This is a genomic window from Streptomyces sp. NPDC059454 (genome assembly GCF_042749965.1).
GTDB lineage: Bacteria > Actinomycetota > Actinomycetes > Streptomycetales > Streptomycetaceae > Streptomyces.
Genome location: NZ_JBHYVC010000021.1, coordinates 56,894 through 112,778 on the forward strand (window position 1 = coordinate 56,894; position 55,885 = coordinate 112,778).

Genomic DNA, 55,885 nt, shown 5'->3' on the forward strand with positions numbered 1-55,885 from the left:
GCGCCCCCGTCGCGGTGCGGTGCGGTGCGTGGTGCTGTTCGGCAGTCGCCTGGCGGATGATGCCTGCCGCCAGTTATGTGCTTGTCGTATGTCGCACGCTCTTGCCGGTGAGCGCGAACGGTCCAAGCACATCACATTACGCACGTACTTCGTCACCGTTCGTTTTGAATTGACCGAAAGCGGAAGGGTGGGCTCCGGAGCTTTGGGCGGGGCGGGAGGCGGATCGTCGGCCCGGTCGTCGGCTCAGCCGAGCCGTACGGGCTTCTCGGGGCGTATGCCCTGCCGGGTCAGCCACAGCCGGAGGGCCGCCGGGTCGCCGTCCTCGATGAGGGCCAGGATCTGGGGGGACAGGTCCGTGGCCCGTACACCGCCGAGGAGGAGCGTGGGCCCGTCGAGCCAGTCGAGTCCGGGGGTGGCGCCCGCGGTGTCCATCGCCGCGCAGCAGACCATCGCCGTGAGGTGATCGGCGAGCAGCTCCCGGCCGGTGCGCGGGGGCTGGAGGGGGAAGAGGGGAAGCGCCTGGTCGTCCCGGAGGGGGAGGGGGTCCGGGGCGCCGTCCGCGCCGACGCCGGAGACGGAGGGTGCCACCGCCGCCTCCTCCCGGGCCAGCTCAGCGCTCAGCCGGGCGGCGAGAGCGGCACTGCGGGGGGTGGCGGCGGCCAGGTCCTCGTCGTCGGGGGCCGGAGTGGAGGACCGGCCGAAGCCCGTGGGCGGGGCGGGTTCAGCGGGCCGGACGGGTTCCGCAGGCGGGGCGGACTCAGCAGGCCGGACGGGCTCCGTGGACCGGGCGGACTCAGCGGACCCGACGGACTCCGCGAACGGGACGGACTCAGCGGACCCGACAGACTCCGCGAACCGGGCGGACTCAGCGGACCCGACAGACTCCGTGGACCGGGCAGCCGGCGTGGGCGCGTGGGTTTCCGCGTGGGTGGGCGGAGTGGTCAGGTGGGCCAGGACCCGGGAGAGGGTGGGGGCGTCGGGGGTGGGGGGTCCGCCGGAGGCGGGAGGGACGTGGAGGGCGTCCAGGACGCGGTGGAGGCGGGCGGCGTCGGTGCGCCACTTGCGGTCGACGACCTCCTCCGGATAGTCGCCCCAGTGGACCGGGGACCAGTCCGGACCGGTTTCCGCGGGCCCTCCGTGGAAGAGGCGGGCGGCGAGGAGCGAGGTGGCCTCGTCCACCGTGCCGGGCTCCTCCAGCAGGTCACAGGCGGGACGCTCACCCAGACGGGAGGCGAAGCCCTCCGCCAGCCGGTCCCGGCGGGACAACTCGGTCAGCGCCGCCACCACTCCCGCGTTGAGCCGCGAGGGCCAGCGGCCCATCCGCCAGGCCGGCAGCGCGACCCGGGTGAGCAGCCGGTCCCAGCCCGCGTACGCCAGACCCACCTGCTCCTGGGCGACGATCCGCAGCCCGTAATCCACGGCCTGCGCACGCTCGGCCGCCGCCGCGGCGACCCCGCGCTCCATCTCGGCGGCATGCCCCCGGCAGCCGCGCAGCAGCAGCCGGGCGACCCAGCCGACGCCCGCGAGCGCCCCGCGGACCACCGGACCCCGGCGGGGCGCCGAGGTCACGGCCACCGCGGCGTCCAGCCCCCGCACGAAGCGCCGGGCGGCGGCTATGTCCGGGTGCGCCGACGGTCCCGTACCGGCGACGACCGGGGCGAGGACCGCGCGCAGCTCGCCCACGCGCATCCACCACAGGAACGGGGAGCCGATCACCAGCACGGGCGCGGCAGCGGCCCCGGCCCGGGCGGGCCGCCCCGCACCGGCTATGTCGCCGTGCTCCTCGGCGGGCGGGGGTCCGTGGGCCGGGTGGGTGCGGTCCTCCAGCCAGCTGTCGCAGTCCGGGGTGAGCGCTATCGCGGAGGGGGCGGGAACGGCGAGCCGGTCGGCGAGGTCGCGCACCATCCGGTACAGGTCAGGGGCCGCGCCCTCCGCGACCGGGACCGTGGGGCTCATGGCGGGCCGGGCCCGCGCGACGACCAGGGCGACACCGGCGGCGACGAGCAGGACCAGCACCGCGACCGGTGTGAGGAACCGGCGGGCGAGGTCCCAGCCGCCGCCCGGCAGATGACCGGTGGACCCGCCGACGAGCAGGATCACGGCACCGGCGGCCGGCAGCAGCGCGACGGCCAGCGCCCGGCTCCGGACGCGCAGCACGGCCAGCGCGTGCGACCGCGCGGTCTGCGCGCCCGCCTCCGCTCCCGTTCCGCTTCCGCTCATGGTCCGACCTCACCCCCTCCCGGCGGTCCTGATGCTGCCTCGGCGTTGCTCACTCCCCCACTGTGGCACCCGTCACCGACATCGCAATGCCGATGGGCCAAGTGCCGGAACGCTTGCGCGGCACCATAGTTGGAGCCCCGGCTGTCGTCAGCCGGATGGCACATCGCTCACTCGATGGAATGGCTTTGGGGAAAGGTGGATGACGGACGGCAAGGGTCAGGCCCCGAATCCTGAGACGGATCCGGGGCCTGCGGGGTTCATCCGCGCCGGGAAGGGGACCGGCCCGCCCGGCTTACGCGTCCTACGCCTCCCGCGCCTCCCGCGCCGCCTTCGCCGCGATGTCCGTGCGGTGCTGGGAGCCGTCGAGGCCGATGCGGGACACCGCGCGGTAGGCGCGGTCGCGGGCCTCGGTGAGGTCCTCGCCGGTCGCCGTGACGGACAGCACGCGCCCGCCCGCGCTGACGACCGCGTCGCCGTCCCGCTTCGTCCCCGCGTGCAGCACGTACGCGTGCGGGGCGTCCTGGGCGGCGACCTCGTCCAGGCCGGTGATCGGGTCGCCGGTGCGCGGGGCGCCGGGGTAGTTGTGCGAGGCGACGACCACGGTGACCGCGGCCTCGTCGCTCCAGCGCGTCGGCTCCAGGTGGGCGAGGTTGCCGGTGGCGGCGGCCATCAGCACGCCGCCCAGCGGGGTCTTCAGCCGGGCCAGGACCACCTGGGTCTCGGGGTCGCCGAACCGGGCGTTGAACTCGATCACGCGGACACCGCGCGAGGTGATCGCCAGACCGGCGTAGAGCAGCCCGGAGAACGGGGTGCCACGGCGCCGCATCTCGTCCACGGTCGGCTGGAGAACCGTCTCCATGACCTCGTCGACCAGCTTGGGGTCGGCCCACGGCAGCGGGGAGTACGCCCCCATGCCGCCGGTGTTCGGACCCTCGTCGCCGTCCAGCGCGCGCTTGAAGTCCTGGGCGGGCTGGAGCGGTACGACCGTCTCGCCGTCGGTGATCGCGAAGAGGGAGACCTCGGGACCGTCGAGGAACTCCTCGATGACCACGCGCTCACATCCGCCGGCGTGCGCGCGGGCCGCCTCGATGTCGTCCGTGACGACGACACCCTTGCCGGCCGCGAGCCCGTCGTCCTTGACGACGTACGGGGCGCCGAACGCGTTGAGGGCCGCGTCGACCTCCTCGGGCGTCGTGCAGACGTAACTGCGGGCGGTGGGCACTCCGGCCCCCGCCATGACGTCCTTCGCGAAGGCCTTGGAGCCTTCGAGTCGCGCGGCCTCCTTGGACGGGCCGAAGACCGGGATGCCCGCGTCGCGCACGGCGTCGGCGACGCCGGCGACGAGGGGCGCCTCAGGGCCGACCACCACGAGGTCCGCGCCGAGCCGGGTGGCCAGCGCGGACACGGCCGCGCCGTCGAGGGCGTCGACCTGGTGCAGCTCGGCGACCTCCGCGATGCCGGCGTTGCCGGGGGCGCAGTGCAGCGCGGTGACGTCGGGGTCGAGGGACAGGGAGCGGCACAGGGCGTGTTCGCGGGCGCCGCTGCCGATGACGAGGACCTTCACGGGGGTCAGCCTAACGGGAGGCGGCGGGTTCGCTTTGTGCGGGCTTCCGAAGGAGGAGGAGAAGACCATTCGTACGTTCCTCCGAGTCCTAGTCGTTCGTGAGCTCCTCGACGACCGTCGCGCCCAGCTCGCGGACGAGCAGTTCCTTCCCGGAGAGGGCGGACTCGTCCAGGTCGGGGTCGTCGTCCTCGGGGACGTCGTCCTCGGGCGAGACGGGGGGCGGCGGCTCCGGGGCGGACGGGCGGGGGGCCGGGGCGGGGGCCGGCGCTGCCGGGGTACTGCCCGCCGACGGCGCGGGTGGGGCGCTGGCCTGGGGAGCGGGCGGGCGTTGACCGCTTCCGGCACCGGTGCCGCCACCGCCGTACCCGCCGCCGGACGGTGCGGCCGGGGCCGGGGCCGCCATGCCTCCGCCACCGGACGCGTCGACGACCGCCTCGATCTTCCACTGCACGTTGAACTGGTCGGTCAGCGCCTGACGCAGCACGTCCTCGCTGCCGCTGCTGAGGAAGTTGTCGCGCGCGCCGGCGTTCACGAAGCCGACCTGGAGCGTCGTGCCGTCGAAGCCGGTCACCTGGGCGTTCTGACTGAGCAGGATCCAGGTGAAGCGACGACGGTTCTTGACCGTTTCCAGGATGTTCGGCCAGAGCATGCGGGGGTCGAGACCGCCGCCGCCACCCGAGGGCGCGGGAGCCGACGGTGTGGACGCGGGTGCGGGTGCGGGCACAGGCGCCGGCGCGGGTGCACCGGGTGCGGCCGAAGGCTGTCCCCCGCCCGCGGCCGCAGCCGTGGGCCAGCCGCCGGGCCGGCGGCCACCGCTGCCGGCGGAGGCGGCGGTGGGCCAGGCACCGGGGGCCGCAGGGGCCGCGGCCGGGGCGGCAGCCGAAGGCTGAGCCTGCGGGGCAGGAGGAGCAGGTGCGGGAGCGGGAGCAGGTGCGGGAGCAGGAGCGGACGGTGCCGGAGCAGGAGCCGGACCGGGCCCCCGTACCGCCGCCCGGGCGGCGGCGGGACCCCCGCCCGGCGCGACCGGCGCCTGAGCCGCCTGGCCCGCCGGCGCGCCCCCATGGGCCTCCGGCCCGGGGACGTACGCCACGGCGGGCACACCGGCACCGGAGCCGCCCGCGGAGAAGTTCACACCGCGCTCGATCCGGTCCAGCCGGGCCATGACCGAGCGCTCGTCGCCGTAGGCGGCGGGCAGCAGCACGCGCGCGCAGATCAGCTCGAGCTGGAGGCGCGGCGAGTTGGCGCCGCGCATCTCGGTGAGCCCCTCGTTGACGAGGTCGGCGGCGCGGCTCAGCTCGGCGGCCCCGAAGGTGCCCGCCTGTGCCTGCATCCGCTCGATCACGTCGGCGGGGGCGTCGATGAGGCCCTTCTCGGCGGCATCGGGAACGGCGGCGAGGATGACGAGGTCCCGCAGCCGCTCCAGCAGATCGGCGACGAATCGCCGCGGATCGTTGCCCCCCTCGATCACCCGGTCGACGACCTCGAAGGCGGCGGCCCCGTCACCGGTCGCGAAGGCCTCGACGACGGAGTCGAGCAGCGAGCCGTCCGTGTATCCCAGCAGGGAGGTGGCCATGGCGTACGTCACACCACTCTCCCCCGCGCTGGCGAGCAGCTGGTCCATGACGGACATCGAGTCACGCACGGACCCCGCGCCCGCCCGCACCACGAGCGGCAGCACACCCTCCTCGACGGGGATGTCCTCCTTGCCGCACACCTCACCGAGATAGTCACGCAGGGTGCCGGGCGGCACGAGCCGGAACGGGTAGTGATGCGTACGCGACCGGATGGTCCCGATGACCTTCTCGGGCTCGGTGGTGGCGAAGATGAACTTCAGATGCTCCGGCGGTTCCTCGACGACCTTGAGCAGAGCGTTGAAGCCCTGCGGGGAGACCATGTGGGCCTCGTCGATGATGTAGATCTTGTACCGGCTGCTCGCGGGCCCGAAGAACGCCTTCTCGCGCAGGTCACGGGCGTCGTCCACACCACCGTGGGAAGCGGCGTCGATCTCGATGACGTCGATCGAACCGGGTCCGTTGCGCGCGAGGTCCTGGCAGGACTGGCACTCCCCGCACGGCGTCGGAGTCGGGCCCTTCTCGCAGTTCAGGCACCGCGCCAGGATCCGCGCGCTGGTCGTCTTGCCGCAGCCGCGCGGACCGCTGAACAGGTACGCGTGATTGACCCGGTTGTTCCGCAGCGCCTGCTGCAACGGGTCAGTGACATGCTCCTGCCCGATGACCTCGGCGAAGGACTCCGGGCGGTAACGGCGGTAGAGCGCGAGAGACGACACGCATACGAGGTTATAGGCGCCCACCGACAACCGGCCCCGGCGCCGGAAACACAAGCGCCCCCCACGCACCCGCCAGAGCCGACCTACCCTTGCTGCCTTCCGGCCCTGGGGGAGTTCAGTCAGATAGCGCCGCGTGAGGGGCTGCGCCCACAGTACCCGATGCCGACCGGTGGGAACGAGTTCGCGAGCACTCCTCTCGGTCATGTAATGTTCCCAGCGGAGGATTCGCCTAGAGGCCTAGGGCGCACGCTTGGAAAGCGTGTTGGGTTCACACCCTCACGAGTTCGAATCTCGTATCCTCCGCCAGTGCCTCACCGGGCACGATGTCGAAGGGCCCCACCGCTTGCGGTGGGGCCCTTCGACGTGCCGGCTCAGGCTCGACAACCGGTCCCCGACCGCGGCGAGGCTCAGCACCGGCCGGGTCCGCCGGGCCCTCGTGTACACGGGCCGGCTGCCCCGCTCACGGACCGCTCCCTCCCGCAGGAAACGCGTTCAGCGCCGACTTCGCGGAGGCGAAAGCCGCCTCGTGCCGGAGTGCGCCGAGTGCGGCGTTCCGGGCCGTCCGGCCGCCTTCGTCGGCGGCCTGTGCCGGGGCTGCCGTACCGACCCGCCGCCCTCGCCCGCGAAGCCGTACTCGGCGCCCGCGGCCACCGACGACCGGCCGCGTACCGTCAGACCACAGTCCTGCGGCCGAAGACCGCTCACCGGCGATGACTTTGCTCCGGAGCAGGAGTCTCCTTCGGGAACACCCCTCGCCGGACGTCCCCTGTCCGGGTGGGGGCAACGCAGACCACGGTCCTTGACAGGAGTCCAGCCCGAATGACTGATCCGGCACCGACAGCAGACCACCATCGCAAGACCGGGGCGTGGCCCTTGATCCACGCCGAGCGAGCGGCGCTGGCGGCCGATCTCGCGGACCTGACGGACGAGCAGTGGGCGACGCCGTCGCTCTGCGCCGGCCTGACGGTGCGTCAGGTCCTGGCGCACCTGACGGCGGGCGCGAGCCTCAACGCCGTGAGCTGGCTGGCGGGTGTGATCCGCTGCCGGTTCGACTTCGACAAGCAGGTGGCCGTGCGGCTGGCCGAGCAGCTCGGTGCGACCCCGGACGAGACCCTCGAACGTTTCCGGCGCGTCGTCCCGAGCACGACCAAGCCTCCCTTGCCCGCCATCGCCCTGCTGGGCGAGACGATCGTGCACGGAGAAGACATCCGGCGCCCGCTGGGCATCCACCGCGACCATCCGATCGACGTCGTCACCCGGACGGCCGAGTACTACCAGGGCTCGGACCTCGTGGTCGTCGCCAAGGGGCGCATCGGCGGCCTGAGACTCGTGGCGGATGACGGCCCGTTCACGACCGGCACCGGGCCCCTCGTGTCCGGCCGCACCATGGCCCTGATCATGGCCATGACCGGGCGCACGGCGTACTGCGACGATCTCGAAGGCGACGGTGTGGACATCCTCCGCGGTCGCTGCGGGACGGGGTGACACGATGCCGTGCCATCCCGCCCCCACACATCAGGCGCGGGCGAGTTCCGCCGCTCCGAAGGAGACGTCGAAGCGGTCGCACCAGATGCTGACGCTGGTGTAGCGGGACGGGTCGACGTCCTCGGGCACGGCGTAGTTCTGGCTGCCCTTGTTGCCCTTGAGCTTGCCGAGGCTGACGTACCGGCCGTCGTCGAAGACGTGCCAGCCGGCGCGTCCTTCCTTCACCGGCGCGTCGGTCAGCCACACGTGCAGGTCGGGGCCGTTGCTGGTGTCGAGCCCCTCCAGGCGCACCACATGGCTGCCGTCGGCCAGTCGCACGAACTTCACCGAGCCGGACGTCGCGTGCTCGTGGCTGATCAACTCGCCGCTCGCCAGGGTCTTCGGGCCGGCCGGAGGCGGGCCGGCCGCCGCCCCGGACGGTTCCCCGGCAGGCGGTGCCGAGGCGGCCGCAGTGACCTCGGGCAGCGCCTCCCGCACCGTCTCGTCCTGCCACAGCTTCCACGGCTGGAACCAGTACAGCCCGAAGCCGGCCCCGGCGACCGCCACCACCAGCACTCCGGCCATCCACGGTCTGAGCAGCGCGCTCCGCACCCGCCCCATGTCGCCCACCTTCCTGGGAGTCACCTGTCCCGGTTCATTCAACGGGGCGGACCGGCCGTCCGGGGCCGCGTGGCGGATGACGAAATCCTTACGTGTCGCGCCGTCGACGGCCTGTCCTGCGTTCAGCGGGTGATCTCCACCTGGCGCGTCTCGCTCACCTGGTCCACCTCCGAGACCCGGATCGTCAGTTTCATCGTCCAGGTGCCTTCGAGGGGGAGGTTGAGGTCGTTGGTGGCCCAGTAGCCGCCCCGGTCGGTCGGCTTCGCGTCGATGGGGCCGATGTCCTTCGCCGCGAGGGTGAAGGAGATGCGCAGCTCCGGTACGAAGGTCAGACCGCCGTCGGCACCGAAGACCACCGCCTGGAGGCCGTTCTCGCCCACCCGGCCCGGGTCCATGGTGAGTTGGACCGTGCCCCGGCCGCCGGGGGTGCCCACGTCGTAGGGGATCGTGAACGCCTCCGCGCCGGGGAGACCGGCCACCTGCGGCTCGGACGCCTTGGCCGCCTCCGCCTCCGCGCGGGCGGGGAGGGTGCCGGTCAGCACCGTGGTGACCAGCAGGACGGCCACGGCCACGACGACTTCGGCCAGTACGGAGCGGCGCAGGGCGCGGCGGTGACGGTCGTCCGGTTCGTTCGTCCCGTCCGCCGGTGGGGCTGCCGGCCTCGACTCCGGAAGGGCTCCGGGCGCGCCCACCAGTTCCGGTACGCGTTCCTCGACCGCCGCCGGTGCCTGCGCCGGTCGCGCCAGGAGGGCCGTCCAGCGGCGGGACAGTGACGCCGCCAACAGCAGGAAGACCGTCGCGGCGAGCTTGACCGCCAGGGTCCGGCCGTATGACGTCTCCGTGAGGGCGGACCAGGAGCCGAGGCCTCGCCAGGACTGGTAGACGCCGGTGACGACGAGGACGGTCACCGAGACGAAGGCCAGGCGGGAGAAGGCCGTGACGGTGGTGACCGACGGTGGGGTCTTCGCGCGGTGGAGGGTGAGGAGCAGGGCCGTCAGACCGCCGAGCCAGCACGCCGTCGCCAGCAGGTGGAGCACGGACGACGTCATGGCGAGGGGGACCTGGACACCGGCGGAGGCGTGTTCGGCCGCCGCCCAGGTCAGGGCCAGGGCGAGGGAGAGTGCCGCGCCGGCCGCCAGGCGGGTCCGGGGGGAGCGGCGCCGGGCGAGCGGCAGGAGGAGCGCCGCCGCCGACAGCAGGGCGAGGCGGGTCAGCAGGGCGAGACCCGGGCGGCCGGTGAGGGTGTCGGTGAACGCCGCGAGGTCGAGGGCGGTCGCGGGCGAGGCGCCGTTCTCGTACGGGGCGCGCAGGACGAGCAGGACGGCCGTGGCCGCCAGCAGGGTCCACCAGCCGGTGAGCAGCGGCAGCCGCAGCGGGCCGGTGTCCGGCGGCCGGCACAGCGCCGCGAACGCCGCCGTGCCGATGAGCAGCGCGGCGGCGATGTAGGCGAGGTAGCGGCCGGTGTCGTGGAGGCTCTTGGTGACCGGGTGCTCGGCGGACGCCGCGGGTGCCGCCGGTGCGGTGGGCGAGGGCTTGCCGACGGAGAAGGTGAAGGCGCCGGAGACCGGGTGGCTGTCGGCGGAGACGACCCGCCAGGCCACCGTGTACGTGCCGTCGGCGAGGCCGCCGGGCAGGTCCGCGCGGGCGGTGTCGGAGGCGTCGTCCGCGTGCTGCGGCTCGCCCAGGGGGACCCGGCGGTTGTCGGGGCCGTAGACGCGGAAGGAGTCCTCGAGCAGGCCGACGGACTCCGTGAAGGTCAGGGTGAGGTGGCGGGGCGCGGACTTGACGACGCTTCCGTCCCCGGGGTCGCTGCCGCGGAGGGCGGCGTGGGCGCTCGCCGGGGCCGCGCTGCCGAGGAGGAGCAGGACCAGCACGGTGCCCAGCAGCACCAGCCCTCGAAGCCGCCGGGGTCCGCGGCCGCCCGGGGTTCCGTCTCGTCCGCCATCGCCCGCCGCCCCGCTCCGCCGTCGCTCCACGTCGTACCCGCCTCCCGGCAATCCGGCTACGGGTTACGTACGGACGGAAGGCACGGTGTGCTCACCGGTTCACCAGGTGGGCCGGGCCGAGACCCCTCCGTCCACCACCAGGTCGTGGCCCGTCACCCAGGACGCGAGCCGGGAGGCCAGGAACACGCAGGCGTCACCGACGTCCTCCGGGCGGCCGAGCCGGCCCGCGGCGGACGCCCGCCGCCAGCGGCGTACGCCCTCCGGCCAGGCGTCGGCCAGGCCCTCCCGTTCGATCAGGCCGGGCGAGACCGTGTTGACGCGCACGCCCCACGGGCCGTACTCCTGGGCCGCCGAGCGGGCGTGCGCCACCACCGCCGCCTTGGCGGCGCTGTAGTGGGCGTGGCCGGGCGCCGGGCTGCGGGCCTCGACGGAGGCGATGTGGGTGACGGTGCCGCCGCCGTCGCGCATCAGCTCCGCCGCCGCCTGGGTGCAGGCGAAGACGCTGGTCAGGTTGGTGTCGACGACCGCGCGCCACTCCGTCGCCGTCATCCCGGTGAGTTCCCGGACCGGCTGGACACCGGCGTTGTTGACGAGCGCGGTCAGCCGGCCGCCTCCCCACTCGGCCGCCTCGGCCACCACGCGGTGGCAGGCGTCCTCGTCGGTGAGGTCGGCCCGCAGGACGACGGCCGCGCCGCCCGCCTCCCGGATGCGGCCGGCGGTCTCCCGCGCGGACGCCACCGCCGTACGGCAGTGCAGCGCGACGGCCGCGCCCTCCTCGGCGAACCGCCGCGCGATGCCCCGGCCGATGCCGCCGCCCGCGCCCGTGACCAGGGCGACCTGGCCGTGCAGCAGACCCCGCTCGCTCATGGACGGCAGAGTTCCACGATGAGCGCCGCCCGGTCGGGGTAACGCGCCGTCAGTTCCGCCGCGTCGCCGTGCTCGTAGCCCTCGTAGGTGAAGCCTGGTGCCATCGTGCAGCCGAACAGCGTCCAGGCGCCGCCGGCCGCCACCCGCGCGCCCATCCAGGTGCCGGCCGGGACGGTGAGCTGGACGTGCTGGCCGCCGAGGACGTCCGGGCCGAGCACGGGGGTGCGGGTGGTGCCGTCGGGGGCGAGGAGGAGCAGCTGGAGCGGGTCGCCGAGGTGGAAGTGCCAGATCTCGTCGGCGGGGAGGCGGTGCAGGGCGGAGAAGTCGCCGGGGGCGTCGGTGAGCAGGACGACGACGGCGGTGCCCTCGGGGCGGCCGTCGGGGCGTGCGGGACCGGCCCAGGTCTGCCGGAACCGGCCGCCCTCGCGGGGGATCGGCTCCAGGCCGTAGTGGGCGACGAGGTCGTCGGGGGTCACCTGCCGAAGGCTACCTCGCGGGTGAGGAAGGCGAGTTGCGCCTTCTTCTCGGGCAGGTACACGTCCGGGAGGTCGATCTCCGGCAGGACGACCCGGGGGCCGGCGGTGAAGCCCTGCTTGAGGAAGCGGGCGACCGCCTTCTCGTTGGCCACGTCCGGGTCGACCACCAGGCGCTTCCGGTCGAGGCCGAGCAGGACGTACGCGGCGAGGACACCCACCAGGGCGGCGGTCCAGCCGGGACGCGGACTCCCGGTGCCGGCGGCGGGGGCGAGCAGCAGGTGGACGCCGATGTCGCCGGGTTCGACGGGGTAGCAGTCGCCGACGCGGTCGGCCTCCGGTTCGTACGTCTGGAGCAGCGCGGCGGGGTCGCCGTCCTTGAGGACGAGGTACGCGTGGTGGGTGTCGAGGGTGTCCATGTGGGCGTAGATCCCGGCGACCTGCTGTGCGGTGAGGCCGTTCATGCCCCAGAAGACGGCGCGTTCCTCGCTCACCCAGCGGTGCAGGAGGGGCGCGTCGGCGGCCGGGTCCAGCGGCAGGACGCGTACGGTGCCGAAGCCGTCGACCGTCTGCTCGTGGACGGCCGGGCGGGGGGCGTACGGGTCAGACATCGGTCTCCTTCTTCAGCTGTGCCCAGTCGGTGAGGACCGGGGCCAGGTCTCCGGCGAGCCACAGGGGCTGCTGGTCGCGGTGGTGGGGTGAGCCGGGTACGCCGGACGCGCCCAGCGGCACCACCCAGCGGCTGTTCTCCCGGTCGGCCAGGTCCCAGACGTAGCGGGCGGCCGGGCCGCGCGCGGCGAGGTCGGTGAGGCCGGGCACGGGGGAGGTGCACAGCACGCAGTCGTGGTCGCCGGAGAGGCCGGGTTCGTCGTACGGCGTCGTCGGCGGCAGCGCCCGCCAGGGGGCCAGGCGGTGGGTGTCGCCCCAGGTGCCGGCGGGCGGCCGGGCGGCCACCTCCTCCAGGGCCGCGCGGACCACCGCGGGACGGTCGATGCCGAACAGTTCCTCGGCGGAGAGGAGGTGTTCGAGGGCGTGGCCGACGCGCGGGACGAGGGCGAGCCAGGGGCGGAAGACCTCCGGGTACGGGGGTGGCGTGGCCGCGGCGGCGAAGACGGGGTGCGCGGCGAGCCTCCGTACGACCGCCCCGCGCACCGCCGCGAAGAGCGCCGCGTCGGCACTGTCCGCGTCCATCCGGCGGTCCCATCGCAGGAGGCGGTCGCGCAGGGCGGCGGCGGGAGCGGTGAGGGGCGGGACGTGGGGGGAGGCGGGGACGCCCGAGCCGGCGGTGGGGCCGCTCGCAGCGGGGCCGTCGAGGGCGGCGAGGAGGTCCAGCAGGGGGGTGGCGGAGCCGAGGTGGGTGTCCATGTGGATGGCGGACATGTCGGCGGCGGACCAGCGGGTCCGCCGGCCCAGCAGCGCGGTGATGCGGTCGGCGCGGTGCGGCGGGGCGAACTCGACGCCCAGCCCGGTCGCCGGGCCGCGCTGGTTCGCCATCACGGCGACCCCGTCGGTCAGTCCGGCGCGCGGCGGCTCGTGCCAGCCCCGCCACTCGTGGCCGGGCTCCCACGCCGGCACCAGGCGGGTCCCGTTGGCCTCGGAGCGGACCGGGACCCGGCCGGCCACCCGGTGCAGGGTGCCGCCCTCGGTGTCGGCGGCCATGACCACGTTGACCGGCTCGGCCCACCGGTCGACGGCGCGGTCCACGTCGGCGGCCCGGCGGGACCGCAGCAGCGGCAGCAGGGCGCCGAAGCCGAGGTCGCCGGTGACGCGGGGCGGGTAGCGCAGGGCGACGGCGAGCGGGGGTTCGCCGGGCTCGGGCACGCCGTCGTCGAGGCCTTCCGGGCCGCCGATGACGACGGGGCCCCGGTCGGTCTCGACGACCTCGACCTCGACCGGCTCCTCGCCCGCCACCTCGACGGTCTCGGTGTGCCGGACGGCACGGTGCCACGTCCCGTCCGGGCCGAGCGCCTCCACGCCGGCGCCGGTGCGGCGCAGCCGCTCGCGGTAGAGGTCCTGGTAGTCGGCCATGGCGTTGGTGATGGCCCAGGCGACCGTGCCGGTGTGGCCGAAGTGGGCGATGCCGGGGACGCCGGGCACGGCGAGGCCGACGACGTCGAACTCCGGGCAGGACAGGCGGATCTGCTGGTAGACGCCGGGGTCCTCGATGAAGCGGTGCGGGTCCCCGGCGATGACCGCGTGCCCGGTGACCGTGCGCTGCCCGGCGACCAGCCAGCCGTTGCTGCCGGCGGTGCCGGGACCGTCGGAGGCGAACAGGCCGACGGCGTCCGCGCCGAGGTGGGCGGTGATGTGCGCGCGCCAGAGCTTGGCGGGGAAGCCGGCGAACAGGATGTGGGTGGAGAGCCAGACCGCGAGCGGGGTCCAGGGCTCCCAGCGACCGGGGCGAAGTCCCGCGCGGGCGAACTCGGGGGCGAACTCGGATGCCGGGCCCTCACTGTCGGCCTCCCCGGCCGGGGAGGCCGCCGGGTCGGCCGCGCTCACGGCGGGACTGCCGGCCGGCGCGTCGGCCCGGGGTCCGAAGTCGGCGGCCGGCCTCCGCGGACCCGCTTCCCCGGCGGCTCCGGACGCCGGGCCCCCGCTGCCGGCCGGCAGGCCGGAACCCGGGCCCCCGGCGGATGCCAGGCCCTCGTTCACGCCGGACACGTACGCCCGTACCCACTCCGCCGTTTCCGGGTCCGTCCGTCGCAGTTCGGTCCAGCAGTGGCGGGCCGTGTCGGCCAGGCGGGCGCGGCGGGCGAAACGGTCCCAGGGGAGCGCCTCGGGGCCGAGGAACGAGGCCGAGGTGCCCTGTGCGCGGTGCCGTTCGACCTCGAGCTGCCAGGCCCGGTCGAGGGCGGTGACCCGGCCCTGGGCGTACGCGAGCCCGTTCACGCTCTCCGCGCGCAGATGGGGGACGCCCCAGGGGTCCCGGAAGATCTCGCCGCCCACTGCGCCCTCATTTCCCATTAGGTTAGGCTCTCCTAAGTAAACCGTGGCGGAATCGTACGCGAAGGGTGAAGACGCGATGGGGCAGGGGCGGGGTTGGGAGGGCGCGGTCCTCAAGCTGATGCGCGCGAAGGACTTCGTGTTCACCGTGACCGGCACGGAGGACGTCACCGCCGACTACCGGCGGGTGCGCTTCACCGACGGCGGGATGCTGGTGGCGACCGGTGTCCACCCGACGATGTGGGTGCGGCTGTGGTTCGACAACGCGGGCAAGCCGCACCAGCGGGCGTACACCCTGGTCGACCCCGACCCGGTGGCCGGCACCTTCAGCCTGGAGTTCGCCCTGCACGAGGGGTGCGCCAGCGACTGGGCCAGGGCGGCGGAGCCCGGCGACACCATCGAGGCGACCGTGCAGGGCACGGGCTTCGAGGAGCCGGACCCCGGCCCTTCCCACATCGTCGCGATCGGCGACCCGGCCTCGCTGCCGGCCGTCAACTCGCTGCTCGGCGCGCTGTGCGCGACTCCGGCGACCGTCTGGTTCGAGGGCGCCCTGGACGGGCTGCCCTTCCGGGCCGACCCCGACCGGATCGAGGTGCGCGAGGTGCCCCGGTCGGGGGCCGGGGCGGCGCTGCTCGAACGGGTCCGGGCCGACCTGCCCGGGCTGCTGCGGTCCACCCCCGACCCGTACGTGTGGATCGCCTGCGACACCGCGACCACCCGCGCGCTGTCGGCGTTCGTGCGCAAGGAACTGGGCGTGCCGAAGCAGCGGGTGCACGCGCTGGGGTACTGGCGCGCGAGCTGAGCCGGGACGCGGACGTCACTCCCGCTCCTCCACCTCTCCCGGACCCCGAAGCCGACGCGCTGCCGGGCGAACGGATCGGCGTACGGCCCACGGGCCGGTGAGAGGCCGAGGCGAAGGCCGCGAAGGACTCCGGGAAGCGGGAAGCCGGAGGGGGACGGGGGCCACCTCGGGGAGGACCGAGGAACGGCCGGGCGCCCCGGAAGCGGTGGCCGACGGTCCGGCCCCCCCGATCGGTCATATCAGACCACCATCCCGTTTCGCCCCGTATTCGGGTGCCTTTTCCGGCGTCGCACTGCGTCGCCATGGCTGCGCCCGGAACGCGTTGACCGGTAGGCTTTCCGTGTGATCTTCAAGCGCATCGGAAACGGCCGGCCGTACCCCGACCACGGCCGGGAAAGCACCCGGCAGTGGGCGGACGTCGCGCCGCGCCCGGTCCGCCTCGATCAGCTCGTGACGACCAAGCAGCAGCTCGACCTCGAGACCCTCCTCGCCGAGGACTCGACCTTCTACGGCGACCTCTTCGCGCACGTCGTGAAGTGGCGGGGCGATCTGTACCTGGAGGACGGGCTGCACCGCGCGGTGCGGGCCGCGCTCCAGCAGCGCCAGGTGCTGCACGCCCGCGTCCTCGAACTGGACTGACGCCCGGCCGGCGTCTCCCCGGGGACACGGTTTGACCCTTTCGGGTTGGACCGCACACGGTCGGATGATCATCTGGTATGCATTGTCGCCCGAGCGCACTACGCTGCGCTCATGAGCATGCTCACTCCACCCGGCATGGGCGGCCAGTACCGGATCACGGGTGACAAGTACCCGCGGATGCGCCGGCCCCGGCGGCGCGGCAGGCTCGTCGTCCTGAGCGTCGCCTCCGCGGCCGTGCTCGGCGTGGGCGGCTGGGGCACGCTCCAGCTCATCGACGTGTTCACCGGTGGCGGCGACTCCGCTTCCGTGAACGGCACCAAGGCGGCCTGCGCCGACACGGCGAGCCGCACGACCGCGCCGAAGGCGCTGCCCGAGCCCGGGACCATCACGGTCAACGTCCTCAACGCCACGACCCGCGGCGGACTCGCCCAGAAGACCGCCGACGAACTGAAGAAGCGCGGCTTCAGGATCGGCGAGGTCGGCAACGCGACCAAGGAGTACGACAAGAAGGTCAAGGGCACCGGCGTGTTCCTCGGGCCCGCCGCCGCCGACGACACCTCGCTGCCGGTGCTCGGCACCCAGCTCGCCGACGCCGAACGCCGTACCGACCCCGCCCGCAAGGGCACCGAGGTCGACCTGATCATCGGCGACGGCTTCGAGGCCCTGACGAAGAAGGCGGACGCCGACCGGGCCCTGACCGCACTGGCCGAGCCCAAGGCGACGCCCGCCTCGAAGAAGAACTGCTGAGACGAAGAAGAACCGCTGAGACGCGGGGCCGCGGGTCCTACTCCGCCGCCCCGTACATCCGGTCCCCCGCATCGCCGAGGCCGGGCACGATGTAACCGTGCTCGTTGAGCCGCTCGTCGACCGACGCCGTGACGACCGTCACCGGAGTGCCGGCCAGCTCGCGCTCCATGACCTCGACGCCCTCGGGCGCGGCCAGCAGCACCACGGCGGTCACGTCGTCCGCGCCGCGCCTGATCAGCTCCTGGATCGCCGCGACCAGCGTGCCGCCGGTGGCGAGCATCGGGTCCAGGACGTAGACCTGGCGCCCGGAGAGGTCCTCCGGCATCCGGGTGGCGTACGTCGAGGCCTGCAGCGTCTCCTCGTTGCGGATCATGCCGAGGAAGCCCACTTCGGCGGTCGGCAGCAACCGGACCATGCCGTCCAGCATGCCGAGACCGGCCCGCAGGATCGGCACCACCAGCGGGCGCGGGTGGGAGAGCTTGACACCCGTGGTCCGCTCGACCGGCGTCTGGATGTCGACCTGTTCGGTGCGCACGTCGCGCGTGGCCTCGTAGGCGAGCAGGGTGACCAGCTCGTCGGCGAGACGGCGGAAGGTCGCGGAGTCGGTGCGCTGGTCGCGCAGCGTGGTGAGCTTGTGGGCGACCAGGGGGTGGTCGACGACGTGGAGACGCATGGCGTCAACATTAACCGGGCCCGGCCGGCCCGACGTCCCCGCACATGGCAGGCCCTCCGTACACCCGTCGCTCGTTCACTGGCGTCAAACCGCCCGTCCGGGGGAAGGTGGGAGGGACGGACCGAGGTGGTGAACCGATGCCTGAGCAGGACAACCGGGATGATCCGTCGCCGCGTGGGGCACCCGATCCGGCGGAGACGGAGGCCGAGCGGCGGCGGCGCCGCGCCCGGTTCCTGCGCGAACTCGCCGAGGCCCGGGAACTGCGCGACCGGGTCCAGCCACGCCGCGCCAAGGCCGCCCGGCTGCGCCACGCGATGCGCATGCGCACCTTCCGCTGGTAGGCGCACCGGGGAAAATCCCACCCGGCCGCGGGAAGATCGCGCCACGTGCACGCGTTTGCCGAAGTGCCCGTGCGGGGAGGGCGCGTCAAGTCCGCGTACGATCCGCACGTGGCGACAAGGAGTGCGCTGGTGAGTCCTTCGTGGGCGCACTCGGCGGACTGCGGTCAAAATGCCGGACACAGGGAGCCGAAGACGTCCCCTGACAGCCTTGTTTCTGCCACGATTCCGAGTGGGTGGGGCTCGGAGCACCGTCCCCCCGCCCGCAACACCTCCGCCGGGGGGACCCCCAACCGGCACGCCTATGACCAGTGGGAGAGTCACGGTGTACTTCGCCGCACTGCTCGCGCGCACCGAAGACGGGTGGGAAGCGAGCGACACGGAGCTCGACGATGTGGAGACCCTGTCGGATCTGGCCGACCTGGCCCGGGAGGCCTCTCCCGACGAGGACACGGTGCTCGTGCTGATCGAGCAGGAGGACGGCTGGTTCGGCGTCGTCCGCGTGGACGGCGAGGAGGATCCTCGGGTCTACGTCTCCGACGCCGCTGCCGCCGCCCGCAGCAGCTACGGCGAGATCCTGCTCACCGACGAGCTGCTCGGCCGGGAACCCGGGGACGACGGCGCCGATCTGGACGCCCTCGACCTCGACGGCACGGAAGACGGAGAACCGGAGGACGGTGAACCGGACGACGAGGACGCCGACGTCGGCGCCGCGTCCGCCGGCGGCGTCGTCGTCGGCACCGTGCCGCACGGACCGGTCGGTGACGCGCAGGTCCTGGAGGATCTGGGCGTGAGCGAGAAGGAGTTGCGTGCGATGACCGGGGACGCCGTCACCGAGATCGCCGACGTCCTGGGCGCCTCGGAGGTCCTGGAGACCGTCCGCTGACCGTGCGGAACGTACCGGGTCCGCCGGACCCGGTACGCGACCCCTGGCGGCCCGCGATGCGGCTCGCCCTGGACGAGGCCGAACGGGCCGTCCGGGGCGGGGACGTCCCCGTCGGCGCCGTCGTGCTGGCCCCGGACGGCACCACCGTGCTGGCCGCCGCCCACAACGAGCGCGAGGCCGCCGGCGACCCCACGGCCCACGCGGAGGTCCTCGCCGTCCGGCGGGCCGCCGCCCGGCTCGGGGAGTGGCGGCTGTCCGGCTGCACCCTGGTGGTGACGCTGGAGCCGTGCACGATGTGCGCGGGGGCGGTCCAGCAGGCACGGGTGGACCGGGTCGTCTACGGCGCCCGGGACGAGAAGGCGGGCGCGGTCGGCTCGCTGTGGGACCTCGTCCGCGACCGGCGGCTCAACCACCGCCCCGAAGTGATCGGGGGCGTGCTCGCCGACGAGTGCGCCCGGCTGCTCACGGAGTTCTTCCGGAACCGGTGAATACCGATTTCAAACCACACCCCGCCTTGCTGTAAGGTCTCCCTCGGTAGCGTGTCCGAGCGGCCGAAGGAGCTCGCCTCGAAAGCGAGTGTGGCGCAAGTCACCGAGGGTTCAAATCCCTCCGCTACCGCTGGTGAAGGGCCTCGTCGTCAGACGGGGCCCTTCGTGCGATCATGGGCCCGCTCGATGCTGATGTGACACCAGTGACAGGGGGGCCGCGATGGCGGTGAACGCGAAGAAGATCGCCGTCTACGTCCTTGTGGTCTTCGTGCTGTATCTGATCATCACGGACCCGGCCAAGGCGGCCGACTACGTCCAGATAGGGTTCGAGGGCATATCGGACGCCGCGAAGGCCGTCGGCGACTTCATGACCTGGCTGGCCAACGGAGGAGAGTGATGATCCGCCACCTGGTGCTCTTCAGGCTGAACGAGGGCGTCGAGCGCGACGACCCGAGGGTCGTGGAGGGCGTGGAGGCCTTCCGTTCGCTGGACGGGAGGATCCCGGAGATCCGCTTCTGGGAGTGCGCCTGGAACATCAGCGACCGTCCCATCGCCTACGACTTCGCCATCAACTCGGCGTTCGAGGACGCGGAGGCGCTGCGCCGGTACGTGGAGCACCCGGAGCACCAGGCGGGTGTCGGACTGTGGCGCGAGTTCGCCACGTGGGTGATCGCCGACTACGAGTTCTGACACCCCGTCTTCCGGAGCCCCCTGCCATGACGGCAGGGGGTTTTGTTGTGCCGTACGCCCACGCTCGACGCTCAACACGGAATATGCGGTGCTTGCGCACAGTGAGTCAGTCTTGTGATGCTATGACCGCTTTTGACGGATGAGTTGACGGACGATGTGAGCGATGAAGAGGTGGCGTTGACCGTGTCGGCCAGTACTGCGCCGCCCCAGGACGAGGTGTCCCCCGACGCGGTCCAGGCCCCGGCCGCCGCCCGGTCCGCCCCCGCCCCGTCCCCTCTCGACCCGCCCGCGACCGCTCCGTCTGCGACCGACCCGTCCACCCTCGCCCCGTCCCCGGCCGACCCGTCCACGGCCGACCCGTCCCCAGCCGACCCGTCCACGGCTGACCCGTCCCCGGCCGCCGACCCGCCGGTGAGCCCCGCCAAGCGTCGCGGCGCCGACACCCGGGCCCTGACACAGTTGCTCTTCGGCCAGCTCAAGGAGCTGGAGCCGGGCATGCCGGAGCACGCCCGCGTGCGCGCCGCGCTCATCGAGGCCAACCTGCCCCTGGTGCGCTACGCCGCCGCCCGCTTCCGCTCCCGCAACGAGCCGATGGAGGACGTCGTCCAGGTCGGCACCATCGGGCTGATCAACGCCATCGACCGCTTCGACCCGGACCGGGGCGTGCAGTTCCCGACGTTCGCGATGCCGACGGTGGTCGGCGAGATCAAGCGGTACTTCCGGGACAACGTCCGCACCGTCCACGTACCGCGCCGGCTGCACGAGCTGTGGGTGCAGGTCAACAGCGCGACCGAGGACCTGACGACCGCCTTCGGGCGCTCCCCGTCGACCGCCGAGATCGCCCAGCGGCTGCGCATCACCGAGGAGGAGGTGCTGTCCTGCATCGAGGCCGGACGGTCGTACCACGCCACCTCGCTGGAGGCCGCGCAGGAGGGCGACGGGATGCCCGGACTGCTGGACCGGCTGGGGTACGAGGATCCCGCCCTGGACGGCGTCGAACACCGCGACCTCGTCCGGCACCTGCTCGTCCAGCTGCCCGAGCGGGAGCAGCGCATCCTGCTGCTGCGTTACTACAGCAATCTCACCCAGTCGCAGATCAGTGCGGAACTCGGTGTCTCGCAGATGCACGTGTCCCGTCTGCTGGCGCGCAGCTTCCAGCGACTGCGATCCGCAAACAGGATCGAGGCGTAACCGGAAAGAGCGAATCACCCACAGGTGTATTTCTGCGCGCTTCTGAGCCGAAAGGCTGTCAGACCCCTTGTTTCCAGGGCTGATTCACATCTCGGATGTCGACATGTCACTACAGCGCGTTGCCGACATGTGACATTCTGCGGGAAGCGCGTTTGCCGGGGCCTCGGCGCCGGTATTCCAGGTGATGGCTGCGTTCCTCGATCGGGGAGCGTCCGCCGCGACCGTCCCGCGACCCAAAGGGGGTGGCATGTCCGCAGAACAGGGCAGCTCGAAGGTGCTCACGCTCGCGGAGAGCGAGAAAGCTCCCCATGCTCTCGACGCACTCGGCCCCATCGACGAAGGGCCGACCCTCGCGGCCGCCCCCGTTCCGGAACTCCCGGACACGGCGGCCCTCGACACCCGCACCCTGTCCCGCTCCCTGTTCCTGCGGCTCGCCGCACTGGACGAGGACAGCCCGGAACGCGGCTACGTCCGGGACACCCTGATCGAGCTCAACCTGCCGCTGGTGCGGTACGCGGCGGCGCGGTTCCGCTCGCGCAACGAGCCGATGGAGGACATCGTCCAGGTCGGCACCATCGGGCTGATCAAGGCGATCGACCGCTTCGACTGCGAACGGGGCGTGGAGTTCCCGACGTTCGCGATGCCGACGGTGGTCGGCGAGATCAAGCGGTTCTTCCGCGACACGTCGTGGTCGGTGCGGGTGCCGCGCCGGCTGCAGGAGCTGCGCCTGGCGCTGACGAAGGCCGGCGACGAGCTCTCCCAGAAGCTGGACCGCTCCCCGACGGTCGCCGAACTCGCCGCCGTGCTGGGCGTGTCGGAGGAGGACGTCGTCGACGGCCTCGCGGTCGGCAACGCGTACACGGCGTCCTCGCTGGACTCCCCCGCTCCCGAGGACGACGGCGGCGAGGGCTCGCTCGCGGACCGCCTCGGTTACGAGGACACGGCGCTGGAGGGCGTGGAGTACCGGGAGTCGCTGAAGCCGCTGCTGGCCAAGCTGCCGCCCCGCGAGCGGCAGATCATCATGCTGCGCTTCTTCGCCAACATGACCCAGTCGCAGATCGGCGAGGAGGTCGGCATCTCCCAGATGCACGTCTCGCGACTGCTCACGCGCACGCTCGCCCAGCTGCGGGAGGGCCTCATCTCGGACTGAGGCACGGCAGGGCGGGGCGTCCGGAGGACGCTCCGCGCGTGGCATCGGTTTCGTGGCCGCCGGGGCGCCCTGTACGGGCGCAACGGCGGCCGCCGCGCTTCCGGCTACTTCAGCGCGAGCCAGGCCACCGCGGCGACGACCGCCACGGCGACGACGATGCCGACGATCAGGCCGATCCGCGGACCGCCGCCGGTCGCGGCGGCCTGCCGGCCCTGGGGTTCCTCGTCGACGAACGCGCGGAACATCTGGGTGCTGCCGGCGGGGTCGTGGTTGCCCTGCGGGCCCTGGGTGTTAGCCATGCCCCGAGACCCTAGCGAATGCCCGGCGGGGTGCCCAAGCGGGGGCGTGGGCAAGGGCCGACGGACGGTGCGGCCGGGGCGGCGGGAGCCCTGGCCTGCGGGTTTACTTTCGCGATTACTTGCCTTTGCCAAGTTTTTTGGCCAGGGATCCCATTTTTGCTTGCCTGTAGCAACCATCCATTCCTATCGTTGCCCTAAGCAATCAAATGGGAGGTGTCATGGCCGGGCAGGCGCAGTACGAGGAACTGGTACGACAGTTCAGCGCCTTCGGCGCCGTCAAGCGGGAAATGAACCGGATCATGCCGGCCGACTGTCACAGCGGCTCCGCCGCCGTGCTGACGCTGCTCGGCCGCCACGGCGGCATGCGCATGAGCAGGCTCGCCGAGCTGCTGTCCGTGGACATGTCGGTCACCAGCCGCCACGCCGCGCACCTGGCCGGGCGCGGCTGGATCGAACGCTCCCCCGACCCCGCCGACAAGCGGTCCCGCATCCTGCGCCTCACCCCCGCCGGCCAGGACCAGCTCGACGAGCTGTTCCGGCGGACCACCCAGCTCCTCGCGGAGCGCCTGGACGACTGGTCCGACGACGAGGTCGGCCGGCTCACCCAGCTGCTGACCCGGCTCAGGAACAGCTTCGGTGACTGCCGAGCGGTACCCCGCCCGGCGTCTCCCACTCCCGAACGGACCACCCGTACCCCCGCAAGCACATAAGAGAAGGAAGTCCATGGCAACGACCACACCAGCCGGTGTGCGGGCTCATGCCAAGCACGGGGGAGGCTCCTCCGCAGACGCTCCGATGACGCATCGGCAGATCATGGAGGCGTTGTCCGGGCTGCTGCTCGGCATGTTCTGCGCCATCCTGTCCTCGACCATCGTCACCAACGCCCTGCCGGAGATCATCAGCGACCTCGGCGGCGGCCAGAGCGCCTACACCTGGGTCGTCACGGCCTCGCTGCTGACGATGACCGCCTCCACCCCCCTGTGGGGCAAGCTCGCGGACCTGGTCAGCAAGAAGGCCCTGGTCCAGATAGCCCTGATCGTCTTCGTCATCGGCTCCGTGGTGGCCGGTCTGGCGCAGAACCCCGCGATGCTGATCACCGCACGGGGCATCCAGGGCCTGGGCGCCGGCGGTCTGTCCGCCCTGGCGCAGATCATCATGGCCGCGATGATCTCCCCGCGTGAGCGCGGGCGCTACTCCGGCTACCTGGGCGCGACCTTCGCCGTCGCGACCGTCGGCGGCCCGCTGCTCGGCGGCGTGATCACCGACACCAGCTGGCTCGGCTGGCGCTGGTGCCTCTACGTCGGCGTGCCCTTCGCCGTCGTCGCGCTGATCGTGCTGCAGAAGACGCTGCACCTGCCCGTGGTCAAGCGGAAGGTCAAGGTCGACTGGGCCGGTGCCTTCTTCGTCACCGCGGCCGTCTGCCTGCTGCTCGTCTGGGTCACCTTCGCCGACGACAAGTACTCCTGGATGTCCTGGCAGACGGGCGCCATGGTCGGCGGCACGATCGTGCTGACGCTGGTCTTCCTCCTCGTCGAGACGAAGGCCGCCGAGCCGATCATCCCGTTGCGGCTGTTCCGCAACCGCACCATCACCCTGGCCTCGCTGGCCTCGCTGTTCGTCGGTATCGCGATGTTCGCGGGCACCGTCTACTTCAGCCAGTACTTCCAGCTGGCCCGGGACGAGTCCCCGACCATGTCGGGCGTCATGACCATCCCGATGATCGGCGGCCTGTTCGTGTCGTCCACGGCCTCCGGCATGATCATCACCAGGACCGGCAAGTGGAAGAACTGGCTGCTGGCCGGCGGTGTGCTGCTGACGGCCGGCCTGGGCCTGCTCGGCACCATGCGCTACGACACCCCGTACTGGCACATCGCGGTCTACATGGCGCTGATGGGTCTCGGCGTCGGCATGATGATGCAGAACCTGGTCCTGTGCACGCAGAACCAGGTGGACCCGGGCGACCTGGGCGCGGCCTCCTCCGTCGTGACCTTCTTCCGGTCCCTCGGCGGCGCGGTGGGCGTCTCCGTGCTCGGCTCGGTCATGTCGACCCGGATCAGCGGCTACGCCTCGGACACCATCGGCTCGCTCGGCCCGCAGGAGCGGGCGGCGGCCGCCGAGGCCTCCGGCAGCGGCGCCATCCCCGACATGGACCTGCTGCCCGAGCACATCCGCACCTGGCTGGAGAGCGCCTACGGGCACGGCATCGCCGACATCTTCCTGTACGTCGCGCCGGTCGCCCTGCTCGCCTTCCTGGTGACGCTGTTCATCAAGGAGGTTCCGCTGCGGACCTCGGGCGCGTCGGCCCGGACAGCGGAGGCCTCGGCCGAGACCGCCCCGCCGGCGGCACCGGCCCCCGCCGAAGCCGCCCGCGCCGCCGACGAGCCGGTTCCGGCCGGTGCATTGGCGTCCGTGGCAACCCCAGCGGCCCCCTCGGACACCTCGGACACCTCGGCCGTCTCGGCCGTCTCGGCCGCGCAGCGCCTCGCCGCCGTCGCCACGGCGGCCGGCCCCGGTGCGCCGGGGGCGCCCGCCTCCGGCGGCATCCCGGTGCGCGGTGTCGTGCGCGGCGCCGACAGCGCGCCCGTGCCGCAGGCGGCCGTCACGCTGATCTCGCTGGGCGGGCGCCAGCTGGGCCGGTCGGTGGCGCAGGCCGACGGCGCGTACGCGGTGGACGCGCCCGGCAACGGGTCGTACGTCCTGATCGCCTCCGCCGACGGCCACCAGCCACAAGCGTCCACGGTCGTGGTGAACGGCGAACCGGTCGCCTACGACATCCTGCTCAGCGGCACCAGCGGCCTGAGCGGGCTGGTCCGCACGGCGGGCGGTGGGCTGCCGGTGAAGGACGCGATGGTGATCGTCACCGATGTGCGCGGGGACCTGCTGGCCACCGGGAGCACCGGTGAGCAGGGCGAGTTCTCGTTCGCCGAGCTGGTGCCGGGCGCGGTGACCGTGGCGGTGAACGCCGCCGGGTACCGGCCGCGCGCGCTGCCCGTCGAGGTGGGCGGCACCGGGGTCACCCGGGTCGAGGTCGACCTGGAGACCGGCGCCCGGGTGCGGGGCGTGGTCCGCGCCCCGCACGGGCCGCTGGCCGACGCCCGGGTCACCCTGGTCGACGCGGCGGGCAACGTGGCCGGCACGGCGACGACCGGTGCGGACGGGGCGTACGCCTTCGCCGACCTGGACGGCGGCGAGTACACCGTCATCGCCACGGGCTACCCGCCGGTGGCGACGGCGCTGACGGTCACCGGCACCGGTGCCGACGACCACGACATCGAGCTCGCCCACCCGGGCGAGTAGCGAAACCCCGGCCCGTGGCGGGCGGACGCGTTCTGTAGCGGAGACGCGCCCTCGTCGCGGGCCGGTCCCATCCGACCATTTTGTACGTGTTTCACACGTGTTCGCAGGGAGAAAAGGGATGTCACTGACCGCGAGGATCCGCACCCGGGGCGGATGGGCCGTGTCGCACGCGGTCGTCACGGTGACCGACGGGACCGGTACGCAGGTGCTGCGCGCCGGGGCGGACGCCGAGGGCGCCGTCCGGGACACCACCGAGCTGGCGCCGGGGGCGTACACCGTCGTCGTCACCGCGGTCGGGTACGCGCCCGCCGCCGCCAGTGCGATCGTCACCGCGAGCGGGCGGGCCGAGGTCGGGACGGTGACACTGGCCCGGCAGGGCGGCACCGAGCTGCCGCCGCCGGGGCCGTGGACCGTGGACCCGGCGCACTCGAGCGTGGCGGCCGTCGCCCGGCACCTGGGCATCTCCAGCGTGCGGGGCCGGTTCACCGAGTTCGCGGCCCTGGTGGAGATCGCGCCGGACGACGTCACCGAGTCCCGCGTGGAGGCGGTGATCCGGGCGGCGTCCATCGACACCGGCAACGGGACGCGCGACACCCATCTGCGGTCCGCGGACTTCCTGGACGTCGAGCGGTACCCCGAGATCACCTACCGGTCCACCGGTCTGACCGAGGCGGGTTCCGGCCGCTGGACGGTCCACGGCGAGCTGGCCATGCGGGGTGTCGTCCGGCCCGTCGACCTGGACCTGGCCTACCTCGGCACCGGGGCGGACCCCTGGGGCGGCACCCGGGCGGCCTTCCGCGCCACGGCCGGACTGCGGCGCGAGGACTTCGCGATGAACTACAACCAGGTCGTCCAGGCCGGCATCGCGGCCATCGGCACGACCCTCCGGGTGGAGCTGGACGTCCAGGCCGTCCAGGGGGAGTCGCTGCCGGCCGCGTGAGGCCCCGTCAGGAGGTGCTGTGCGGATCGACGATGCGGCGGGCGAGGTCGCGGAGTTTGACGTTCTCCCGCTGCGAGGCGCGGACCAGGCTGTCGAAGGCGCCGGCCGCGTCGATGTCCAGGCGCTCCATGAGGATGCCGGTGGCCTGGCCGATCAGGTCCCGGGTGCGCATGGCCTCGGTGAGCTGCTCGCGCACGGTGGCGGAGTCGAGGGCGATGCCGACGTGCGCGGTGAACAGCCGGCCGATCCGCAGCGCGGTCTCGTCGAAGGCGCGCGGCTTGCGGGCGTAGGCGGTGAGCACGGTCAGCCGGCGGCGGTCGGCCCGCAGCCGCAGCGACAGCGCGGAGCGCAGGCCCAGTTCGGCCAGCGCGTCGTCGCCGTCGCCGTTCTCGCCGTCACCGTTCTCGCTGTCCTCGACCTCGGCCACGGGGGCGGTCCACAGGCGGTGCCAGTACGGCCGGTGCCCGGCCCCGGGGTCGCCGTCCTCCTCGGCGGCGCGCACGACGTCGTCGGTCCAGGCGAGCGTGGAGCGCCGGTTGCCCCGCTCGATGACGGAGATGCCCGCGTGGTCGGCACCCGGCACGAGGCCGACCGCGAGACGGACCGCGGTGTTCAGGGTGCTGTCCGGGGTGGAGGTCTCGTGCAGCCTCTGTGCCGCCTCCGTGAGCGCTTCCGCCAGCTCCAACCCAGCCGGGAAACGGGGCAAATCAGAAAACCGGGACGCAACCACCACGAACCTCTTCGGCATGCACGGCACCACGGCCGTGCGCAGGAGAGCTCCGCAGCACATTCCCGACTGCGAGCACAGGACGCACAGAATCCTATCTGTTCGGTTGCGATGAGGTGACGCCCGGACCTGGGGTATCGACACCCGGGCCGATCACCTCCCCGGTCCGCTTCCACCGGCGCCCTCCGGCGTGGTGCAATGGGCTGACGGGTCAGGAAGCGGCCTTGCCGAAATCCCGGACGACACATGTCTGCCAGGTGAGCACCGTGACCTTCCTGCCGAATCCCTCCGAGCCGCGTGACGTGTCCGCGCCCACAGTGCTCCGGTTCCCCCCGGAGATCGACTTCTCCAACGCCGGCGGCCTCCTCGACGTCATCGTCTCCGGGGCGCGTACCGGCGACGGCCGGCGCCCCCGGGTCCTGGTCCTCGACCTCACCGCGACCCTGTTCATGGACTCCCAGGGCGTCCGCCTCATCAACGAGGTACGCCGGCTGCTGCGCCCCGGCACCCGCGTGTACGTGGTGGCCCGCCCGGACGGCGTGGCGAGCCGCGTGCTGGAACTGACCGGCCTGCGCCGTGACGTCCCCGTGTACGACAACCTCCCGGAGGCCCTGGCGGCCTAGGCTGACGCCATGGCACCGAACATCGCGACGAACACCCGCGTCTCCCTCGACGAGCTGCTGGACTTCGTACGGCCCCGGCACCGGGCGGTCCTGCTGACCCGGCGGGCCGACGGCGGTCCCCAGGGCTCGCCGCTGACCTGCGGGGTCGACGACTCGGGCCGGATCGTGGTCTCCACGTACCCCGAGCGCGCCAAGACCCGCAACGCCAAGAAGGACAACCGGGTGAGCCTGATCGTCCTCAGCGACGAGTGGGACGGGCCCTGGGTCCAGATCGACGGCACCGCCGAGGTGGTGGACCCGCCCGAGTCCGTGGAGCCGCTGGTGGAGTACTACCGGAACATCGCTGGTGAGCACCCGGACTGGGACGAGTACCGCGCCGCCATGGTCAAGCAGGGCAAGTCGATCATCCGGATCACTCCGGAGCGCTGGGGTCCGGTGGCGACCGGCGGTTTCCCGGCGCGGCTGGCCGAGGGGGAGCAGGGGATGTAGGGGACGTACGTGAGGGCGGTGACATGGGATGTCACCGCCCTCGTCCCTCATCGGGGACCGTCAGCCGTCGGTCGTCTTCCGCGTGAGGTCGTAGAAGGTGGCCGAGCCGGCCGTCACCTCCTCGAAGTTCTCCTGCACCCAGGTGGAGATCTGCCCGGAGCTGCCGGAGTCCCCGCCCATGCCGCCGCCCATGCCACCACCGGCGACGAAGTAGTGGATCCTCCCTTCGGCCACGTACTGCTTGAACTGCGCGAGCGTCGGGGACGGGTCGGTGCCGTTGAAGCCGCCGATCGCCATCACGGGTTCACCGGTGGAGAGCTGGTAGCTCGCGGCGTTCTGGGCGCCGACGGCCGCGGCGACCCAGGTGTGGTCGCCGGCGTCGGCCGCCAGCAGTTCCTTCGCCTCGGAGTCGACGTCCGCGCCGCCGAGCAGGCCGCCCATGCCACCGCCCCCACCGCCGCCGGGCATACCGCCCTCGGCGCTGTTGCCGGTGCCGTTCTGCGGGACACCCCGACCGTTCCGGCCGTCCTGGCCCATGGGTCCGCCACCGGGGAAGCCGCCGGTGCCGCCCCCGCCGGGCGGGGTCTGGCCCTGGCCGCCCTGCTGGTCCTGCCCGCCGGGCGCGCCTCCGCCGGGAAAGCCGCCGTCCCCGCCCCCACCGCCGCCGGGACCGCCGCCCATGCTCGCCCCGGCCGGACCGGCGGTGACGATCGAACCGGTGTGTCCCTCCTGCACCGTGCTCAGCGTGTACGCCGTCGGACCGGCCAGCGCGGCCACCAGGCCCAGCCCCGCCGCCGCGAGCGCCACCCTGCGCCCCACCCGGCCCGCGAAGACCAGCCCGAGGGCCGCGACCAGCCCGCCGACCAGGACCAGCCACTTCAGCCACGGCAGGTAGTCGGGCGTGCGGTCGAGCAGCACGTACCCCCAGGCGGCCGTGGCCGTGACGGCGGCCGCGAGGGCGAGCGACGCCCACAGCGTCCGCCGCTTCTCCCACAGAGCCGCCGCGCCCATGCCGGTCACGGCCGCGAGGTACGGGGCGAGGGCCACCGTGTAGTACTGGTGGAAGATGCCGGCCATGTAGCTGAAGACGACCACGGTCATCAGCAGCGAGCCGCCCCACACCAGGAACGAGCCGCGGGCGAGGTCGGTCCGTACGGCCTTCCGGGTGAGGACCAGGCCGGCGACGAGCAGGATCAGCGCAGCGGGCAGCAGCCAGGAGATCTGGCCGCCGATCTCGGAGTTGAACATCCGGTCCCAGCCGGTCTCGCCCCACTGACCGCCACCGCCCGCGCCGCCGCCACCGCCGCCGACGCTGCCGGTCTCCTCGCCGTTGAGCCGGCCGAGGCCGTTGTAGCCGAAGGTCAGCTCCAGGAAGCTGTTGTTCTGCGAGCCGCCGACGTACGGGCGCGACGACGCCGGCCACAACTCGACGACCGCGGCCCACCAACCGCCGGAGACGACCAGCGCGACGGTCGCCAGGGCCAGTTGGCCCAGCCGCTTCTTCAGACGCACGGGCGCGCAGACGCCGTAGACCAGCGCGAGGGCCGGGAGGATCAGGAAGGCCTGGAGGGTCTTGGCGAGGAAGGCGAAGCCGATCGCGGCCCCGGCCCACACCAGCCACTTCGTACGGCCGTCCTCCAGGGCGCGGACGACGAGGTAGCAGGCGAGGGACATCAGCAGCGCCAGCATCGCGTCCGGGTTGTTGAACCGGAACATCAGCGCCGCGACCGGGGTGAGCGCGAGGACCGCGCCCGCGATCAGACCGGCCGCCGGGCCGAAGCGGCGGCGTACGGCCGCGTACACGACGGCGACCGTGCCGACGCCCATGAGCACCTCGGGCACCAGGATCGCCCAGGAGTTCAGGCCGAAGATCCGCACCGACAGCTCCATCGGCCACAGCGAGGCCGGGGGCTTGTCCACGGTGATGGCGTTCGCCGCGTCCAGCGAGCCGAAGAAGAACGCCTTCCAGGACTCGCTGCCCGCTTGGACGGCCGCCGAGTAGAAGGAGTTGGCGTATCCGGAGGCGCCCAGGTCGTAGAGGTAGAGCAGTCCGGTCGCGAGCAGCAGGCCGAGGAAGGCGGGGCGTACCCAGCGGGGGTCCTCGGGCCGGCCGCGCCACGCTCTGCGGGCGAGGGGACCGCGGGGTTCGCCCGTACCGGGGGCGGCGTGGCGGGCCGCCCCCGGGGGTCCCCAGGTGGCGGGGTCCGCCGGGGGACCCGTCTGGTCGTACTGCGTGGTCATCGGAAGTCCCTCGGGTCGAGGCCGGAAGGCCGGGACGGACGGGTGGGGAGCGGCGAGCGGACCGGCTGGAGCGGCATGGTCGCGTGCTGCCGGTCGGGAGCGGCGGGGGCGTGCTGCCCGTCAGAGGCGGCGGGAGCGTGCTGCCAGCCGGAGGCGGCGGGAGCGTGCTGCCAGCCGGAGGCGGCGGGAGCGTGCTGCCAGCCGGGGGTGGCGTCCTGCCCGGAAGGGGCGGCGGTGGTCCCGGGGGACCGGTCGCGGCCTGGGAACACCCACGCGCGAAAGAGCAGGAACCGCAGCACGGTCGCCGCGAGGTTGGCCGCGATGAGGACCGCCAGCTCGGTGGAGTGGGCTGGGTCGCTGGTGGCCGCGTTGAGCGCGGCGAGCGAGCCGCTGGTCAGGGCGAGACCGATGCCGAAGACGACCAGGCCCCGCGCCTGGTGCCGTACGGCCCCGCCGCGCCCCCGCACCCCGAAGGTGAGCCGCCGGTTGGCGGCGGTGTTGGCGACCGCCGAGACCAGCAGGGCCAGCCCGTTGGCGGCCTGGGAGCCGGTGAAGGTCCGGAAGCCGCTGTAGAGGAGCAGGTAGAAGAGGGTGGACAGGACGCCGACGACGCAGAAGCCGACCAGTTGGCGGGCCAGTCCCTGCGGTACATCCTCGATGTCCCGGTCGCGCGGGTCGTCGCCGAAGGGCCGGGCGAGCCGGTCCAGCGGCAGCGAGCCGGTGGCCAGCGCCCTGCCGACCCGCCAGACGCCCTTGAGGTCGTCGGTCGCCGTCCTCACGATGTGCACGGTGGAGTCGGGGTCGTCGACCCAGTCGACCGGCACCTCGTGGATGCGCAGCCCCGCGCGCTCGGAGAGGACCAGCAGTTCGGTGTCGAAGAACCAGCCGCTGTCCTCCACCAGGGGCAGCAGCACCTGGGCCACGTCACGGCGGATCGCCTTGAACCCGCACTGCGCGTCGGAGAAGCGGGCCTGCAGCGAGCCGCGCAGGATCAGGTTGTACGAGCGGCTGATGAACTCCCGCTTGGCCCCCCGCACCACCCGCGAGCTGCGGCTCAGCCGGGAACCGACGGCGAGGTCGGAGTGGCCGGAGATCAGCGGGGCGACCAGCGGCAGCAGCGCGTTGAGGTCGGTGGACAGGTCCACGTCCATGTAGGCGAGGACAGGGGCGTCCGAGGCGGACCAGACGGTCCGCAGCGCCCGGCCGCGCCCCTTCTGCTCCAGCCGCACCGACCGCACCCGGGGGAACCGTTCCGCCAGCCGGCCGGCCACGTGCGGGGTGCTGTCCGTGGAGGCGTTGTCGGCGATCGTGATGCGGAAGGCGTAGGGGAAGGTGCGGGTCAGGTGCTCGTGCAGTCCGCGGACGCACGGCCCCAGGTCCTTCTCCTCGTTGTAGACGGGGATCACTACGTCCAGGACCGGCGTGCCCGCTCCGGCGGCCGGGAGGTGCTCCCGCGCCGGCAGGGTGCCGGGAGAAGAATCGGTTCGCATGGGACCGACTCTGCTCAGGCGCCCTGTCGCGCCCATGTGGCGAGGCTGTGCTGCGGCTGTGAGTACGACTCGGGCACCGACTGCGGTCCCACGGACGGCAGATGGAGCGTGAACGCGGTGTGTCCGGGCACGCTGTCGACGGTCACGGCACCGCCGTGCGCGGTCGCCACGGCCTGCACGATGGCCAGGCCCAGACCGGTCGAACCGGTGGCCCGGGTGCGCGCCGAGTCGCCGCGCGCGAACCGTTCGAAGACGTGCGGGAGCAGAGGGGGCGCGATGCCCGGCCCGTCGTCCACCACGTCCACGCAGAGCCAGGGGCCGTTGCGGCGCACCCGGGCGGTGACGGTGGTGCCCGGCGGGGTGTGGTTGCGGGCGTTGCCGAGCAGGTTGACGAGGACCTGCTGGAGCCGGGCGGCGTCGGCGCACACGGGAGCGGGCTCGTCGGGCAGCTCGAGCCGCCAGACGTGGTCCTGGCCGGCGGCGCGGGCGTCGCTGACGGTGTCCACGACGAGCGGGACGAGGTCGGTCTCCTCGAATTGCAGGGGCCGGCCGGCGTCCAGGCGGGCGAGCAGCAGCAGGTCCTCGACGAGCAGGGTCATCCGGCTCGCCTCGGACTCGATCCGGCCGAGCGCGTGCCGGGTGTCGGGGCCGACCTGTTCCCGGCCGCGCCGGGTGAGTTCGGCGTAGCCCCGGATGGAGGCCAGTGGCGTGCGCAGCTCGTGGCTGGCGTCCGCGACGAACTGCCGTACCCGGGTCTCGCTCTCCTGCCGGGCGTGCAGCGCTCCGTGGACGTGGTCGAGCATCCGGTTGAGCGCGGCGCCGACCCGGCCGACCTCGCTGTGCGGATCGCACTCGGACTCGGGGACACGCTCCTTGAGGTGCACTTCGCCGGTGTGGAGGGTGAGTTCGGAGACTCGGGTGGCGGTGGCGGCGACCTTGCGCAGGGGACGGGTGGCGACACCGACGATGACGGCTCCGGCGAGGGATGCGGCGATGAGCCCTGCGGCGGTGACGCTGATCTCGACGAGGATCAGGGTGTTGATCGTGTTGTCGACGTCCGCCGTGGGGACGGCGACGTAGAAGGCACCGTTGGGTCCTTCCTGGTAGGCGACGCGGTAACTCCCGAGGCCGGGGATGTCCACGGTGTGTTCGGCGTCGTCCCGGGCGACGGAGTCGAGCACGGAGGTCTGGGCCTCGTCCAACGACCTGGCGCTCATCGAGAAGTCGTCCTTGGACTTCTTCCCGTACAGGGCCTCCGTGACGGCGCCGTTCTCGACCTTCGCCGCGATGGTGTGGCTCGGCTGCGGGCCGTGGGCGACGAACTCGGTGAGATCGATCGGCTCGGGTTCCCTGCCGTCCCCGTCCGCGCCTTGTCCCGGCGGCCCGAAGGCGCCCGAGGCGCGCGCCGCGACCTCGTGCAACTGCCCGTCGAGCTGCTCGTACAAATGGGACCGCAGCGCCAGTGTGGTCACGGAACCGATCACCGCGCACACCACCGCGATCAGCACCACGGACGCGACGACGAGCCGCGTCCGCAGGGTGCGCGGGGTGCGCGCCCGCCGCCGCGGACGCGGCCGTCGCCGTGCGCTCACGAGACGGCGGGTTTGATCATGTAGCCGGCGCCGCGCCGGGTGTGGATCATCGGCTCCCGGCCCGCGTCGATCTTCCTGCGCAGGTACGAGATGTACAGCTCGACTACGTTCGCCTGCCCGCCGAAGTCGTACGACCAGACCCGGTCGAGGATCTGGGCCTTGCTGAGCACGCGCCGCGGATTGCGCATGAGGAAGCGCAGCAGCTCGAACTCGGTGGCGGTGAGGTGGATGTGGTCGCCGCCGCGGGTGACCTCGTGGCTGTCCTCGTCGAGGGTGAGGTCGCCGACGACCAGCATCGACTCGGAGCGGCGGTCGGCCGCCCCGGCGCGGCGGATCAGTCCGCGCAGCCGGGCGACGACCTCCTCCAGGCTGAACGGCTTGGTGACGTAGTCGTCCCCGCCGGCGGTCAGTCCGGCGATACGGTCCTCGACGGCGTCCTTGGCGGTGAGGAACAGCACGGGCACGTCCGGCAGCTCGCGGCGCAGCCGGCCGAGGATGGCCAGCCCGTCCATGTCCGGCAGCATCATGTCCAGCACGACGGCGTCGGGCCGGAACTCGCGTGCGGTGCGGAGGGCTCCCTGGCCGTCCCCCGCGCTGCGGATCTGCCAGCCTTCGTACCGCAGGGCCATGGACAGCAGTTCGGTGATCGACTGCTCGTCGTCCACCACAAGCACGCGGACGGGGCTCCCGTCCGGCCTCAGCAGTTCGGTGCGCCCCCGGGGCGAGATCGTGGTCATACCGCAGACGATGTCCGGGGCCTCTGAGAGCACCCTTTCGGCAACCTGTGTTTTACCTGAGAAACTCATGGGCTGTTCTCAGCCGCGGCGGGCCGGTCCCGCTCAGCCGGGCGGGTGGCCTCGCTCAGCCGGGCAGGTCGAAGAGCCGGGCCGCGTTGTCGTGGCACACCGCACGCAGCCAGGCGTCCCCGAGCCCCAGCCGCTCCAGCGCGTGGAGCTGGTGGAGGTAGGGGTACGGGATGTTGGGGAAGTCGGAGCCGAGCAGGATCCGGTCGCCGAGGGCGGCCAGCCGGGGCAGGGCCCGCCGGGGGAACGGCGCCAGGCGTTCGCCGAAGTCGGTGAACGCCATCGTGGTGTCCAGCCGCACCTGACCGTACCGCTCGGCGAGGTCCAGGAAGTCCTCGTACTCGGGCATGCCGAGGTGCGCCACGATCAGCCGCAGCCGAGGGTGCCGGGCCAGGACCCGGGCGATCGGCCCGGGTCCTGTGTGCTTGCCGGGCGCGGGCCCGGACCCGCAGTGGATCACCACCGGGACACCCGCCTCGGCGAGCAGTCCCCAGGCTCCGTCGAGCGCCTCGTCGGCCGGGTCGTACGCGCCCACCTGCACATGCGCCTTGAAGACCCGCGCGCCGGCGTCGACGGCGTCCCGGACGTGGTCCACGGCCCCGGGCTCGGGGAAGAGCGTCGAGGTGTGCAGGCAGTCGGGCGTACGGGCGGCGAAGTCGGCCGCCCAGCCGTTCAGCCAGTGCGCCATGCCCGGCTTGTGCGGGTAGAGCATGGCGGTGAAGGCCCGCACGCCGAACTCCCGCAGCAGCGCGGCCCGTGCCGCCTCCTCCTCCCGGTAGGTGATCGGCCACTCGACGCCGCCGGTGAGCGGCCCGAGCGCGTCGAAGTAGGCCCACACCTTGTGCAGCACCCGCTCCGGCATGAAGTGTGTGTGCACGTCGACGAGCCCGGGGAGCCCGAGCCCCTCCCAGAAGCGCCGTACGTCGTCGGCTTCGGTACGGATGTCGGGGTGAGCGGTCATGCCGCCCACGATCACCCGCGACCGCGCCCCGGGTCCAGAGGGGTGCTGTGGGCCCGCGCCGGGGCCCGGGGGACTTCAGCCGCGAACCGTGACGGGTTCCGGGAAAGCGTCATGACGTGCGGATCCGTGACCCGGCCCCGCGGAATCCGCCGACAGCGTCCGGGGCCCCGGGTCAGAACAGCCCGTCCTGCGCCGCCGCCCGGCCCTTGACCGCTCTGACCGGCACCGCGAACTCTCCCCCTCCGCCCGGGAGCAGACCCCATCCGGTCAGCAGCCGGGTGTCCAGCACCACGATCCCCTTCGCCGTCGCCAGATGCAGGTCGGGACCGGCCGCGGCCATCAGCTCCCCGCTCACCGCGCCCCCGGCGACCAGCTCTCTCACCTCCCCGACGGCGGCCGGCACCCCCGACAGGCCGAACACCTCGACGTGATCGACCGGCCGGAACGGCTCACGGGTGAGCGACTCCGGCCATCCGTCCAGGGCGACCGCCCGCGCGTGCAGCCCGGCGATCTCGGCCGCCCGGTCCCCTTCCCTCGCCGGGAGGACCGCCCGCACCGCCCGCTTGCCGGCGTAGGGAATGCGGTCGGGCACGCGGAGCGCGGCGCGCAGCAGTTCCTCGGTGCGCCGCGCCGCCATCAGCGGCCCGGTCCCCAGCCAGCTGAAGCAGACCGCCCCCTGCTCCAGCAGCCGCGCGGGACCGCGCCGCACGGCGGTGATCCCGACCTTGGTCATCCCCGGTCCGAACCACGCCAGGTACACGCGGTAGGGCCGCGGATCGTCCGCGAGGGTGTCGGCGGCCACCGAGTGCGCCCGGTCCAGCCGGGCGCACTCCTCGCAGCGCGCCCCCGTGCTCCGCCCCGGGACGGCCGCCCCGAGCGGACACGCGTGCCCCCGTGCCCCCACACATGTCCGCCCTCCCCCTTCCCCGACCCCGAAGGCCACCCGTTTCCCCCGGCTCAGCGCGGAGCGCCGGCCGCCCTCCCACACCAGCACGGGACCGTCCGCCGCCCACCGCAGCCCCGAGCATCTCCACGCCTGTGCCATCTCCGACGAGACTAGGGGGCACCACTGACAACGCCCGCGGGCCGCGGCCCGGCACCGACCGGGACGACACCCGCGCCAAGGTGCCGAGCCCGGACCGGAGTGCAAACCTGGTGGGGGGGCCGCACCGCTCGGGGACAGCCGAAAGGTCGGACACATGGCGAGCAATGTCAGCGACACGCGCCACCACCGGGCCGGGTGGGAGGCCAGGAGCCCCTGGGCGACGAGCTGGACGGCGGCAGCGGCGATGCTGATGACCTTCGGCGGCATCATGGCGGTCTTCCAGGGCATCGCCGCCATCGCCGAGGACGACGTCTTCGTCACCACCCGGAACTTCACGTACGAGTTCAGTCTGACCGGCTGGGGCTGGGTCCATCTGATCCTCGGCGCCCTGGTGACCGTCGCCGGTCTCGCCCTGTTCACCGGGGCCGTCTGGGCCCGCGCGGCGGGTGTCGCGCTGGCCGGACTCAGCATGGTCGCCAACTTCGTGTGGCTGCCCTACGCACCGGTGTGGTCGATCGTCCTCATCGTCATCGACGGCTTCATCATCTGGGCCCTGTGCGCACCGCGCCGCGAGTCCCAGGCATAGAACGCGCGTTCACGCTCTGGAGCGCCCTGTGGCCCTGGTTGGTCCAGGCGGCAGGCGTGGCGGCGATGGTCACCGCGTACTTCCTCCTGCCCCTGGACCGTCTGGGCCCGCGCCGCCCGGTCCTGAGCTGGACCCTCTTCGGCCTCGCCCTGGTGCTGATCGCGCTCCTGCTGCTCAGACAGGTCGTCCACGTCCTGCTCGGCCGCCCGGACGTCCGCCCGGGGCTGGTCATCCCCCTGCTGATGAGCCTGTCCATCCTGGTCTTCGCGACCGCCTACCAGGCCCTGGCCCAGCGCCCCGGCGAACTCGACGGCATCGCCACCCGCCTGGACGCCCTCTACTTCACGCTGGTCACCCTCGCCACCGTCGGCTACGGCGACATCACCCCGCACGGCCAGGCGGCCCGCCTGATCACCATCCTGCAGATCCTCTACACGTTCGTCTTCCTTACGGCGGCGGCCACCGCCCTGACCCACTACCTGCGCACCGCGCTCCTGCGCCAACGGAGCCCGCACCGGCACGAGACCCCCGCGGCCGACCCGGACTCCGGCACCGAATGACCCCGGAAACGCAAGAGGCCCCGGATCTCTCCGGGGCCTCTCACCTGTGTGCACTCGGCAGGATTCGAACCTGCAACCTTCTGATCCGTAGTCAGATGCTCTATCCGTTAAGCTACGAGTGCTTGTCTCTTCAGTTTTCTCGCCGCTCCCGGCCCTTTCGACCCGCTCGCGGCGACAGGAAGAACATTACATGACTGCCGCCGCCATGTGAAATCCGTTTGGCCCACCCCTTGTGACCTGCACAAACGTGGATTCGGTGGGGCGCGACGACGAAGCCCCGGCCGCAGGGGCCGGGGCTTCGTGATCGGTGCGGAGGCGGAGGGATTTGAACCCTCGATGGGCTTTAAGACCCAAACCGCATTAGCAGTGCGGCGCCATAGACCGGACTAGGCGACGCCTCCATGCACAGAACCTTCCGCGCGTGAGCGCGAACGGATTCGGTGCGTGCCGATGATGACACACCCGCGTGGGGTGTCACCAATCGCCACCCACGGTACTAGGCGGGGAGCCCGCAGGGCAAAGCACTTCCGGCCGTCGCGCCGGTGTGGCGCAACGTCCCGCGCGGTGGCGCGTTGGTCAGGTCATGTCGCAACTCACCTCACGGACTCCCGCCGCCGCCCGCCCCGGGCTGCGGCGGCTCGTCGCCGGCGTCGCCGCCTCCGTCGCGGCCCTCACCTCGCTGTCCACCGCGCCCCCGGCGGCGCACGCGCAGGACGCGCCTGCGCGCGAGAACCGCCTCACCGTCACCGTGCGCGACGCGGGCGGCGGGGCGGACGGGACGTACGAGGTACGGTGCCGGCCCCGTGGCGGCAGTCATCCCGACCCCGCCGGGGCCTGTGCGGCCGTCGAGCGGAACACGCGGTGGGGGCGGGACGCCTTCGCCCCGGCGCCGCGGGACGCCGTCTGCACCCTGCAGTACGGCGGGCCCGCCACCGCCCGGGTGACCGGCACCTGGGCCGGCCGTCCCGTCGACGCGGCCTACGACCGTACGGACGGGTGCGAGATCGCCCGCTGGGACCGGCTGGTGCCGCTGCTGCCCGAAGCGGGCGCCGCGGGGCGCGCATGAGGGCGACTGGGAGTGACGGGGGGGCGCGCGGTGGCGAGTCGGGGCACAGGGGGCGTAAAGGCCCGTGAAGGTTCGTGGCACGTCGGCGCAGGCAGTCACGGGTTCCGGACGTACCGGGCGTCACATCGCCGTCACTTCTCTGTGCGATGTCCGTCCCATCCGGCGTCGCGAGCGCAATCCCAGCCCTTAGACTCCCTCGCGTGACACGCTGCGGGCAGGTTGGCAAGATGGCCCGAGCGGTCGGTACGTCGCGGTAACAGGGAGGAAGCGTCTCGTGAGCAGCAGGCCATCCCGGGGCACTGCTCGCCTCGCAGCCATACTGGACGCGCTTCCGGACGCCCTGGTGCTGGTCAACGCCAACGGCACGGTCGTCAACGCCAACGCCATCGCCCTGGAGGCCTTCGAGACCCCGGGCACGGCGCTGGTGGGGCGGGGTCTGCTGGATCTGCTGCCGCAGTTCGACTCCAGGCTCATCCCGGGGTCCATGCGGCGGCCCGACCACATCGATCCCCGGGCGCGCACCAAGCCGACGCGGATGGTCGCCCGGCGGACCGACGGGACCGAGTTCCCGGTCGAGGTCACCAGTGCGAATCTGGAGAACGGCCAGCAGGCGTACGACAATTCCGGCTACACCGGCGACGAGCTGCTGATGCTCGTCGTCCGCGACCTCTCCGGCACCGTCGACACCGAGGCCGAGCTGGCGCGTTCGCAGCGGCAGACCGAGATGATCCTGCGCGCCGCCTCCGAGGGCGTCGTCGGGACCGACACCGACGGGCGGATCGTCCTCGTCAACCCGGCCGCCGCCCAGATACTGGGCTACCGGGCCGGCGAACTCGGCGGGCGCGAACTGCACACGCTCGCCCTGCACTCGCGCGCCGACGGCGCCCCCTTCCCGTACGACGAGTCCCCGCTCGCCGACACCCTGCGCTCCGGGCGCAAGCACCGGGTGCGCGGTCAGGTGCTGTACGCCAAGAACGGCGACAAGCTGCCGGTCGACCTGACGACCGCGCCGGTGCGTGACGGCGACCAGCTCGTCGGCGCCGTCATGACGTTCCTCGACCGCCGCCCCTACGACGCGCTCGCCGAGGAGAAGGAGAAGGCCGAGCGGGAGCACGCCGAGGAGCTGGAGCGGCTCGCCGAGGAACACGCCTCCGAACTCACCGCCCTGCGCCAGGGCCACGTCACCGAGCTGGAGGAGCTGCGCGAGCAGCACGCGGAGGAACTCGCCGCGAACGAGGAGCGGTACGCCGCGCTCGGCGAGCGGGAGAAGGACCGCTACGAGGCCCTCGCCGCGCGGCACGACCAGCTGCTCACCCTGCTCGGGCGGTCCCTGCGGGGCCCGCTGGACGAACTGCGCCGGGAGCTGTCCGCGCTGGCCGCCGACGACGCCGGGCAGCTGTGGCCCGAGGCCAACCAGGTGCTCCACCACCTGTCGGCCGGCTACGCCCGGATCACCACCCTCATCGACAACGTCCTCGGCTACCAGCGGCTCGACGCCGGCAGCGAGCAGGTCGCCCGTACAAGGGCGATGCTCGACGCCGTCGTCGCCGCCGGAGTCGACGGGGCCGTGGAGCTCATCGGCCCCGGACGGGTGCAGTTCGCCGTGCACGCGCCGCCCATCGAGGCCGAGGTCGACCCGCGGCTGCTCGCGACCGCCCTCGCGCATCTCGTCGCGGACGTCGCGGGTGTCGACGCGACCGGCAACTCGCCCGTGGCGGCGGGCGGCTACCTGGACAACACGGTCGTGGTCGCGGCGGCGCAGCGCGGCGAGGTCGTCCGCATCGAGGTGCGCGGACCGTACGGCGGCGGCGACCCGGTGCACGAGCCGATCGTGCGCGGGATCGTCCGGGCGCACGGCGGTGTGCTGCAGACGCACGAGGTGCCCGGGATGAGCGGCAGCGCGTTCGTCCTCGAGGTGCCGATCGGGGGCGGGGCGGGGTCCGTGGCGGCCGCCCCGGACACGGTGGTTCCGGCCGAGGAGGCCGCTCCCGTCGAGTCGGCCTCCGGTGGCGGGCGGCGCCGGGCGCGGCGTGCGTCCGTGGACGCCTTCCTGGAGAGCGAGGTGCCGGGCGCGGACGACGGCCCCGGTACGGATTCCGTGCCCACCGGCCGGCGCAGGCGCCGGGCGGCCGCCGCCGCCGTCGAGCCCGCGCGGGCGGAGCTTCCGGCGCAGACGGCGTCCAGCGGTACCGGGCGCCGGCGTGGCCGGCCGGCCGAGGACGCGCCGGCCGTGGTGGGTGCCGAGGTCGAGCTCGCCGGGGGGGCCGGGGCGCCCGGGGTGTCCGAAGGTGCCGTCGTCACCGCGGCCGAGCACGCGGCGGGAGCCGCCGCGTCGAACACGGGGCTGGGCGGGACCGTACCGCCGCAGGGGGTGCCGGCACCGTCCGGGCAGCGTGCCCGGCACGGGTCCGGCGAGCAGCAGGCGCTGCCGCCTGCGCTGCCCGCGCCGTCCGACGGGGACGGGGCGGCCGACGCGCCCCGGGCCGAGGTCGCGGTGCACGTTCCGGCTCAGGCTTCGGGGCAGTCGGAACCGACGGGGCGGCGTCGGCGGGCGCTGGCCGCCGCCACCGAGCGGGCGGCGGCGCAGGAGGCCGCACCCCGTACGGTGTTCGCGTTGCCACCGGCCGAGGCGGACCAGGAACAGCAGGCCGGGCAGGCGGCGCAGGCCGAGGCGATCGGGCAGGCCGGGACGGTCGGGCAGGCCGGGGTCGACAACGGTCGCCATGACGCCGTTCCGCACGACCAGGCCGACGACCACACCCCGCCGCAGCCGCATCCCACCAGCGCGCCGACCGGCCGCCGACGGCGGGCCGTCGCCCAGTCGGCGGAGCCCGGCGGCGCCCCCGCCGAGGCTCCCGCTCCGACCGCGCAGGCGGCGACCGCACAGGCTCCAGGCACTTCGGCGCAGTGGGGGACGGTGCCTGCACAGGAGGCGCCTGCCGCGCCGCAGGGCGCTCCGGTTCCGCCGCAGGGTGCTGCCGTGCCCGCGCAGGGTGCGGCTGTTCCGCCGCAGGGCACTCCCGTGCCCGCTCAAGGTGCGGCCGTTCCCCCGCAAGGGGCCCCCGTACCGGCACACGGTGCCGCGCTCCCGCCGCAGGGTGCTCCCGTACCCGCGCAGGGCGCCGCGCCCCCGGCGCAGGGAGCTCCCGTACCCGCTCAGGGTGCGGCCGTTCCCCCACAGAGCACCCCCGTACCGGCGCACGGTGCCGCGCTCCCGCCGCAGGGAGCTCCCGTACCCGCTCAGGGTGTGGCCGTTCCCCCACAGAGCACCCCCGTACCGGCGCACGGTGCCGCGCTCCCGCCGCAGGGTGCTCCCGTACCCGCGCAGGGACAGGCACAGGCAGAGGCGGCACAGCCGCTTCCCGTCGCGCAGCCGCTGCCCGCCGAGGCCGCCCCCGGTGTCGCGGCCGGAGGTGCCCCCGCCCCGCAGCAGTGGCCCGCCGCCGGTGACACCTCCGGTGCCGGTACGGCCGTACCGGTGGCCGCGAGCCCGTCGCAGCCGACCCCCGCCGCCGGTACCCCGTTGCCGCCCGAGGGCGCGCCGGCGCAGCGGGCCGCTCAGCCGTTGCCCGCGGAGGCCGCGGCGCCGGTCGATCCGAACTCCACGCAGGGGCGGGCGATCAGCGTGCGGACGCTGGGGCAGGGCGTGCCGTTCACCCGGCAGGCCGCCCAGGTGCAGCAGCCGCTGCCGTCGGCCACGCCTCCCCCGCACCAGCCGGGCGGCTCCGGCCGCCGCCGCAAGCTCGGCACGCGCCCCGACCCGGCCGCGGGCAACGAGCGGAACGCGCGCCCGCACCCGCCGGCCGAACCCGTACCCGCCCACGCGCACGCACCGGCGCAGTCCCGGCTCGCACCGGCGACCGAGGGCACCGGACGCTCGTACGCCATAGGGGCACCCGACGCGGACGCCGCCGAGGGGCCCGAACCGCTGGACGGTCCGGGCGGGGCCGTCGAGGTGGCGGACCCGCCGCGTCCGCAGCCGATGGACGACGAACTGCCGCCGGAGCCGCTGGACAACCCCCGCCGGCTGCTGGTGTGGCCCGCGCCGGACGTCACCACGCAGCAGGCGCTGAGCGACCGCGGCTACCGGCCGGTGATCGTGCACTCGCGCGAGGAGGTCGACGCGCAGATCGCGGCGTTCCCCGCCGCGCTGTTCGTGGACCCGCTGACCGGGCCGATCACCCGTACGGCCCTGCAGTCGCTGCGGCAGGCGGCGGTGGCCGCCGAGGTGCCGGTGCTCGTCACGGCCGGGCTCGGACAGGCCTCGCGCGATGCCGCGTACGGCGCCGATCCCGCCGTACTGCTGAAGGCGCTCGCGCCGCGCGACAGCGAACAGCACCCCCCGCGCGTGCTGCTGATCGAGGAGCACGCGGAGATCGCGCTGGCGCTGACCGGGACGCTGGAGCGGCGCGGTATGCAGGTCGCGCGGGCCGCGAGTGACGCCGACGCGGTGGCGCTGGCGGGGCAGTTCCGGCCGAACCTGGTGGTGATGGACCTGATGCAGGTGCACCGGCGCCAGGCCGGGTCCGCCGGGATCGTCGACTGGCTGCGGGCGAACGGGCAGCTCAACCGCACCCCGCTCGTCGTCTACACGGCCGCCGTCGGCCAGGCGGACCTGCCGCGGCTGGCCTCCGGCGAGACGGTGCTGTTCCTGGCGGAGCGGGCCACCAGCGAAGAGGTGCAGGACAGGATCGTCGACCTGCTGTCGCGGATCGGGACCAACTGACCCGCGCCGCCGTCAGCGGGCGACCAGGCGGCGGGCCGCCTCCTTCACGGACGCGCGCAGCCGGGCGCGGTCGTCGGCCTCCTCCCCGACCAGGATGCGGCGCATCTGCGGGACGACGGCCGTCCAGTTGGCCAGCGCGGTCAGCAGGAACAGCAGGTCGCCGGCCGGGATGGCGTCGGTGACGACCCCGCGCTCCTGACCGTCCCGGAGCAGGGCGACCTTGCGGACGTAGTGCTCCTGGCGTTCACCCTCGTGGGGCAGCTCGTCGGTGCCGTACTCCAGGCCCTCCCAGAAGAGCAGGCGCAGCAGTTCGGGGTGGGCGGCGTGGTAGTCCATCAGCCGGTCGACCCAGCTCTCGATGTCGTCCGGGTCGACGGGGACGGACTCGGCGAGGTCCAGCATCTTCCGCTCGAGGACGATCGCGAACAGCTCCGCCTTGTTGCCGAAGTAGGCGTAGATGAGCTGCTTGTTGGCCTTCGCCTCGGCCGCGATGCGGTCGATGCGGGCACCGGCGATGCCGTGGCGGGCGAACTCGGCGACCGCTGCCTCGAAGATCCGGGCCTTGGTGGCCTCGGGGTCCCTGACTGCCATGGGGACAGGGTAGCGCCACTTGTAACCAACTGTTTGGTTGACAGGGAATCCGGTGGGAGCACAGACTGTTCCCTCAACCAACCAACCAGTTAGTTGTTAGAGCAGGCTCGAAGGGGTATCCCGCTCATGTCCTCAGCTCCCAGCGCCGCCACCACCGGCCGGCCGGCCCGCAGGCCACCGCTCCCCGGCCCCGGCCCGGGTCCGTCCCGCGGCTCCGGCGCGTTCCTCACGCTCATCGCCGTCTGCACCGCGGTCACGGCCGCCAACATCTACCTCGCCGCGCCCCTGCTCTCCCTGATCGCCCGCGACTTCGGTTCCACCCCGTCGGCCGTGGCCTGGATCGCCTCGGTCGCCCAGCTCGGATACGCCGTCGGGCTGCTCTTCTTCGCCCCGCTCGGCGACACCGCCGACCGGCGCCGGCTGGTCGGCGTCCTCACCCTGGTCACCACCGCCGCCCTGATCGCCAGTGCCGTCGCCCCGGGCACCGGCGCGCTGGCGGTCGCCGTGTTCGTCGCCTCGGCCGGGACCGTGGTGCCGCAACTGCTCGTCCCGCTGGTCGCCGAGCGCGCCCCCGCCACCCGCCGCGCCCGCCATGTCGCGGCCGTGATCGCCGGCCTGTTCACCGGCATCGTCGCGGCCCGGGTCCTCGGCGGCCTCGCCGGGCAGGCCTTCGGCTGGCGGTGGGTGTTCGCGGGCGCGGCCGTCCTCACGCTCGCCCTGGGCATCGCCACCGCCCTCGTCCTGCCGTCCGGACGGCGGCGCCGCGACGGCTCGCTGTTCGGCGGCCTCGCCGCGCTGCCCGGACTGCTGCGCCGCTCGCCCGAGCTGTGGCGCGCGTCAGTGCGCCAGGCGGGGATGTTCGGCGCGTGGAGCGCGCTGTGGACCTCGCTCGCCCTGCTGCTGACCGGCCCGGCCTACGGCCTGTCCACCGCCACCGCCGGACTGTTCGGCCTCTTCGGGCTCGCGGCGAGCGCGGTGGCGCCGCTGGCGGGCGGGCTGGTCGACCGCTTCGGCGCCGCCCGGGTCGTGCGGGGGGCGTATCTGCTCGCGGCCGTCTCCGTGCCGCTGTTCTGGCTGGGCGGGCAGGTCGTCTGGGCCCTGTTCGTCGCCGCGATCGCCCTCCACGCGGCCCTGGTCGCCTCCCACGTCGCCAACCAGACCCTCGCCCTGACCACCACCTCCAGCCCGGCCGTCGCCAACACCGCCTACGTCGTCTCCGGCTTCGCCGGCGGCGCAGGCGCCTCGGCCCTCGCGGGCACCGCCTTCACCCACTTCGGCTGGGGCGGGGTGTCGGCGGTGGCGGCGGTCTGGCTGGCGCTGGGCTGGGGGAGCACGGCGGTACGGCGGTGACCTGACCGCTGCCGCCGGGCGGTGAGGCTCCGCCGGGCGGTGAGGCTCCGCCGGGCGGTGAGGCTCCGTCTCGCCGCCCGGCGCGGACGGCGTACGCCGGTGTCAGAGCCGGGTGACGTCCAGCGAGCCCTCGGCGTACTGCCTGCGCAGCACCTTCTTGTCGAACTTTCCGACGCTGGTCTTCGGCACCGACTCGATCACCGTCCAGCGCTCCGGGAGCTGCCACTTGGCGATCCTGCCCTCCTCCTGGAGGAAGGCGCGCAGGGTGGTGAAGTCGGCGGTGGAGCCCTCCTTGAGGACGACCGTGGCCAGCGGGCGCTCGCCCCACTTGTCGTCCGGGACGGCGACGACGGCGGCCTCGGCGACGTCCGGGTGCGACATCAGCGCGTTCTCCAGCTCGACCGAGGAGATCCACTCGCCGCCGGACTTGATGACGTCCTTGGCGCGGTCGGTGAGGGTGAGGAAGCCGTCGGGGGAGATCGTCCCGACGTCGCCCGTCTTCAGCCAGCCGTCCTCGCTGAACTTGTCGGCCGGGCGCAGGGGCTCGGCACCGGGGCCGTTGTAGTAGGCGCCGGCGATCCAGTTGCCGCGGACCTCCAGCTCACCCGCGGACTCGCCGTCCCAGGGGAGGCGTTCGCCGCCGGGCCCGGTGAGGCGGGCCTCGACGCCGGCCGGGAAGCGGCCCTGGGTCAGCCGGTAGGCGAACTCCTCCTCGGTGCCCACGGCGTGGGCCGGCGGGCGGGCGATGGTGCCGAGCGGGGAGGTCTCCGTCATGCCCCAGGCGTGGCAGACCCGCATGCCCAGCCGGTCGAACGCCTCCATCAGGGAGGGCGGACAGGCGGAGCCGCCGATGGTGACCTGGGTGAGGGAGGAGACGTCCCGGGGCTTGGCGGTCAGCTCGGCGAGCAGGCCCTGCCAGATGGTGGGGACGGCGGCGGCGTGGGTCGGCTTCTCGCCCTCGATCATCTCGGCGAGCGGGGCGGGCTGCAGGAAGCGGTCCGGCATCAGCATGTTGACGCCGGTCATGAAGGTGGCGTGCGGCAGGCCCCAGGCGTTGACGTGGAACTGCGGTACCACCACCAGCGAGGTGTCCTGGTCGGTCAGGCCCATCGACTGCGCCATGTTGACCTGCATGGAGTGCAGGTAGATGGAGCGGTGACTGTAGACCACGCCCTTGGGGTCGCCGGTGGTGCCGGAGGTGTAGCACATGGCGGCGGCGGCGCGTTCGTCCAGCTCCGGCCAGTCGTAGGCGACGGGCTGTCCGGCGAGCAGGTCCTCGTACTCGTGCACCCGCGCGGTGGCGTCCGCGAGTGCGGAACGGTCACCGGGGCCGGAGACGACCACGTGCTCGACGGTCTTCAGGTGCGGCAGCAGCGGGGCGAGCAGGGGGATCAGCGAACCGTTGACGATGATCACCCGGTCGGCGGCGTGGTTGACGATCCATGCGAGCTGCTCGGCCGGGAGGCGGAGGTTCAGGGTGTGGAGGACGGCGCCCATGGAGGGGATCGCGAAGTACGCCTCGACGTGCTCGGCGTTGTTCCACATGAGGGTGGCGACCCGGTCGTCGCCGGTGACACCGAGGTCGTCGCGCAGGGCGTGGGCCAGCTGGGCCGCACGGGCGCCGATCTCCGCGTAGGAACGGCGCTGCGGCTCGCCCTCGCCGGTCCATGTGGTGACCTGCGATGTGCCGTGGATCGTCGACCCGTGGGTCAGGATCCTCGAGATCAGCAGCGGTACGTCCTGCATGGTGCTCAGCACGGCGTCCTCCTGGGCGACATTGCCTGCGCGGCGGTACGGGTTGCGCTGATTCTGCGCACATACCGCGCGGTATGTCACTAGAGGAGCGAATGATCGATCACTCCGCGCCGGGGGACCGGTGCGCTTCAGCTGCGGACGAGCCCCAGTTCGGCGTCCTCGCGGAGCTTGCCGAGCGCCCTCGAAACGGCCGACTTCACCGTGCCCACCGAGACGCCGAGCACTTCGGCCGTCTGGACCTCGCTGAGGTCCTCGTAGTACCGCAGCACCACCATCGCCCGCTGTCGCGCGGGCAGCCGCATGATCGCCCGCCACATCGCGTCGCGCAGCGCCTGCTGCTCGGCCGGGTCGTCGCCGCCGGGCTCCGGGCCGGGCTCGGGCAGCTCGTCACAGGCGAACTCGTCGACCTTGCGCTTGCGCCACTGCGAGGTGCGCGTGTTCAGCAGCGCCCTGCGCACGTAGCCGTCGAGCGCCCGGTGGTCCTCTATGCGCTCCCAGGCGACGTACGTCTTGGTGAGCGCGGTCTGCAGCAGGTCCTCCGCGTCGCTCGGATTCCCGGTCAGCGACCGGGCGGTACGCAGGAGCACCGGCTGGCGAGCCCTCATGTACGACGAGAACGACGGGTACGGGAGGGTCTGCGCCGCTGTCGCTGGAGTGGCGGCTTTCGAAGCGCTGGTGCAGACGGGTGTGGTCATGGCTCAACGCTATGAGTGGGGGTCCGTCCGGCGGATCGCCCGCAGGTCCCGAAGGCGCGTCCCCCTCAGGTTGTAGGGGTGGGGCCGGCTGCACCTCCTGAAGGTGGACGAGCGGATGAGGGGTACTGCGGGTCGGTCCCCGAGAAGGACCCGGAGCACCCGGGTCACCGGCATCCGCACCCCGAGCCACCGGCACACACCCTCCGGACCCCCGACGCACACACCCCGAGCCACCGGCGCACACCCTCCGGACCCCCGACGCACACGCCCCGGCACGCCTGAGCGGCGGTACCGAAGCACCGCCGCCCGGACGCCTTGCACCCCACGAAGCACACCCGCACGGTCAGAACGCCGGCCTCACCACAGCGGGCTGAAGCTGATGGCCACGTTGTCGTTGCCCTGGTTGACGGCCGTGAAGGCGGAGCCGGTGACCTGGGCGGTGTTGTTCTGGTTCGTGGCACCGGATCCGGTGGCCTGCTGCTGCGAGGTGGCCGAGTTGCCGAAGTTGTCGCCGCCGACGCCGCTGCCGAGGGCGTCGGCCTCGGAGCTCGTGGCCGTCGCGTTCGATCCGTCGTCCGCCAGGGCGCCGCTGTCCGCCGCCGCGACGCCGGTGAAGAGGGCGGCCGCGAGCGGAAGGGCGGAGACCGCGGCGATGACGCGGGCGGTGCGGATGCTTGCCATGTTGTGTTCCCTCCAGAACAAGGACGCACCGGCTCATGGCCGTGTGCGCATGAAGTAGGGCTGTCACCAGGGAAGTTGCCCCCCGCCCTGGTGCTGTGCACGACGTCGCGAGATCAGGGTTGCCCAGGGAATCCCCGGCGAACCACCCCGGACGCTGTCATTCGCACGCAAGCGTGACGACAAGGCAATAAACCCGGCACGCTCCCTGAATCCCACCCTCTTCCAGGAGGGACACCCTCTCCCGCTTCCCGCAAGGGATGAAACGTTCCGCCACTTCTCCCGTCGGCGCCCTCGCCCCGGCACACCACACCCCGCCCCCTTCCCATATTCGAACGCATGAACGAAAATGAAGGCATGGCCACCACCGACCGGCAGGCCACGACGCTGGCCCTCGCACACGCCCTGTCAGCCGCCGAACGCGGTCTGGCCGTCATCCCCCTGTCCCGGACGAAACTCCCGGCCCTGCGTTCACCGCACCGCGACACCCCGGAGCCGGTGGGTCCGCCCTGCCACGGCGAGTGCGGCCGCTTCGGCCACGGCGTCCACGACGCCTCCACCGACCCCGCCCGCATCCGCGCACTGTTCGCCGCCGCACCCCGCGCCACCGGTTACGGCATCGCCTGCGGACTGCCCCCGCACCACCTCATCGGCGTCGACCTGGACACCAAGTCCGGTACGGACCCGTTCGCCGCCCTGCGCGAACTGGCCCGGCGCCACCTGTTCACGATCCCCGCCACGGTGATCGTCCTGACCCCGAGCGGCGGCCGCCACCTGTGGCTGAGCGGCCCGCCGGACGTCGTCGTCCCCAACTCGGCGGGCCGCCTGGCCCCCGGCATCGACATCCGGGGCGCCGGCGGCTATCTCGTCGGCCCCGGTTCCCGCACCGGCCACGGCCCGTACACCACCGCTCCGGGCACCGCGCGCCTGGCCCCGGCGCCCTGCCCGCCCGCCCTCCTGCGCCTGCTCCTCCCGCCGCCCCGCGCGCACCACCCGACGCCCCCGTCGGCCGGCGGGCACGGTCAGGGACTCGTCCAGTTCGTGCTCGCGGCGCACGAGGGCCGGCGCAACACCCGCCTGTTCTGGGCGGCCTGCCGCGCCTACGAGAACGGAATCGGCCCGGCCCTGGTGGAACCCCTGGTCGGCGCGGCCCTCACCACCGGCCTGTCCGAACGCGAAGCCCGCGCGACGATCGCGTCGGCGGCGCGGATGACGGGGCACCGCCCCTGACCCCCTCGCCCGTCGCCCGTGCTCTCTCCCCCCACGAAAACCGAAAGACCCCGATGCACCACCGTTCCAAAGTGCCGACCATGTCACTCGCCCGCGTCCTCCTCGACTCCGGCCGCTCGGTCGACCTCTCCGAGCTGCGGATGTCGTCGACGTACGGCGGGCTGCTCGAGGGCTACCCGTGCAAGCTTCTCAACGACCGGAAGATCGACGGGCTGCTCCGGTCCGCCGAGCGCGCCTTCCCCGGCACTCCGGTCCACCTGGTGCCGCCCCCGCGCGAGTACCCCGACCAGTACGCGGGCGCCTTCGGCCCCGTGGAGGTGCTGCCCTCCGTGACGTGCGTCGGCAGCTTCCGGTCCGAGGCGCTCGACCCGGCCCACGACCGCGCCCTGTACCGCTCCCGCCTCACCGTCGTCTGGTTCCAGCCCTCCCCGCGCGTACCGTCCGGCTGCGACGCGGAGCCCTCGCTGCGGGACCTGTGCTGGGAACGGCTGGCCGAGGACGAAGAGCTCTGAGGGCTGCCGTTCGGGTCACTCCGGGCGCGCGAGGTGACGGCTTCACGCGGTGATGCACACGTACGGAGTGGCGGCATCCTGAACGTCATCACACGTACGGGTGAGTGTCGGGTCCCGTCGCCGGGGTACGAAGCCGCTGTCCCGGACTCCGCGGAGCCCGGGTCCGGCGACGGCTCCAGACGCGAAAAAGCCTGGTGACAGGGGACTGCGCGAAAGAAAACGGTGCCGCGGGAGGCATTTTCGATCATCTGCTGTCAGCGGCGTGCGCGTGTCTACAGCACCCCAAACGTCCTGATTGTTCAGAATGTTGCTCACTGCCCCAGTTGAAACTACGAAGTTTCATTGCCGAGGAGCATGACATGCAGGTTCGCAGGTGGCTCCCAGACCAGCCCACTCGTATCGGCCGTCACGACTGGCCGGACGAGGGGGACAACGGAACGCACATGCGGCTGCGGGCCGGCTCCATCGTGGTACTGGACCGGCAGGGGTGGCGGATCCTGGAGATCAACGGCTACCCGAACGACTGGTGGCCGGACTCCTACGAGAAGGCGTGGCGCGACCACGTGGAACTGTGGTGGCACGCCAACGAACTGCGACGGGCCAACAACCAGGCGGTCAAACCGGCCCCCGAGCGGGCCGAGTTCTACAAGCGCCCGGTGGTGCTGGTGTTGCGCAACGAGAACCTGCCCCGTTCCACACCGAAGCACTGGTGCGCCCCCGCCAGCCACGACTGGCGGGTCCTGCCCGAGCACTATGCCGTCTGCCGCGCCTGCGGTGAGCTGCCGCCCTGCCACCACGGGGAGTACCGCTGGGAGGGCGGCCCCCGCTGGCCGGAGCAGGACGGCGGCATCCCGCTCATGGTGCCGGAGGGCTGCTGCATGGGGTGCGCCGAGCCGATCAGGCCGCGGGTGCGGACCGTGCGCTTCCCGGGCCCGAACCTCTGGTACCCGGACCTGGGGGAGGACACGGCCGTCTTCCACGCCCGCACCGCCTGCGCCGACCAGGTCGACCGCTACCGCATGCAGTGGCAGGCCGAGTACAGCCCGCGCTCCTCGACACACTCCGCCACTCCCTCGTTCCCGGGCTTCGAGCACTTCGTGCTCCCCCGGACGCGTCATGCGCCGGACGTGGCCCCGCACGACCGGCGGACCCCCCAGGACCCGCATCCCCCCGTGCCGGCCGTGCCGTCGCGGCCGGGAGAGGAGGAATGCGCCTCCGTGACCGGTGACTTCGGCATCCTCCCCGCCCCGTTCGACGGGCGCCGGGGAGATCCGGGGGCCGGTACGCCGCCGACCGGTCCGTCGGCCGTGCCCGAGCCCGCGGTCTCCAGTGCACCCGCGCCGGCCCCCGTGACGCCGGAGCCTCTTCCTGCGGCCGGTACGGGCGTGCCCGCCGCCGCGACCGAGGCGCCCGCACCCGCCTCCCCTTCCGCCGAGGGCCTCGAGCCGGCCCTCCGGTCCGCGCAGGAACTGGACCTGGCGCTGGCAGGTGGCCCGTCCTTCCACAACGCCGAGCAGGCGGCCCGGGTGATCGAGGAACTCACCGCCGCGGTCCGCAACATCGCGCTCTGCCTGAACAACCCGGCCGCACGCGAACGCTCCTGACCCGCGAACGGCCCGGGCGGCAGACCGCGACACACCCGCCACGGACCGGCCGGACACACCCGCGGAGAGCAGCAGAAGGGGCGCCCCCTAGAAACACCGCCCCACGAGGAGCGCCCCTTCCCCCTGCCATGTCTATGACCTGCGCGGGGGCGGTGGGATTTGAACCCGCGGTGACATCGCTGCCACGACGGTTTCAAGACCTTTCGCCGATCACGGCCGTTGACCGCTGCGCCACAGGTCAGACGCGTGCAGGCACCCCCGCGGAGCCGTCGTCGTCGTCATCATCGTGCCCCCTACGTGCCCTATCGGCGCCGTCGTGCCCGCCGAACCACGCGTCGGAGGCTTCGCCACCTGGTCGTCGCGGCCGGCGACCGGGCGAGCGTAGTGCCGGGTGGTCACGCTCGCGTTCGAGTGGCCGAGACGGTGAGCGGCGGTCATGACGCCGTACCGGTCGGCGACCCACGTCCCGCGGGAACCTCAATGCGCCCCGATTCCGGAACGCAGCGCCTGGCCAGCGAGGGCCGAGCCTAGCGGCCCCGGGATGGCTCGAGAGTCAGGCTGGAGCCGCCTGTACGGCGCTTACCTCCGAGGTAATCGCGGCGTGCAGATGTGCGTGGCTAGGTTCGATTCGTCATACCGGAGCGAAGGAAGGAGTCGGAAGTGCCCGCATATGGCTTCGCACACCTGCGTGACCGTCGCCATCACCCAGACATCCTTGAGTACCTGGAACGCATCCAGGACACTCTCGACCCATTCCACGGGCGCTTCCTCATTCACGGCCCGCCGACCGAGGTGGTCGAGGGCATCTGGCAAGGCAGCATGGTGCTGATCGAGTTCCCCGGCTTGGCCGAAGCCCGCGCCTGGTACGCGTCCCCTGCGTATCAGGAGATCCTTCGGCTGCGGACCGACCACATCGACGGGGATGTCGTGCTGGTCCAGGGCATCGGTCCCGGATACGACCCGCGTGAGCGTGCGGCGAAACTCCGGGCGGAGGCGGCCGGGTAGCGCACTTAGTACGCTGTTGGGTCTGTCAAGGATGCAGGTCTCGGCTGACACCAGTACCTGACACCAACAGGGCCGGACAGCAGCGGACACCGCCGAACGACGACGGACAGTCAGTCGAGGCGGAAGACGGGTTGGCCGACGTTCCAGGGGCCCCGTGATCGACCTGATAAGGATGAGGCCAGACCTCAAAACTTTGACCTCGTACGGGCGCCGTCCTCATTGTGGGGCGGCGCCCGTCGCCTTGACTCGATCATTGAAACTCTACGCACCGCGTTGGAATTGATCCGCGATCATGGGCGACCCCTCCGCGGAACCTGAGGCCGACGGCGTCAGTTGCAGGGGCGGCGCGATCGCCGACAGGTAACCTGCGTCACAACTCCCCGTCGCTGCAGGCAAATCAGTGTCCGAATAGCCGAGATCGAGTTTGCGAATGGCCGATCTGAGCCCACAATGAGCCCCGTCAGACCAAGAAAAACCCGCCCTCGCCGGACAGGTTCCTAGGCGTGCACGGCAGGGCGGGTCTCCGAACCTCCAGGAGGCTCAAGATGAGTGTCTCGCCTACCCCTCAGGGGATGTCAATTCCGATCAACCCCGAGCGGCTCATCACGGTCATCGTTTTGATCGTGCTCGTCACTTCACCGGTCGCCGAGATTGTTAGCGCGTACTCAGACGCAGCGGCATGGATGACCTTGCTTCTTGGAGGGTGCGGTACAGCAGTGACGTACAGCAACCGCAACAGCTGATCCCGGCTCCCGTGTCCCAGCCGTGCCCGATCGAGCGGGGAATCACGGGGAACACCGGGTAGACACCGAGACCGAACATGCGAACGACCCCTGACCGGATCTCCAGGTCAGGGGCCGTTCTCACTGCTCATCGCGCGGAGGCGGTGGGATTTGAACCCACGGTGACATCGCTGCCACGACGGTTTTCAAGACCGTTCCCTTCGGCCGCTCGGGCACGCCTCCCCGCGCCTGCCGGTGATCGGCGGCGCGGGGACAAGGGTAACGGGTCCAGGGTCCGGGGGTGAGGTCAGCTGTCGCCCACGCGGGAGCCCAGGGTGAGTTCCGTGGTGCGCTCCTTGCCGTCGCGCTCGTAGGTGATCGTGACCTCGTCGCCCGGCTTGTGGGTCCAGATCTCGCCGATCAGGGTGGGGCCTGAGTCGATGACCCGGTCGTCGAGCTTGGTGATGACGTCGCCGGGCTGCAGGCCGGCCTTGTCGGCGGGGCCACCGGGGTCGACGGGCTCGGAGCCGGCCGCGCCCTGTTCGGTGATCTTCGCGCCGCCCGTCGTGTCCTCCAGGGAGACCGACGCGCCGATCTTGGCGTACACCGGCTTGCCCGTCTTGATCAGTTCCTGGGCGACGTACTTGGCCTGGTTGATCGGGATGGCGAAGCCCAGGCCGATCGAGCCGGCCTGCCCCGTGCCGAAGCCGCCGTTGCTGGTGGACTGGATCGCGGAGTTGATGCCGATCACGCTGCCCTGCGCGTCCAGCAGCGGACCACCGGAGTTGCCCGGGTTGATGGAGGCGTCGGTCTGCAGGGCGCTCATGTACGACGCCTGGCTGCCGGTGCCGTCGCTGGAAGCGACCGGGCGGTTCTTCGCGCTGATGATGCCCGTCGTCACCGTGTTGGACAGGCCGAAGGGCGCGCCGATCGCGATCGTCGAGTCGCCGACGGCCACCTCGTCGGAGTTGCCCAGGGGAAGCGGCTTCAGGTCCGAGGGGGCGTTGTTCAGCTTGATGACCGCCACGTCGTAGCCCTGTGCGTGGCCGACCACCTCGGCGTCGTACTTCTTGCCGTTGGGGAAGGTCACCGAGACCTTGCCGCCGTCGACGGCCTCCGCCACCACGTGGTTGTTGGTGACGATGTGGCCCTGGGTGTCGAAGACGAAGCCGGTGCCGGTGCCGCCCTCGCCGCTGCTGCTCTCGGCCTCGATGGTGACCGTGCTCGGCAGCGCCTTGGCGGCCACGGCGGCGACCGTGCCCGGGTCGCGCTTCACGTTGCCGCCGCTGGTGGACGCCGAAACGGTCGTCGAGCCGTTGCTGTCGTTCTCCTTGGCCAGCGTGTAGCCGAGACCTCCGCCCGCGCCGCCCGCGACCAGCGCGGCCACCAGGACCGCGGCGAGCATACGGCCGCGCCCGCCGCCGTTCTTCGGCGCCGGCTGCTGATAGGAGGAACCCCAGCCGCCCGGGCCGTGCCCGGCACCGCCGTCGCCGTACGACGGGGTGGACGACGGAGGGGGCGGGGGCCAGGAGGCGTCGGGGGCGGAGGAGGAAGGGGTGGGGTCCTGGCCTCCGTGGGCGCCGTGCGGGCCCCAGCCGGTCTCGCCCACCGGGCCCTGGGGGCCGAAGCCGTATCCCTGGTCCGCGCTCTGTGCGGGCGGCGGCGCGGCCCGGTCCGGATCCGGAGCCGCTCCCGGGGCCGGGTGTCCCTGGTGCGCCGAGGCAGCGGGAGCATCCACCGGTGCGGGCGGCGGTGCGGACGGGGCCGGGGGTACCGCGGTGCCCTCGTTCTCGGTGCTCACAGCTTCTCTCCTCGATCCACGGCTGTTGTTATCGGTCGCACTCGGTCACGCTCGTTCACGCCCGTCCACGAGTCCGGCGCGATGCAGCTGTGCACGTCTCTTTGTATGACGCCAGCTTTTCCCACGGGCCGTCAGGGCACCATAAGCCGTTCCTGTGGGTCCGGGGCCATTCTTTATATAGGGCATTACTCACGTAAGGTGCGCCACTCGATGTCTCCGACCGGACGGCGACACCGTTCACGCCACTCCGAGCACCCGTCTACCCGTGCACGGTGGCACCATGACGCGGTGACTCACGCACGGCAGCACCCGACCCACGTCGTCGCGCACCGCGGGGCCTCCGAGGACGCCCCCGAGCACACCCTGGCCGCGTATCGCAAAGCGATCGAGGACGGTGCGGATGCGCTCGAATGCGATGTGCGCCTGACCGCCGACGGTCACCTTGTGTGCGTTCACGACCGTCGCGTCAACCGTACGTCCAACGGCCGCGGTGCGGTGTCGGCGCTCG

Annotated in this window: 49 protein-coding genes, 5 tRNA genes, 1 other RNA gene and 1 pseudogene (1 of these 56 only partly in view); 28 read left to right on the forward strand and 28 right to left on the reverse strand. The window is 72.8% G+C overall.

The window, feature by feature from the left end; translation table 11 throughout:
- Positions 1-243: 243 nt before the first annotated feature.
- The 4 genes from ACFXAE_RS17025 to ffs form a co-directional block, all read right to left on the reverse strand.
- Positions 244-2,220: a hypothetical protein gene (locus ACFXAE_RS17025; protein ID WP_384714704.1), complete on the reverse strand. Its 1,977-nt coding sequence runs from the start codon at positions 2,218-2,220 to the stop codon at positions 244-246.
- A 301-nt stretch (positions 2,221-2,521) separates the two neighbouring features.
- Complete coding sequence (gene purD, locus ACFXAE_RS17030; protein ID WP_384714707.1) at positions 2,522-3,784, reverse strand: phosphoribosylamine--glycine ligase; 1,263 nt, start codon at positions 3,782-3,784, stop codon at positions 2,522-2,524.
- Positions 3,785-3,872: 88 nt separating this feature from the next.
- On the reverse strand, positions 3,873-6,071 hold the full coding sequence (locus ACFXAE_RS17035; protein WP_384714710.1) for a DNA polymerase III subunit gamma and tau: 2,199 nt from the start codon (positions 6,069-6,071) through the stop codon (positions 3,873-3,875).
- Between the two features lie 47 nt (positions 6,072-6,118).
- Positions 6,119-6,217: signal recognition particle sRNA small type (ffs, locus tag ACFXAE_RS17040), an RNA gene on the reverse strand.
- Between the two features lie 72 nt (positions 6,218-6,289).
- Here ffs and ACFXAE_RS17045 point away from each other — a divergent pair.
- A tRNA-Ser gene (locus ACFXAE_RS17045) sits at positions 6,290-6,377 on the forward strand.
- Positions 6,378-6,890: 513 nt separating this feature from the next.
- On the forward strand, positions 6,891-7,556 hold the full coding sequence (locus ACFXAE_RS17050) for a maleylpyruvate isomerase family mycothiol-dependent enzyme (RefSeq protein WP_384714713.1): 666 nt from the start codon (positions 6,891-6,893) through the stop codon (positions 7,554-7,556).
- A gap of 30 nt (positions 7,557-7,586) precedes the next feature.
- Here the strand turns inward: ACFXAE_RS17050 and ACFXAE_RS17055 are convergent, their stop codons facing one another.
- The 6 genes from ACFXAE_RS17055 to ACFXAE_RS17080 all read right to left on the reverse strand — a co-directional run bounded on the left by ACFXAE_RS17055 (position 7,587) and on the right by ACFXAE_RS17080 (position 14,406).
- Positions 7,587-8,156: a DM13 domain-containing protein gene (locus ACFXAE_RS17055; RefSeq protein ID WP_384714823.1), complete on the reverse strand. Its 570-nt coding sequence runs from the start codon at positions 8,154-8,156 to the stop codon at positions 7,587-7,589.
- 122 nt (positions 8,157-8,278) lie between these two features.
- A complete protein-coding gene (locus ACFXAE_RS17060; protein WP_384714716.1) occupies positions 8,279-10,045 on the reverse strand; it encodes a copper resistance CopC/CopD family protein in 1,767 nt (588 codons plus the stop codon).
- Between the two features lie 156 nt (positions 10,046-10,201).
- A complete protein-coding gene (locus ACFXAE_RS17065) occupies positions 10,202-10,969 on the reverse strand; it encodes an SDR family NAD(P)-dependent oxidoreductase (protein WP_384714719.1) in 768 nt (255 codons plus the stop codon).
- On the reverse strand, positions 10,966-11,445 hold the full coding sequence (locus ACFXAE_RS17070; RefSeq protein ID WP_384714722.1) for a cupin domain-containing protein: 480 nt from the start codon (positions 11,443-11,445) through the stop codon (positions 10,966-10,968). The genes ACFXAE_RS17065 and ACFXAE_RS17070 overlap by 4 nt, the downstream gene beginning before the upstream one ends.
- Entirely contained in the window at positions 11,442-12,053 is a 612-nt protein-coding gene (locus ACFXAE_RS17075) for a GNAT family N-acetyltransferase (RefSeq protein WP_384714725.1), read from the reverse strand. Before ACFXAE_RS17075 ends, ACFXAE_RS17070 begins: the two co-directional genes overlap by 4 nt.
- Complete coding sequence (locus ACFXAE_RS17080; protein ID WP_384714728.1) at positions 12,046-14,406, reverse strand: penicillin acylase family protein; 2,361 nt, start codon at positions 14,404-14,406, stop codon at positions 12,046-12,048. The genes ACFXAE_RS17075 and ACFXAE_RS17080 overlap by 8 nt, the downstream gene beginning before the upstream one ends.
- A gap of 58 nt (positions 14,407-14,464) precedes the next feature.
- Between ACFXAE_RS17080 and ACFXAE_RS17085 the strand changes: the two genes are divergently transcribed.
- From ACFXAE_RS17085 to ACFXAE_RS17095, 3 genes are all read left to right on the forward strand, one after another.
- On the forward strand, positions 14,465-15,187 hold the full coding sequence (locus ACFXAE_RS17085) for a siderophore-interacting protein (RefSeq protein WP_384714731.1): 723 nt from the start codon (positions 14,465-14,467) through the stop codon (positions 15,185-15,187).
- Positions 15,188-15,529: 342 nt separating this feature from the next.
- Positions 15,530-15,826, forward strand: a complete 297-nt coding sequence (locus ACFXAE_RS17090) for a type II toxin-antitoxin system VapB family antitoxin (RefSeq protein ID WP_004929488.1) — start codon at positions 15,530-15,532, stop codon at positions 15,824-15,826.
- 135 nt (positions 15,827-15,961) lie between these two features.
- Complete coding sequence (locus ACFXAE_RS17095) at positions 15,962-16,573, forward strand: LytR C-terminal domain-containing protein (RefSeq protein ID WP_384714826.1); 612 nt, start codon at positions 15,962-15,964, stop codon at positions 16,571-16,573.
- A gap of 37 nt (positions 16,574-16,610) precedes the next feature.
- Here the strand turns inward: ACFXAE_RS17095 and upp are convergent, their stop codons facing one another.
- Positions 16,611-17,246, reverse strand: coding sequence for a uracil phosphoribosyltransferase (upp, locus tag ACFXAE_RS17100; protein ID WP_217128816.1), 636 nt, complete (start codon positions 17,244-17,246; stop codon positions 16,611-16,613).
- A gap of 137 nt (positions 17,247-17,383) precedes the next feature.
- On the opposite strand from upp, the gene ACFXAE_RS17105 reads away from it, so the two are divergent.
- The 8 genes from ACFXAE_RS17105 (at position 17,384) to ACFXAE_RS17140 (ending at position 21,989) form a co-directional block, all read left to right on the forward strand.
- Positions 17,384-17,587 (forward strand): hypothetical protein, encoded by a 204-nt coding sequence (locus tag ACFXAE_RS17105; RefSeq protein WP_384714735.1) that lies wholly within the window; start codon positions 17,384-17,386, stop codon positions 17,585-17,587.
- Between the two features lie 322 nt (positions 17,588-17,909).
- Entirely contained in the window at positions 17,910-18,470 is a 561-nt protein-coding gene (locus ACFXAE_RS17110) for a hypothetical protein (RefSeq protein ID WP_384714829.1), read from the forward strand.
- Between the two features lie 56 nt (positions 18,471-18,526).
- A complete protein-coding gene (gene tadA / locus ACFXAE_RS17115; protein ID WP_384714832.1) occupies positions 18,527-18,958 on the forward strand; it encodes a tRNA adenosine(34) deaminase TadA in 432 nt (143 codons plus the stop codon).
- A gap of 45 nt (positions 18,959-19,003) precedes the next feature.
- A tRNA-Ser gene (locus tag ACFXAE_RS17120) sits at positions 19,004-19,088 on the forward strand.
- A gap of 90 nt (positions 19,089-19,178) precedes the next feature.
- A complete protein-coding gene (locus ACFXAE_RS17125; RefSeq protein WP_356309465.1) occupies positions 19,179-19,355 on the forward strand; it encodes a hypothetical protein in 177 nt (58 codons plus the stop codon).
- Complete coding sequence (locus tag ACFXAE_RS17130; protein ID WP_217128812.1) at positions 19,355-19,648, forward strand: Dabb family protein; 294 nt, start codon at positions 19,355-19,357, stop codon at positions 19,646-19,648. The genes ACFXAE_RS17125 and ACFXAE_RS17130 overlap by 1 nt, the downstream gene beginning before the upstream one ends.
- A gap of 183 nt (positions 19,649-19,831) precedes the next feature.
- Entirely contained in the window at positions 19,832-20,839 is a 1,008-nt protein-coding gene (locus tag ACFXAE_RS17135; protein WP_384714739.1) for a SigB/SigF/SigG family RNA polymerase sigma factor, read from the forward strand.
- Positions 20,840-21,086: 247 nt separating this feature from the next.
- The gene (locus ACFXAE_RS17140) at positions 21,087-21,989 is read left to right on the forward strand and encodes an RNA polymerase sigma factor SigF (RefSeq protein WP_384714742.1); all 903 of its coding nucleotides are present in this window, start codon (positions 21,087-21,089) and stop codon (positions 21,987-21,989) included.
- A 104-nt stretch (positions 21,990-22,093) separates the two neighbouring features.
- On the opposite strand, the gene ACFXAE_RS17145 is transcribed toward ACFXAE_RS17140, so the two are convergent.
- Positions 22,094-22,288 carry a hypothetical protein gene (locus ACFXAE_RS17145; RefSeq protein ID WP_217128810.1) on the reverse strand — a complete coding sequence of 65 codons (195 nt, stop codon included), beginning with the start codon at positions 22,286-22,288 and terminating at the stop codon, positions 22,094-22,096.
- 218 nt (positions 22,289-22,506) lie between these two features.
- Here ACFXAE_RS17145 and ACFXAE_RS17150 point away from each other — a divergent pair, with 218 nt between their 5' ends.
- The 3 genes from ACFXAE_RS17150 (at position 22,507) to ACFXAE_RS17160 (ending at position 26,525) form a co-directional block, all read left to right on the forward strand.
- On the forward strand, positions 22,507-22,998 hold the full coding sequence (locus ACFXAE_RS17150; protein WP_384714745.1) for a MarR family winged helix-turn-helix transcriptional regulator: 492 nt from the start codon (positions 22,507-22,509) through the stop codon (positions 22,996-22,998).
- A 13-nt stretch (positions 22,999-23,011) separates the two neighbouring features.
- Positions 23,012-25,585: an MFS transporter gene (locus ACFXAE_RS17155; RefSeq protein WP_384714748.1), complete on the forward strand. Its 2,574-nt coding sequence runs from the start codon at positions 23,012-23,014 to the stop codon at positions 25,583-25,585.
- Between the two features lie 118 nt (positions 25,586-25,703).
- Positions 25,704-26,525: a YceI family protein gene (locus ACFXAE_RS17160; RefSeq protein ID WP_384714751.1), complete on the forward strand. Its 822-nt coding sequence runs from the start codon at positions 25,704-25,706 to the stop codon at positions 26,523-26,525.
- 7 nt (positions 26,526-26,532) lie between these two features.
- On the opposite strand, the gene ACFXAE_RS17165 is transcribed toward ACFXAE_RS17160, so the two are convergent.
- Positions 26,533-27,273, reverse strand: a complete 741-nt coding sequence (locus ACFXAE_RS17165; RefSeq protein WP_384714754.1) for an ANTAR domain-containing protein — start codon at positions 27,271-27,273, stop codon at positions 26,533-26,535.
- 236 nt (positions 27,274-27,509) lie between these two features.
- On the opposite strand from ACFXAE_RS17165, the gene ACFXAE_RS17170 reads away from it, so the two are divergent.
- Together ACFXAE_RS17170 and ACFXAE_RS17175 are read left to right on the forward strand one after the other, a co-directional pair.
- Entirely contained in the window at positions 27,510-27,875 is a 366-nt protein-coding gene (locus tag ACFXAE_RS17170; protein ID WP_384714757.1) for an STAS domain-containing protein, read from the forward strand.
- Between the two features lie 9 nt (positions 27,876-27,884).
- Positions 27,885-28,364, forward strand: coding sequence for a PPOX class F420-dependent oxidoreductase (locus ACFXAE_RS17175; protein ID WP_384714760.1), 480 nt, complete (start codon positions 27,885-27,887; stop codon positions 28,362-28,364).
- 60 nt (positions 28,365-28,424) lie between these two features.
- Here the strand turns inward: ACFXAE_RS17175 and ACFXAE_RS17180 are convergent, their stop codons facing one another.
- The 6 genes from ACFXAE_RS17180 to ACFXAE_RS17205 form a co-directional block, all read right to left on the reverse strand.
- Complete coding sequence (locus ACFXAE_RS17180) at positions 28,425-30,605, reverse strand: glycosyltransferase family 39 protein (protein ID WP_384714763.1); 2,181 nt, start codon at positions 30,603-30,605, stop codon at positions 28,425-28,427.
- Positions 30,602-32,095 carry a glycosyltransferase gene (locus ACFXAE_RS17185; protein WP_384714766.1) on the reverse strand — a complete coding sequence of 498 codons (1,494 nt, stop codon included), beginning with the start codon at positions 32,093-32,095 and terminating at the stop codon, positions 30,602-30,604. The genes ACFXAE_RS17180 and ACFXAE_RS17185 overlap by 4 nt, the downstream gene beginning before the upstream one ends.
- Positions 32,096-32,109: 14 nt before the next feature.
- On the reverse strand, positions 32,110-33,687 hold the full coding sequence (locus ACFXAE_RS17190; RefSeq protein WP_384714769.1) for a sensor histidine kinase: 1,578 nt from the start codon (positions 33,685-33,687) through the stop codon (positions 32,110-32,112).
- On the reverse strand, positions 33,684-34,424 hold the full coding sequence (locus ACFXAE_RS17195; RefSeq protein ID WP_384714772.1) for a response regulator transcription factor: 741 nt from the start codon (positions 34,422-34,424) through the stop codon (positions 33,684-33,686). Before ACFXAE_RS17195 ends, ACFXAE_RS17190 begins: the two co-directional genes overlap by 4 nt.
- Positions 34,425-34,548: 124 nt before the next feature.
- Entirely contained in the window at positions 34,549-35,451 is a 903-nt protein-coding gene (locus tag ACFXAE_RS17200; RefSeq protein WP_384714775.1) for an amidohydrolase family protein, read from the reverse strand.
- Positions 35,452-35,623: 172 nt separating this feature from the next.
- Positions 35,624-36,496: a DUF2797 domain-containing protein gene (locus tag ACFXAE_RS17205; protein WP_384714778.1), complete on the reverse strand. Its 873-nt coding sequence runs from the start codon at positions 36,494-36,496 to the stop codon at positions 35,624-35,626.
- Positions 36,497-36,650: 154 nt separating this feature from the next.
- On the opposite strand from ACFXAE_RS17205, the gene ACFXAE_RS17210 reads away from it, so the two are divergent.
- Positions 36,651-37,082, forward strand: coding sequence for a hypothetical protein (locus ACFXAE_RS17210; RefSeq protein ID WP_384714781.1), 432 nt, complete (start codon positions 36,651-36,653; stop codon positions 37,080-37,082).
- Positions 37,083-37,147: 65 nt separating this feature from the next.
- Complete coding sequence (locus ACFXAE_RS17215; protein WP_384714834.1) at positions 37,148-37,642, forward strand: potassium channel family protein; 495 nt, start codon at positions 37,148-37,150, stop codon at positions 37,640-37,642.
- Between the two features lie 49 nt (positions 37,643-37,691).
- Here ACFXAE_RS17215 and ACFXAE_RS17220 read toward each other — a convergent pair.
- A tRNA-Arg gene (locus ACFXAE_RS17220) sits at positions 37,692-37,764 on the reverse strand.
- Between the two features lie 188 nt (positions 37,765-37,952).
- Positions 37,953-38,043 (reverse strand) — tRNA-Ser (locus tag ACFXAE_RS17225).
- A 182-nt stretch (positions 38,044-38,225) separates the two neighbouring features.
- Between ACFXAE_RS17225 and ACFXAE_RS17230 the strand changes: the two genes are divergently transcribed.
- Positions 38,226-38,708 (forward strand): SSI family serine proteinase inhibitor, encoded by a 483-nt coding sequence (locus ACFXAE_RS17230; RefSeq protein WP_384714784.1) that lies wholly within the window; start codon positions 38,226-38,228, stop codon positions 38,706-38,708.
- Positions 38,709-38,982: 274 nt separating this feature from the next.
- Positions 38,983-43,434 carry a PAS domain-containing protein gene (locus tag ACFXAE_RS17235; RefSeq protein WP_384714787.1) on the forward strand — a complete coding sequence of 1,484 codons (4,452 nt, stop codon included), beginning with the start codon at positions 38,983-38,985 and terminating at the stop codon, positions 43,432-43,434.
- A gap of 12 nt (positions 43,435-43,446) precedes the next feature.
- On the opposite strand, the gene ACFXAE_RS17240 is transcribed toward ACFXAE_RS17235, so the two are convergent.
- Positions 43,447-44,025 carry a TetR family transcriptional regulator gene (locus ACFXAE_RS17240; RefSeq protein ID WP_384714790.1) on the reverse strand — a complete coding sequence of 193 codons (579 nt, stop codon included), beginning with the start codon at positions 44,023-44,025 and terminating at the stop codon, positions 43,447-43,449.
- Positions 44,026-44,151: 126 nt separating this feature from the next.
- Between ACFXAE_RS17240 and ACFXAE_RS17245 the strand changes: the two genes are divergently transcribed.
- Complete coding sequence (locus ACFXAE_RS17245; RefSeq protein ID WP_384714793.1) at positions 44,152-45,375, forward strand: MFS transporter; 1,224 nt, start codon at positions 44,152-44,154, stop codon at positions 45,373-45,375.
- A gap of 102 nt (positions 45,376-45,477) precedes the next feature.
- On the opposite strand, the gene ACFXAE_RS17250 is transcribed toward ACFXAE_RS17245, so the two are convergent.
- The 3 genes from ACFXAE_RS17250 to ACFXAE_RS17260 all read right to left on the reverse strand — a co-directional run bounded on the left by ACFXAE_RS17250 (position 45,478) and on the right by ACFXAE_RS17260 (position 48,506).
- Positions 45,478-47,121, reverse strand: a complete 1,644-nt coding sequence (locus tag ACFXAE_RS17250; protein ID WP_384714837.1) for a long-chain fatty acid--CoA ligase — start codon at positions 47,119-47,121, stop codon at positions 45,478-45,480.
- Positions 47,122-47,258: 137 nt separating this feature from the next.
- Positions 47,259-47,825 (reverse strand): SigE family RNA polymerase sigma factor, encoded by a 567-nt coding sequence (locus ACFXAE_RS17255; protein ID WP_384714796.1) that lies wholly within the window; start codon positions 47,823-47,825, stop codon positions 47,259-47,261.
- A gap of 357 nt (positions 47,826-48,182) precedes the next feature.
- Positions 48,183-48,506, reverse strand: a complete 324-nt coding sequence (locus tag ACFXAE_RS17260; RefSeq protein WP_384714799.1) for a hypothetical protein — start codon at positions 48,504-48,506, stop codon at positions 48,183-48,185.
- A gap of 354 nt (positions 48,507-48,860) precedes the next feature.
- On the opposite strand from ACFXAE_RS17260, the gene ACFXAE_RS17265 reads away from it, so the two are divergent.
- The 3 genes from ACFXAE_RS17265 (at position 48,861) to ACFXAE_RS17275 (ending at position 51,849) form a co-directional block, all read left to right on the forward strand.
- The gene (locus tag ACFXAE_RS17265; protein ID WP_384714840.1) at positions 48,861-49,733 is read left to right on the forward strand and encodes a bifunctional DNA primase/polymerase; all 873 of its coding nucleotides are present in this window, start codon (positions 48,861-48,863) and stop codon (positions 49,731-49,733) included.
- An 80-nt stretch (positions 49,734-49,813) separates the two neighbouring features.
- On the forward strand, positions 49,814-50,245 hold the full coding sequence (locus ACFXAE_RS17270) for a hypothetical protein (RefSeq protein WP_384714843.1): 432 nt from the start codon (positions 49,814-49,816) through the stop codon (positions 50,243-50,245).
- 359 nt (positions 50,246-50,604) lie between these two features.
- Entirely contained in the window at positions 50,605-51,849 is a 1,245-nt protein-coding gene (locus ACFXAE_RS17275; protein WP_384714802.1) for a hypothetical protein, read from the forward strand.
- A gap of 238 nt (positions 51,850-52,087) precedes the next feature.
- On the opposite strand, the pseudogene ACFXAE_RS17280 reads toward ACFXAE_RS17275, so the two are convergent.
- Positions 52,088-52,323, reverse strand: a pseudogene (locus ACFXAE_RS17280) (site-specific integrase); the annotation flags it as partial.
- A gap of 186 nt (positions 52,324-52,509) precedes the next feature.
- On the opposite strand from ACFXAE_RS17280, the gene ACFXAE_RS17285 reads away from it, so the two are divergent.
- Positions 52,510-52,854 (forward strand): DUF1330 domain-containing protein, encoded by a 345-nt coding sequence (locus ACFXAE_RS17285; protein WP_384714805.1) that lies wholly within the window; start codon positions 52,510-52,512, stop codon positions 52,852-52,854.
- A gap of 878 nt (positions 52,855-53,732) precedes the next feature.
- Here the strand turns inward: ACFXAE_RS17285 and ACFXAE_RS17290 are convergent.
- Positions 53,733-53,819: transfer RNA gene (locus ACFXAE_RS17290), tRNA-Ser, on the reverse strand.
- A 64-nt stretch (positions 53,820-53,883) separates the two neighbouring features.
- Positions 53,884-55,377 (reverse strand): S1C family serine protease, encoded by a 1,494-nt coding sequence (locus ACFXAE_RS17295; RefSeq protein WP_384714808.1) that lies wholly within the window; start codon positions 55,375-55,377, stop codon positions 53,884-53,886.
- Positions 55,378-55,665: 288 nt separating this feature from the next.
- Between ACFXAE_RS17295 and ACFXAE_RS17300 the strand changes: the two genes are divergently transcribed.
- Positions 55,666-55,885, forward strand: the start of a protein-coding gene (locus ACFXAE_RS17300; RefSeq protein WP_384714811.1) for a glycerophosphodiester phosphodiesterase. The gene runs 611 nt beyond the window's last position; the window shows 220 of its 831 coding nt (coding positions 1-220); the start codon lies at positions 55,666-55,668; its stop codon lies beyond the right edge, outside the window.

Bases quoted from the DNA above. Each gene is read 5' to 3' on its own strand.
- ACFXAE_RS17025 (WP_384714704.1), bottom strand. From the start codon at position 2,220: ATGAGCGGAAGCGGAACGGGAGCGGAGGCGGGCGCGCAGACCGCGCGG.
- ACFXAE_RS17050 (WP_384714713.1), top strand. From the start codon at position 6,891: ATGACTGATCCGGCACCGACAGCAGACCACCATCGCAAGACCGGGGCG.
- ACFXAE_RS17055 (WP_384714823.1), bottom strand. From the start codon at position 8,156: ATGGGGCGGGTGCGGAGCGCGCTGCTCAGACCGTGGATGGCCGGAGTG.
- ACFXAE_RS17065 (WP_384714719.1), bottom strand. From the start codon at position 10,969: ATGAGCGAGCGGGGTCTGCTGCACGGCCAGGTCGCCCTGGTCACGGGC.
- ACFXAE_RS17075 (WP_384714725.1), bottom strand. From the start codon at position 12,053: ATGTCTGACCCGTACGCCCCCCGCCCGGCCGTCCACGAGCAGACGGTC.
- ACFXAE_RS17080 (WP_384714728.1), bottom strand. From the start codon at position 14,406: ATGGGAAATGAGGGCGCAGTGGGCGGCGAGATCTTCCGGGACCCCTGG.
- ACFXAE_RS17085 (WP_384714731.1), top strand. From the start codon at position 14,465: ATGGGGCAGGGGCGGGGTTGGGAGGGCGCGGTCCTCAAGCTGATGCGC.
- ACFXAE_RS17095 (WP_384714826.1), top strand. From the start codon at position 15,962: ATGGGCGGCCAGTACCGGATCACGGGTGACAAGTACCCGCGGATGCGC.
- upp (WP_217128816.1), bottom strand. From the start codon at position 17,246: ATGCGTCTCCACGTCGTCGACCACCCCCTGGTCGCCCACAAGCTCACC.
- ACFXAE_RS17105 (WP_384714735.1), top strand. From the start codon at position 17,384: ATGCCTGAGCAGGACAACCGGGATGATCCGTCGCCGCGTGGGGCACCC.
- tadA (WP_384714832.1), top strand. From the start codon at position 18,527: ATGCGGCTCGCCCTGGACGAGGCCGAACGGGCCGTCCGGGGCGGGGAC.
- ACFXAE_RS17125 (WP_356309465.1), top strand. From the start codon at position 19,179: ATGGCGGTGAACGCGAAGAAGATCGCCGTCTACGTCCTTGTGGTCTTC.
- ACFXAE_RS17130 (WP_217128812.1), top strand. From the start codon at position 19,355: ATGATCCGCCACCTGGTGCTCTTCAGGCTGAACGAGGGCGTCGAGCGC.
- ACFXAE_RS17140 (WP_384714742.1), top strand. From the start codon at position 21,087: ATGTCCGCAGAACAGGGCAGCTCGAAGGTGCTCACGCTCGCGGAGAGC.
- ACFXAE_RS17145 (WP_217128810.1), bottom strand. From the start codon at position 22,288: ATGGCTAACACCCAGGGCCCGCAGGGCAACCACGACCCCGCCGGCAGC.
- ACFXAE_RS17150 (WP_384714745.1), top strand. From the start codon at position 22,507: ATGGCCGGGCAGGCGCAGTACGAGGAACTGGTACGACAGTTCAGCGCC.
- ACFXAE_RS17155 (WP_384714748.1), top strand. From the start codon at position 23,012: ATGGCAACGACCACACCAGCCGGTGTGCGGGCTCATGCCAAGCACGGG.
- ACFXAE_RS17160 (WP_384714751.1), top strand. From the start codon at position 25,704: ATGTCACTGACCGCGAGGATCCGCACCCGGGGCGGATGGGCCGTGTCG.
- ACFXAE_RS17165 (WP_384714754.1), bottom strand. From the start codon at position 27,273: ATGCCGAAGAGGTTCGTGGTGGTTGCGTCCCGGTTTTCTGATTTGCCC.
- ACFXAE_RS17175 (WP_384714760.1), top strand. From the start codon at position 27,885: ATGGCACCGAACATCGCGACGAACACCCGCGTCTCCCTCGACGAGCTG.
- ACFXAE_RS17180 (WP_384714763.1), bottom strand. From the start codon at position 30,605: ATGACCACGCAGTACGACCAGACGGGTCCCCCGGCGGACCCCGCCACC.
- ACFXAE_RS17185 (WP_384714766.1), bottom strand. From the start codon at position 32,095: ATGCGAACCGATTCTTCTCCCGGCACCCTGCCGGCGCGGGAGCACCTC.
- ACFXAE_RS17195 (WP_384714772.1), bottom strand. From the start codon at position 34,424: ATGACCACGATCTCGCCCCGGGGGCGCACCGAACTGCTGAGGCCGGAC.
- ACFXAE_RS17200 (WP_384714775.1), bottom strand. From the start codon at position 35,451: ATGACCGCTCACCCCGACATCCGTACCGAAGCCGACGACGTACGGCGC.
- ACFXAE_RS17205 (WP_384714778.1), bottom strand. From the start codon at position 36,496: ATGGCACAGGCGTGGAGATGCTCGGGGCTGCGGTGGGCGGCGGACGGT.
- ACFXAE_RS17210 (WP_384714781.1), top strand. From the start codon at position 36,651: ATGGCGAGCAATGTCAGCGACACGCGCCACCACCGGGCCGGGTGGGAG.
- ACFXAE_RS17215 (WP_384714834.1), top strand. From the start codon at position 37,148: ATGGTCACCGCGTACTTCCTCCTGCCCCTGGACCGTCTGGGCCCGCGC.
- ACFXAE_RS17230 (WP_384714784.1), top strand. From the start codon at position 38,226: ATGTCGCAACTCACCTCACGGACTCCCGCCGCCGCCCGCCCCGGGCTG.
- ACFXAE_RS17240 (WP_384714790.1), bottom strand. From the start codon at position 44,025: ATGGCAGTCAGGGACCCCGAGGCCACCAAGGCCCGGATCTTCGAGGCA.
- ACFXAE_RS17245 (WP_384714793.1), top strand. From the start codon at position 44,152: ATGTCCTCAGCTCCCAGCGCCGCCACCACCGGCCGGCCGGCCCGCAGG.
- ACFXAE_RS17250 (WP_384714837.1), bottom strand. From the start codon at position 47,121: ATGCAGGACGTACCGCTGCTGATCTCGAGGATCCTGACCCACGGGTCG.
- ACFXAE_RS17255 (WP_384714796.1), bottom strand. From the start codon at position 47,825: ATGACCACACCCGTCTGCACCAGCGCTTCGAAAGCCGCCACTCCAGCG.
- ACFXAE_RS17260 (WP_384714799.1), bottom strand. From the start codon at position 48,506: ATGGCAAGCATCCGCACCGCCCGCGTCATCGCCGCGGTCTCCGCCCTT.
- ACFXAE_RS17265 (WP_384714840.1), top strand. From the start codon at position 48,861: ATGGCCACCACCGACCGGCAGGCCACGACGCTGGCCCTCGCACACGCC.
- ACFXAE_RS17270 (WP_384714843.1), top strand. From the start codon at position 49,814: ATGTCACTCGCCCGCGTCCTCCTCGACTCCGGCCGCTCGGTCGACCTC.
- ACFXAE_RS17275 (WP_384714802.1), top strand. From the start codon at position 50,605: ATGCAGGTTCGCAGGTGGCTCCCAGACCAGCCCACTCGTATCGGCCGT.